This is a genomic window from Streptomyces sp. NPDC002577, from assembly GCF_053594815.1.
Genome location: NZ_JBSFWK010000029.1, coordinates 56545 through 110278, shown reverse-complemented (window position 1 = coordinate 110278; position 53734 = coordinate 56545). Strand labels below are relative to the sequence as shown.

General features: G+C 68.7%; 52 protein-coding genes, 4 pseudogenes and 1 riboswitch (1 of these 57 cut by a window edge). Of the genes and pseudogenes, 32 read left to right on the top strand and 24 right to left on the bottom strand.

Translation table 11 applies throughout. The features are described from left to right. Nucleotides 1-590: pseudogene (locus ACWD4J_RS29320) on the top strand (RNA-guided endonuclease TnpB family protein); the annotation flags it as partial. A 17-nt stretch (nt 591-607) separates the two neighbouring features. On the opposite strand, the gene ACWD4J_RS29315 reads toward ACWD4J_RS29320, so the two are convergent. Next, nucleotides 608-955, bottom strand: coding sequence for a hypothetical protein (locus ACWD4J_RS29315; protein WP_451398453.1), 348 nt, complete (start codon nt 953-955; stop codon nt 608-610). Nucleotides 956-1265: 310 nt separating this feature from the next. On the opposite strand from ACWD4J_RS29315, the gene ACWD4J_RS29310 reads away from it, so the two are divergent. Next, a complete protein-coding gene (locus ACWD4J_RS29310; protein ID WP_451398452.1) occupies nt 1266-1925 on the top strand; it encodes a YceI family protein in 660 nt (219 codons plus the stop codon). On the opposite strand, the gene ACWD4J_RS29305 is transcribed toward ACWD4J_RS29310, so the two are convergent. Beyond that, nucleotides 1883-3871 (bottom strand): FAD/NAD(P)-binding protein, encoded by a 1989-nt coding sequence (locus tag ACWD4J_RS29305; RefSeq protein ID WP_451398451.1) that lies wholly within the window; start codon nt 3869-3871, stop codon nt 1883-1885. The two genes, ACWD4J_RS29310 and ACWD4J_RS29305, sit on opposite strands and share 43 nt — an antisense overlap. A 47-nt stretch (nt 3872-3918) precedes the next feature. Beyond that, nucleotides 3919-4986, bottom strand: a complete 1068-nt coding sequence (locus ACWD4J_RS29300; protein WP_451398460.1) for an amino acid ABC transporter permease — start codon at nt 4984-4986, stop codon at nt 3919-3921. Nucleotides 4987-5757: 771 nt separating this feature from the next. On the opposite strand from ACWD4J_RS29300, the gene ACWD4J_RS29295 reads away from it, so the two are divergent. From ACWD4J_RS29295 to ACWD4J_RS29275, 5 genes and pseudogenes are all read left to right on the top strand, one after another. Further along, entirely contained in the window at nt 5758-6885 is a 1128-nt protein-coding gene (locus ACWD4J_RS29295; protein WP_451398450.1) for an LLM class flavin-dependent oxidoreductase, read from the top strand. Then, a complete protein-coding gene (locus tag ACWD4J_RS29290; RefSeq protein ID WP_451398449.1) occupies nt 6882-7412 on the top strand; it encodes a GNAT family N-acetyltransferase in 531 nt (176 codons plus the stop codon). Before ACWD4J_RS29295 ends, ACWD4J_RS29290 begins: the two co-directional genes overlap by 4 nt. A gap of 14 nt (nt 7413-7426) precedes the next feature. Next, nucleotides 7427-8386 carry an ABC transporter substrate-binding protein gene (locus ACWD4J_RS29285; RefSeq protein ID WP_451398448.1) on the top strand — a complete coding sequence of 320 codons (960 nt, stop codon included), beginning with the start codon at nt 7427-7429 and terminating at the stop codon, nt 8384-8386. Beyond that, entirely contained in the window at nt 8386-9150 is a 765-nt protein-coding gene (locus ACWD4J_RS29280) for an amino acid ABC transporter ATP-binding protein (RefSeq protein WP_451398447.1), read from the top strand. The genes ACWD4J_RS29285 and ACWD4J_RS29280 overlap by 1 nt, the downstream gene beginning before the upstream one ends. A gap of 360 nt (nt 9151-9510) precedes the next feature. Beyond that, nucleotides 9511-10078, top strand: a pseudogene (locus tag ACWD4J_RS29275) (oxidoreductase); the annotation flags it as partial. A 122-nt stretch (nt 10079-10200) separates the two neighbouring features. On the opposite strand, the gene ACWD4J_RS29270 reads toward ACWD4J_RS29275, so the two are convergent. After that, nucleotides 10201-10572: a barstar family protein gene (locus tag ACWD4J_RS29270; RefSeq protein ID WP_451398446.1), complete on the bottom strand. Its 372-nt coding sequence runs from the start codon at nt 10570-10572 to the stop codon at nt 10201-10203. Between the two features lie 179 nt (nt 10573-10751). On the opposite strand from ACWD4J_RS29270, the gene ACWD4J_RS29265 reads away from it, so the two are divergent. Further along, a complete protein-coding gene (locus ACWD4J_RS29265) occupies nt 10752-11030 on the top strand; it encodes a hypothetical protein (RefSeq protein WP_451398445.1) in 279 nt (92 codons plus the stop codon). After that, nucleotides 11027-11443 (top strand): hypothetical protein, encoded by a 417-nt coding sequence (locus ACWD4J_RS29260; protein WP_451398444.1) that lies wholly within the window; start codon nt 11027-11029, stop codon nt 11441-11443. Before ACWD4J_RS29265 ends, ACWD4J_RS29260 begins: the two co-directional genes overlap by 4 nt. Nucleotides 11444-11594: 151 nt before the next feature. On the opposite strand, the gene ACWD4J_RS29255 is transcribed toward ACWD4J_RS29260, so the two are convergent. Both ACWD4J_RS29255 and ACWD4J_RS29250 read right to left on the bottom strand, forming a co-directional pair. Further along, nucleotides 11595-12497, bottom strand: coding sequence for a carbon-nitrogen hydrolase family protein (locus ACWD4J_RS29255; protein ID WP_451398443.1), 903 nt, complete (start codon nt 12495-12497; stop codon nt 11595-11597). A gap of 813 nt (nt 12498-13310) precedes the next feature. Further along, entirely contained in the window at nt 13311-13736 is a 426-nt protein-coding gene (locus ACWD4J_RS29250; RefSeq protein WP_451398442.1) for a DUF4259 domain-containing protein, read from the bottom strand. Nucleotides 13737-14205: 469 nt separating this feature from the next. On the opposite strand from ACWD4J_RS29250, the pseudogene ACWD4J_RS29245 reads away from it, so the two are divergent. Further along, nucleotides 14206-14391: pseudogene (locus tag ACWD4J_RS29245) on the top strand (ATP-dependent endonuclease); the annotation flags it as partial. Between the two features lie 406 nt (nt 14392-14797). Here ACWD4J_RS29245 and ACWD4J_RS29240 read toward each other — a convergent pair. After that, the gene (locus tag ACWD4J_RS29240) at nt 14798-15526 is read right to left on the bottom strand and encodes a TetR/AcrR family transcriptional regulator (protein ID WP_451398441.1); all 729 of its coding nucleotides are present in this window, start codon (nt 15524-15526) and stop codon (nt 14798-14800) included. 125 nt (nt 15527-15651) lie between these two features. Between ACWD4J_RS29240 and ACWD4J_RS29235 the strand changes: the two genes are divergently transcribed. The 4 genes from ACWD4J_RS29235 to ACWD4J_RS29220 all read left to right on the top strand — a co-directional run bounded on the left by ACWD4J_RS29235 (nt 15652) and on the right by ACWD4J_RS29220 (nt 19043). After that, on the top strand, nt 15652-16689 hold the full coding sequence (locus tag ACWD4J_RS29235) for an amidohydrolase family protein (protein WP_451398440.1): 1038 nt from the start codon (nt 15652-15654) through the stop codon (nt 16687-16689). Between the two features lie 93 nt (nt 16690-16782). Further along, nucleotides 16783-17586 carry a leucine-rich repeat domain-containing protein gene (locus ACWD4J_RS29230; protein WP_451398439.1) on the top strand — a complete coding sequence of 268 codons (804 nt, stop codon included), beginning with the start codon at nt 16783-16785 and terminating at the stop codon, nt 17584-17586. A gap of 464 nt (nt 17587-18050) precedes the next feature. Next, nucleotides 18051-18545, top strand: a complete 495-nt coding sequence (locus ACWD4J_RS29225) for a hypothetical protein (protein WP_451398438.1) — start codon at nt 18051-18053, stop codon at nt 18543-18545. 9 nt (nt 18546-18554) lie between these two features. Next, entirely contained in the window at nt 18555-19043 is a 489-nt protein-coding gene (locus tag ACWD4J_RS29220) for a hypothetical protein (RefSeq protein WP_451398437.1), read from the top strand. A gap of 139 nt (nt 19044-19182) precedes the next feature. Here the strand turns inward: ACWD4J_RS29220 and ACWD4J_RS29215 are convergent, their stop codons facing one another. Beyond that, nucleotides 19183-19812, bottom strand: a complete 630-nt coding sequence (locus ACWD4J_RS29215; RefSeq protein ID WP_451398436.1) for a TetR/AcrR family transcriptional regulator — start codon at nt 19810-19812, stop codon at nt 19183-19185. Between the two features lie 193 nt (nt 19813-20005). Here ACWD4J_RS29215 and ACWD4J_RS29210 point away from each other — a divergent pair, with 193 nt between their 5' ends. Together ACWD4J_RS29210 and ACWD4J_RS29205 are read left to right on the top strand one after the other, a co-directional pair. Then, nucleotides 20006-20968: a zinc-binding dehydrogenase gene (locus tag ACWD4J_RS29210; RefSeq protein ID WP_451398459.1), complete on the top strand. Its 963-nt coding sequence runs from the start codon at nt 20006-20008 to the stop codon at nt 20966-20968. A 70-nt stretch (nt 20969-21038) separates the two neighbouring features. After that, nucleotides 21039-21386, top strand: a pseudogene (locus ACWD4J_RS29205) (IS982 family transposase); the annotation flags it as partial. 104 nt (nt 21387-21490) lie between these two features. Here the strand turns inward: ACWD4J_RS29205 and ACWD4J_RS29200 are convergent. Together ACWD4J_RS29200 and ACWD4J_RS29195 are read right to left on the bottom strand one after the other, a co-directional pair. Then, nucleotides 21491-21916: a DUF4267 domain-containing protein gene (locus ACWD4J_RS29200; protein WP_451398435.1), complete on the bottom strand. Its 426-nt coding sequence runs from the start codon at nt 21914-21916 to the stop codon at nt 21491-21493. A 325-nt stretch (nt 21917-22241) separates the two neighbouring features. Beyond that, a complete protein-coding gene (locus ACWD4J_RS29195; protein ID WP_451398434.1) occupies nt 22242-22688 on the bottom strand; it encodes an anthrone oxygenase family protein in 447 nt (148 codons plus the stop codon). A gap of 90 nt (nt 22689-22778) precedes the next feature. On the opposite strand from ACWD4J_RS29195, the gene ACWD4J_RS29190 reads away from it, so the two are divergent. Together ACWD4J_RS29190 and ACWD4J_RS29185 are read left to right on the top strand one after the other, a co-directional pair. Then, nucleotides 22779-23357, top strand: coding sequence for a TetR/AcrR family transcriptional regulator (locus ACWD4J_RS29190; protein WP_451398433.1), 579 nt, complete (start codon nt 22779-22781; stop codon nt 23355-23357). Nucleotides 23358-24246: 889 nt separating this feature from the next. Then, nucleotides 24247-25113: a hypothetical protein gene (locus ACWD4J_RS29185; RefSeq protein ID WP_451398432.1), complete on the top strand. Its 867-nt coding sequence runs from the start codon at nt 24247-24249 to the stop codon at nt 25111-25113. 116 nt (nt 25114-25229) lie between these two features. Here the strand turns inward: ACWD4J_RS29185 and ACWD4J_RS29180 are convergent, their stop codons facing one another. Then, on the bottom strand, nt 25230-25718 hold the full coding sequence (locus tag ACWD4J_RS29180; RefSeq protein WP_355434740.1) for an Lrp/AsnC family transcriptional regulator: 489 nt from the start codon (nt 25716-25718) through the stop codon (nt 25230-25232). 172 nt (nt 25719-25890) lie between these two features. Between ACWD4J_RS29180 and ACWD4J_RS29175 the strand changes: the two genes are divergently transcribed. Together ACWD4J_RS29175 and ACWD4J_RS29170 are read left to right on the top strand one after the other, a co-directional pair. Further along, complete coding sequence (locus ACWD4J_RS29175; RefSeq protein ID WP_451398431.1) at nt 25891-27330, top strand: pyridoxal phosphate-dependent decarboxylase family protein; 1440 nt, start codon at nt 25891-25893, stop codon at nt 27328-27330. 269 nt (nt 27331-27599) lie between these two features. Further along, complete coding sequence (locus ACWD4J_RS29170) at nt 27600-28238, top strand: nucleotidyltransferase domain-containing protein (protein ID WP_451398430.1); 639 nt, start codon at nt 27600-27602, stop codon at nt 28236-28238. A gap of 89 nt (nt 28239-28327) precedes the next feature. Here the strand turns inward: ACWD4J_RS29170 and ACWD4J_RS29165 are convergent, their stop codons facing one another. The 4 genes from ACWD4J_RS29165 to ACWD4J_RS29150 all read right to left on the bottom strand — a co-directional run bounded on the left by ACWD4J_RS29165 (nt 28328) and on the right by ACWD4J_RS29150 (nt 32570). Further along, nucleotides 28328-29578: an MFS transporter gene (locus ACWD4J_RS29165; RefSeq protein ID WP_451398429.1), complete on the bottom strand. Its 1251-nt coding sequence runs from the start codon at nt 29576-29578 to the stop codon at nt 28328-28330. Beyond that, nucleotides 29575-30699: a winged helix-turn-helix domain-containing protein gene (locus tag ACWD4J_RS29160; protein ID WP_451398428.1), complete on the bottom strand. Its 1125-nt coding sequence runs from the start codon at nt 30697-30699 to the stop codon at nt 29575-29577. Before ACWD4J_RS29160 ends, ACWD4J_RS29165 begins: the two co-directional genes overlap by 4 nt. Further along, on the bottom strand, nt 30692-31396 hold the full coding sequence (locus tag ACWD4J_RS29155; RefSeq protein WP_451398427.1) for a hypothetical protein: 705 nt from the start codon (nt 31394-31396) through the stop codon (nt 30692-30694). Before ACWD4J_RS29155 ends, ACWD4J_RS29160 begins: the two co-directional genes overlap by 8 nt. 88 nt (nt 31397-31484) lie before the next feature. Continuing rightward, nucleotides 31485-32570 carry a YncE family protein gene (locus ACWD4J_RS29150; RefSeq protein ID WP_451398426.1) on the bottom strand — a complete coding sequence of 362 codons (1086 nt, stop codon included), beginning with the start codon at nt 32568-32570 and terminating at the stop codon, nt 31485-31487. A 397-nt stretch (nt 32571-32967) separates the two neighbouring features. Between ACWD4J_RS29150 and ACWD4J_RS29145 the strand changes: the two genes are divergently transcribed. Beyond that, complete coding sequence (locus tag ACWD4J_RS29145) at nt 32968-33255, top strand: hypothetical protein (protein WP_451398425.1); 288 nt, start codon at nt 32968-32970, stop codon at nt 33253-33255. Between the two features lie 40 nt (nt 33256-33295). Here ACWD4J_RS29145 and ACWD4J_RS29140 read toward each other — a convergent pair whose 3' ends face one another. The 5 genes from ACWD4J_RS29140 to ACWD4J_RS29120 form a co-directional block, all read right to left on the bottom strand. Beyond that, a complete protein-coding gene (locus ACWD4J_RS29140; RefSeq protein ID WP_451398424.1) occupies nt 33296-34030 on the bottom strand; it encodes a DUF6236 family protein in 735 nt (244 codons plus the stop codon). Between the two features lie 112 nt (nt 34031-34142). Further along, entirely contained in the window at nt 34143-34514 is a 372-nt protein-coding gene (locus ACWD4J_RS29135; RefSeq protein WP_451398423.1) for a toxin Doc, read from the bottom strand. Between the two features lie 4 nt (nt 34515-34518). After that, a complete protein-coding gene (locus tag ACWD4J_RS29130; protein WP_451398422.1) occupies nt 34519-34764 on the bottom strand; it encodes a hypothetical protein in 246 nt (81 codons plus the stop codon). An 803-nt stretch (nt 34765-35567) separates the two neighbouring features. Continuing rightward, complete coding sequence (locus tag ACWD4J_RS29125; protein WP_451398458.1) at nt 35568-37004, bottom strand: hypothetical protein; 1437 nt, start codon at nt 37002-37004, stop codon at nt 35568-35570. Nucleotides 37005-37201: 197 nt separating this feature from the next. Then, entirely contained in the window at nt 37202-37324 is a 123-nt protein-coding gene (locus ACWD4J_RS29120; RefSeq protein ID WP_451398421.1) for a putative leader peptide, read from the bottom strand. A 301-nt stretch (nt 37325-37625) separates the two neighbouring features. Continuing rightward, nucleotides 37626-37737: riboswitch (SAM riboswitch) on the top strand. A 383-nt stretch (nt 37738-38120) separates the two neighbouring features. Here ACWD4J_RS29120 and ACWD4J_RS29115 point away from each other — a divergent pair. The 9 genes from ACWD4J_RS29115 (at nt 38121) to ACWD4J_RS29075 (ending at nt 47307) form a co-directional block, all read left to right on the top strand. Next, nucleotides 38121-39203 (top strand): ABC transporter permease subunit, encoded by a 1083-nt coding sequence (locus tag ACWD4J_RS29115; protein WP_451398420.1) that lies wholly within the window; start codon nt 38121-38123, stop codon nt 39201-39203. Next, nucleotides 39200-40054: an amino acid ABC transporter ATP-binding protein gene (locus ACWD4J_RS29110; RefSeq protein WP_451398419.1), complete on the top strand. Its 855-nt coding sequence runs from the start codon at nt 39200-39202 to the stop codon at nt 40052-40054. The genes ACWD4J_RS29115 and ACWD4J_RS29110 overlap by 4 nt, the downstream gene beginning before the upstream one ends. Nucleotides 40055-40187: 133 nt before the next feature. Further along, nucleotides 40188-41213, top strand: a complete 1026-nt coding sequence (locus tag ACWD4J_RS29105) for an ABC transporter substrate-binding protein (RefSeq protein ID WP_451398418.1) — start codon at nt 40188-40190, stop codon at nt 41211-41213. A 123-nt stretch (nt 41214-41336) separates the two neighbouring features. Then, a complete protein-coding gene (locus tag ACWD4J_RS29100) occupies nt 41337-42074 on the top strand; it encodes a GNAT family N-acetyltransferase (protein WP_451398417.1) in 738 nt (245 codons plus the stop codon). Between the two features lie 17 nt (nt 42075-42091). Continuing rightward, nucleotides 42092-42304 (top strand): putative leader peptide, encoded by a 213-nt coding sequence (locus tag ACWD4J_RS29095; protein WP_451398416.1) that lies wholly within the window; start codon nt 42092-42094, stop codon nt 42302-42304. A 72-nt stretch (nt 42305-42376) separates the two neighbouring features. Next, entirely contained in the window at nt 42377-43642 is a 1266-nt protein-coding gene (locus ACWD4J_RS29090) for an LLM class flavin-dependent oxidoreductase (protein WP_451398415.1), read from the top strand. Nucleotides 43643-43661: 19 nt separating this feature from the next. Then, nucleotides 43662-45038 carry an NtaA/DmoA family FMN-dependent monooxygenase gene (locus ACWD4J_RS29085; protein ID WP_451398414.1) on the top strand — a complete coding sequence of 459 codons (1377 nt, stop codon included), beginning with the start codon at nt 43662-43664 and terminating at the stop codon, nt 45036-45038. Then, the gene (locus ACWD4J_RS29080; RefSeq protein ID WP_451398413.1) at nt 45035-46165 is read left to right on the top strand and encodes an LLM class flavin-dependent oxidoreductase; all 1131 of its coding nucleotides are present in this window, start codon (nt 45035-45037) and stop codon (nt 46163-46165) included. Before ACWD4J_RS29085 ends, ACWD4J_RS29080 begins: the two co-directional genes overlap by 4 nt. 14 nt (nt 46166-46179) lie before the next feature. After that, on the top strand, nt 46180-47307 hold the full coding sequence (locus ACWD4J_RS29075; protein ID WP_451398412.1) for an LLM class flavin-dependent oxidoreductase: 1128 nt from the start codon (nt 46180-46182) through the stop codon (nt 47305-47307). Nucleotides 47308-47457: 150 nt separating this feature from the next. On the opposite strand, the gene ACWD4J_RS29070 is transcribed toward ACWD4J_RS29075, so the two are convergent. The 4 genes from ACWD4J_RS29070 to ACWD4J_RS29055 form a co-directional block, all read right to left on the bottom strand. Continuing rightward, entirely contained in the window at nt 47458-48279 is an 822-nt protein-coding gene (locus ACWD4J_RS29070) for a DUF1684 domain-containing protein (RefSeq protein WP_451398411.1), read from the bottom strand. Nucleotides 48280-48400: 121 nt separating this feature from the next. After that, complete coding sequence (locus ACWD4J_RS29065) at nt 48401-49441, bottom strand: aldo/keto reductase (RefSeq protein WP_451398410.1); 1041 nt, start codon at nt 49439-49441, stop codon at nt 48401-48403. A gap of 61 nt (nt 49442-49502) precedes the next feature. After that, the gene (locus ACWD4J_RS29060) at nt 49503-50573 is read right to left on the bottom strand and encodes an LLM class flavin-dependent oxidoreductase (protein WP_451398409.1); all 1071 of its coding nucleotides are present in this window, start codon (nt 50571-50573) and stop codon (nt 49503-49505) included. A gap of 450 nt (nt 50574-51023) precedes the next feature. Next, nucleotides 51024-51809 carry an IclR family transcriptional regulator gene (locus ACWD4J_RS29055; protein ID WP_451398408.1) on the bottom strand — a complete coding sequence of 262 codons (786 nt, stop codon included), beginning with the start codon at nt 51807-51809 and terminating at the stop codon, nt 51024-51026. A 511-nt stretch (nt 51810-52320) separates the two neighbouring features. Here ACWD4J_RS29055 and ACWD4J_RS29050 point away from each other — a divergent pair. Together ACWD4J_RS29050 and ACWD4J_RS29045 are read left to right on the top strand one after the other, a co-directional pair. After that, on the top strand, nt 52321-53403 hold the full coding sequence (locus tag ACWD4J_RS29050) for an ABC transporter substrate-binding protein (protein WP_451398407.1): 1083 nt from the start codon (nt 52321-52323) through the stop codon (nt 53401-53403). A 9-nt stretch (nt 53404-53412) separates the two neighbouring features. After that, on the top strand, nt 53413-53734 hold the 5' portion of the coding sequence (locus tag ACWD4J_RS29045; RefSeq protein ID WP_451398406.1) for an NrtA/SsuA/CpmA family ABC transporter substrate-binding protein. Its footprint extends 686 nt past the window's final position; the window shows 322 of its 1008 coding nt (coding positions 1-322); its start codon is at nt 53413-53415; the stop codon falls past the right edge of the window.

Here is a 53734-nt window from a genome sequence, read left to right as displayed (position 1 = left end):
ACCACCACGTCCGACGCGCACGACCTGCCGCACGCCGAGCACGGCAAGAAGGCCCAGACGAAGCTGACCCGGTACGACCGGATGATGGCCCGCCGCAAGCCGAAGAACGGCCAGGCGGCCTCAGTGGGCTACCGGGAGGCGAAGAAACTGCGGGCGAAGGCGCACAAAAAGGTCGCGAGGCAGCGTGAGGACACCGGCCGTAAGTGGGCCAAGAAGGTTGTCCGCGACCACGACGCCATCGCTGTCGAGGACTTCCGTCCCAAGTTCCTCGCCAAGACCACCATGGCCCGCAAGGCCGCTGACGCCGCCATCGGCGCCACCAAGGCCGCACTGATCGAGATGGGCCGCAAGCACGGGCGGGACATCCGCCTCGTCCACCCCGCGCACACCACGATGGACTGCGCGCAATGCGACGCGAGAGCCAAGCACGCACTGCCGCTGGTGAGCGCACCTACACCTGCACCGCGTGCCGAACCGCATCCCCACGGGACAAGAACCCCGCACGCGTAATGCTCGTCCGGGCTGGTCTCAACCCGGCTGGTGCTGATGGCGGAAGACCTCCTGGAGCGCTGCTCCAGGAGGCGGCCTGAGCCAGAAATCCCCTCCCTTAGGGAGGGGAGGATTCAACATGAACATCAGGCGTCGCCCGCCCGAAGCGGTCGGCGAGCACCGAGAGCACGTTCGCGCCGACGAACATGCCCAGGAACGCCGAGGCGATCACCATGGACTTCTGATTGGAGGTCAGCGACCAGGACTCTGCGAGCGCGGCGGCGAGGACTCCGCCGAGGAAGATCTCGTAGAGGTCGAAGAACGCGCCGACGCCGACGACGAGGGTGATCCGGCGATGCCATTTGCCGGCCGGAAGCCGGTCAAGCCGCGCCGCGGCGTTCGCGGCGACGGAGGGCGAGACTGGAGTGGGCGGGGACTGCGGGGAGGACGGGGCACTTTCGGTCATAGGGCGGCTCTCTGAGATGCGGAATCACCGCGTCGGCGGCGCGGGGGGCGGTCGGCGGCCGTGGTGCCGACACGTCGATAGTTGCGGTGTACATGAAAATACAAGTCGTTGATCAACTTCCGGAAGAGGGTTTCGCGGGGTGAGCGGACAACTCCGTTGAGCGAGCCATGTGCTGAGCGAGTCGTGTCGATGCTGTGGATCTTTGCGGGCGGACCCCTGGAATCCGGACGACGGCCCCATCCCGCACCGAGGCTGGGGGCGAGGGCGTGATAGCACGGTGGTGATCACATAAGAAGGAGACGACGTCATCATGGGTTTCTTCAGCCGTCGCCATGACGCCACCATCGAGCCTTCGCCGGCTGTCGGCCCCCGAACCTCACCCGCCGCCCCCCGATCGGCCACCGCCGTCCTGGACCCGGCACTCGCAGCACTGACCGGTCACTGGACCATCGACCGCCCGCACAGCCGAATCGGTTTCTCAGTCCGCCACGCCATGGTCACCACCGTGCGCGGGGCATTCGCCGACTACCGGAGCGACCTCTACTTCGACGGTGAGCAGCCCTCCCGGTCCCGGGCCGAGATCGTGATCCAGGTCGCCAGCGTCGACACCGGTGTGGAGCAGCGTGACGCGCATCTGGTCGGCACCGACTTCTTCAACGCGAGCAAGTACCCGGAGATGGCCTTCAGCAGCACGTCCACGGTGCACGTGGGCGATGACAGCTACCGCATGGCCGGCGACCTGACCATCCGCGGCGTCACCAGGCCCGTCGACCTGGACCTCACCTACCTCGGCTCGGTCGTCGACCCGTTCGGTTTCGAACGCGCAGGTTTCGACGGTACGACCACCATCGACCGCACCGAGTGGGGCCTGGTCTACAACCAGAGGCTGGAGGCGGGCGGCACCATGGTCAGCGAGAAGATCCGGCTTCAGTTCGACATCTCCGCGATCCGGGCCGCGCCGGTGGCGTAGCCGTCGGCGCCCTTCCGCAGCGCCGTCAGCAGCGCCCTGGCCACGGCGTCGTTCTGCCGGAAGGCCGGGGCGTTCGTACGGGGACGGGCGAAGGCGGCGACGCCGCGGACGTTCGTCGGGGCGCCGAGGGCGATCCTACGGGGGTGGGGCCCGCCGAGGGTGGGGTCGATGACGTGACTCGCACCGTCCGTGGTGACCGCCAGCAGACCCGAACGGTGCGTGTGCGTGGGGTCGTCGATGACCTCCTCGCTGAGGGCGCCCGCACGGTGCAGGCCCCGCAGCAGCGGGTCCTCGGTACGGCCCAGGGACGCTCCCGGAAGATACGCCTCGATCAGCGCGGTCGCCGTGACGGTGTGCCCGGGAACGGTGGGGCTCGACGCGATGAAGGTGCCGCTGTCCTCGTCGGTGCCGACGCGCAGGCCGGCGCCGAGGAAGCGGAGCACCCCCGCCCGGGACAGCGCGAGCAACTCGCGGAGCCGGAAGCCCGGCGGCCCCGAGGCGAGGAAGCTGAAGAAGCCCTGCCACCAGCCGTCGAGCTCCTCGGCGATGGAACGGGCCGTCAGCCGTCCCGACGCGACGAGGCGGGGAAGCTGCCCGTAGGCGGAGAGCAGGGCGAGGAACGCGCCGAGATCGGCACTGTGGGCGCGGTCCTCGCGGCGCGCGACGTCCTGGGCGATGTAGTCGCGCAGGTGCTCCTGGAAGGCGTCCGGTGTGAGGAAGGCCAGGCCCTCCAGCGGGCGGTCGAGGGCCTCGAAGTCCAGGCGGTCCACCGGATCGGGCACGGCCTCGGCGACGAGCGAGGTCATCTCCTCGGAGTACCAGCCGAGGCGGTCGTAGGCAGCGAGGAACTCGGGCCAGGGCAGGGCGGTGCGCTCGGGGTGGGCGTGGAACAGTTCGTGGTAGTGGGCGAAGCCGATCTCCTTGGCCATCAGCGGCCACACGTCGCTCCGCAGGTCGAGCGGCCGGTCCTGCGCGAGCAGGGCGTCCACCGCGTCGGGCCCGAAGTGGCGCGGCAGCGGCGGCCGCGGGCCCTGGAGCTGGTAGCGGGTCTTGGAGTGGTACGGGACGCCACGGCGCGACCCGACGTACACGATGGGCTCGCGGCCCGACGGCAGATAGGTGAGGGTGCCGTCGGCCCCCGTGCGGTAGGTGCCGCCTCGTCCCTCGGTCAGCAGCACCAGCAGGTCGACGAAGGCAAGACCGAAGCCACGCAGGATGACATGCTCGCCCGGCCGCAGCGCCGACAGGTCGACGTCGGACGAGAACGCCGGCGGGAGGTGGAAGCGCCCGTGGCGGCGGGCGAACCGGGACAGTTCGCGGTGCCCGGCTTCCGGCACGGCGTCCAGATGGCCCTGGGTGAGGAGGACCAGGTCGGCCGTGAGCGGGGTCGCGCGGCCGGCCAGGTGCAGCTGCTGCAGCCCGTCCGCCGGGCCCGTGACGGCGGTCGCCGTGGTGCGGTGCCACTCGACCGTGACGTGCGGCGGCAGTTCGGTCAGCACTCGGCGGAACACCCAGTCCAGGTAGGCGCTCTGGGCGCGCCGCGTGGCGAAGTCGCTTGCGGCGAGCCCGCGCAGCTCGTCGAGGACGTCCGGGTCGGCGGGCTCCGCGTACGGCGCGAAACGCACGCCGCCACCGGAGAACTGTGATGCCCACTCGGCCAGCGTCGGCCCGGGCCGCACCGGGCCGTCGACGACCGAGGACTCGTCGGTGAACATGGTGACGTCCTCGGCCATGGAGTTCATCCGCAGCAGCGGCGACTGCTCGTGCCGCCACACCCTGCCGGGCCCCGGCGGATGCGGGTCGATCAGATGGATGTGCAGCGGTCGGCCGTCCCACAGTTCGGGCGCGTTGGCGGCGATGCGTTCCAGCACGCCCGTGGCGCGCGGGCCCGCGCCGACGACGGCCAGGACGGCGGTGGGTCCGGTGCTCGCCGGTGCGGTGATCACAGGAGCGTCAGGTGCGTCAGGTGCACCACTTGCATCAGGTGCGTCGGTCACCGGTCACCGCCGGTCGCGGGCCGGGCGTCGGCGGCGGTCGCCGCGCGCAGCCGGGTGCGTACGGCGGCGAGTTGCTCGCGCAGCCGTTGCAGCGGTGTGGGCGGCAGGGAACGGGCGTTGCCGCGTGCGTAGTACCGCTCGACGTAGAACTGGCCCGCGCTCAGCACGGTGGTGACGGCTATGTACCAGAGTGTGGCGACCATGAGCAGCGGGATGACCTGGTACGTCTGGTTGTAGACCAGCTGCACCGAGTACAGCAGGTCGTGCACGGCCAGCACGCTGACGATGCTGGTGCCCTTGAGCGTGCCGATCAGCATGTTTCCGGCGGTCGGCACGATGGACCGCATCGCCTGCGGAATCACGATCCGGCGCAGAGTGCGCGCTCTGCTGAGGCCGAGGGCCTGCGCGGCCTCGGTCTGGCCGGACTCCACGGAGAGGATGCCGCCGCGCACCACCTCGGCGGCGTACGCGGCCTCGTGCAGGGTCAGCCCGATCACGGCGGTGAGGGTGGGGCCGAGCAGATTGACCGTCTTGACGGTGACGAACTCCGGGCCGAAGGGGATACCGAGCCCGAGCGTCGGGTAGAGGGCGCCGATGTTGAACCAGAACAGCAGCTGCACAAGGAGCGGAGTGGAGCGGAAGATCCACACGTAGCCCCAGCTCAGCGTGCGCAGCACGGGATTGCCGGACAGTCGCATCACCGCCAGCGGAGTGCCGAGCAGAAAGCCGAGCACCATCACCGCGCCGGTCAGCCACAGCGTCAGCAGCAGCCCGTCGAACACGGCGCCCGTGGTGAAGTACCGGCCCACCACGCCCCATTGGAACGCGCGGTTGCGGACGACGGAGTTGAGCACCATCGCGAAGACCAGCAGCGCTGCGGCGGCAGCCAGCCAGCGGCCGACGCGTCGGCGCGGCACGATCTGCGGCAGTTCGTCGCGGCCGGGACTGACGGCTGTCAGGTCATGGGTGGCCCGATCTCTGTCGGCTGGGTCTTTGTCGGCCAGGACTTTGCCGGCCGGGACGGATCCGGCCTGAGGAGCGGTGACTTCGGAAGGCGAGACCATCGGGAGGCTCTCCGGGAGAGGGAGGTGCGGGGCGTGGATGACCATGCGGTGGCACACGTACGCGGACATCGCGCGGATTACGGAGCAGACGGACGCCGCATGCATACGGAGCAGGCGGACACTGCGCGGGCGGCACTGCCCGTGCACGGTGTGCGGCCGAGGCCTGGCGTCATCACGTTCGCCGCGTCCCTCAACGCGGCCGGAGAGGCTGCCGCGCGAGGCGGAGCCGGTCCGCCTTCGATCGTATGTGCCACCCGCCCGGATCTGTCAACACGGCCCGGGAAGCGGCCAACGCCCGTCCGCTATCCGGGCGGTAGTTGACGGAACACAGAATGTACTGCTCAATTGACCGCATGAATGCCGATCAGCGTCTGGTTACGCGCGATCACATCGACTTCGGTCGGGTGTGGTCCGCAGCGTGTTGCGCCTGACCCGGCAGCGGGCTGTCTGACCGGCCCTTCCCTCCCTCGGTGAACCCGTCGCGGGCCGAGCTCCACCTTCGCACCACCGCCGTACGCAAGCGCTGAACGGCGTACGAGCGTTTGTGTGAGCCCGGACGCACGCTGCCGCCGCACCGCCTCCGCCCGAGGCCCCATGCCCCCGGCGTCATCACTCCTCTTTCATTCCGCTTTCGTTCCGCCCTGCTGTCACGCCGCACCCTCGCGTTCACTGAAGCACCGTCACGTACGGCGTTCGAGCGCGACGAGGGCTGCTCCGCCCTGCCCGCGTGCGGTCCACCACCCTTGAGGACTTGAGGAAAGGCTATCTCCCATGCCCGTGGAGTTCCTCGGCATCGCCGCCACCAACGACGGGTCCGAGACGACCCCCCGCTCCGGCGCCGCCTTCGACAAGGAGTACACGCTCCGGCTCGCCCGGGCACACGAGGACCACGGCTGGGACCGGGTGCTCTTCGCATACGGTTCCGGGTCGCCGGATCCCGCGCCGGCCGCCGCGTACATCGCGAGCAGGCTGGACCACCTGCAGATCCTGCTCGCACACCGGCCCAACGTCTCGTACCCCACCTTTGCGGCCAAGACCTTCGCCACGCTCGACCAGATCAGCGAGGGGCGGTTGACCGTCCACTTCATCACCGGCGGCAACGACCACGAGCAGGGCCGCGAAGGCGACACCCTCACCAAGGACCAGCGCTACACCCGGACCCGCGAGTACATGCAGATCGTCAAGAAGATCTGGACCACCCATGAGCCCTTCGACCACGAGGGCGAGCACTACCGCTTCCACGACTTCGTCAGCGACGTCTTCCCCGTCCAGCAGCCGAGGCCCGGGGTCTCCTTCGGCGGCTCCTCACCGGCGGCGTACGCGGCCGGGGGCGCCGAGGCCGACGTCTACTGCCTGTGGGGCGAGCCCCTGGAGAAGACCGCCGAGCAGATCGCGCAGGTGAAGGCCGCCGCGGCCGCCGCGGGCCGCACCGACGTCCCGCGCATCCAGGTCGCCTTCCGCCCGATCATCGCCCCGACCGAGGAGCTGGCCTGGGAGAAGGCACACCGCACGGTCGGCGCCATCAGGGAACGGGGCGAGGCGGGACTCAAGCGGCGCCACCGCACCGGTGCCCCGCAGAACACCGGTTCGCAGCGGCTGATCGCCATTGCCGAGGCGGGGGAGCGCTACGACCGCGCCCTGTGGACCCCGACCGCGGCCGCCACCGGCGGGGCGGGCAACTCCAACGCCCTGGTCGGCACCCCGGAGACGGTCGCCCAGGCGCTCCTCGACTACTACGACCTCGGCGTCGACATCCTCTCCGCCCGCGGCTACGACCTGCTCGGCGACGCGATCGACTTCGGTCGCTACGTGATCCCGATCGTCCGCGAGGAGGTCGCGAAGCGCGACGCGGAGCGTGCGGCGCGCGGCCCCGAGACCCTTGCGGCGGTGCGTGCATGACCTCCGTCGCACAGCCACCACCGCCATCAGCTGAGCTGACGGTCATTCAGGTACCCGTGTCCGACCCCTTGGCTAAGCCGCTGCTGCGCGAACTCGGCGACGAGTACTCGACGAGATACGGCAAGGACGCCCACGCCGAACTCGCCCGCTACCCCGACGAGGAGTTCACCGCTGCGCACGGCGGCGTGCTGCTCCTGCTGCTGGAGCGCGGCGAGCCGGTCGCGGGCGGCGCCTTCCGCCGGTACGACGAGACCACCGCCGAGCTGAAGAGGATCTGGACGCACTCCGCCCACCGCAGACGCGGCCTTGCCCGCAGAGTCGTGGCCGAGCTGGAGCGGGAGGCCCGCGCCAGGGGCTACCGGCGGATCTACCTGACCACCGGGCCGCGCCAGCCCGAGGCCCGCGGCCTGTACCTGGCCACCGGCTACACGCCCCTCTTCGACACGGGCGCCGACCCGGAAACCATCGGCCCCCTGCCCTTCGAGAAGCACCTCTCCGTCCCCTCCGCCACCGACGTACGCATCTGAAAGGCCCTGGCCCAGTGAACATCCCCGGAACCAGAACCCGTCTGCGTCTCGCCGCCGCCGTCGCGCTGCTGCCCTTGTTGACACTCACCGCGTGCGGCGCCTCCGGCACGGCCGACGAGACCGCTCCCGCTGGCGCCAAGGCCTCGCCCGCGCCCAGCGACAACCCGGTCGCCTCCGTACAGAAGGTGGACTCCATCGCCGCCCTGCTGCCCGCCGATGTACGCAAGGCGGGCACCCTGCGCGTCGGCAGCTCCATAGGGTTCCCGCCCGGGGCGTACTACCCGAACGGGACCGGCAAGGCGCCCGCCGGCCAGGACATCGATCTCGCGGATGCTGTGGCCAAGGTCCTCGGCGTCAAGCTGGACCGCCAGGACGCCTCCTTCGAGACGATCCTGCCGGCCCTCGGCAGCGGCAAGTACGACTTCGGGACCGGCAACTTCGGTGTCACCACCGAACGCCTGAAGACCATCGACTTCGTCACCTACATCAACGACGGCCAGGGCTTCGCCGTGAAGAAGGGCAACACCGAACTCGGGACGAAGGTCACCGAACTGACCCAGCTGTGCGGGCTGACCATCGGCACGGGCGCCGGCACCACGTTCGAGGCGACGCTCGAAGCACAGAAGGGTGTCTGCGCCAAGGCGGGCAAGAAGCCGTACGACGTGAAGGTCTTCTCGGAGAACGGTGCGACCCTCACCGCGCTCCAGCAGGGCCGGATCGACGTGATCATGTCCACCATCAACGGCCTGCGCTACCAGGCCGCCCAGCCCGCCGCCGGGACCACCTTCCTCGGTGAGTTCCACCGGCTCGACGTCGGCTTCGCCTTCAAGAAGAGCTCCAAGCTCACCCCTGCCTTCCAGGCCGCCGTCAACCAGCTGATCAAGGACGGCACCTACGCCCGGATCCTCACGAAGTGGGGCACCAGCGCCTCCGCCATCCAGGAGTCGCAGATCAACCCGCCCGAGGAGAAGTGATGAGCGACGTCATGGTGGACGTGCACGGCGTCCACAAGAGCTTCGGTGCGCTCGAGGTGCTGCGCGGTGTGGATCTGCAGGTCCGGGCGGGCGAGGTCACCGTGATCCTCGGCCCGTCCGGCTCCGGGAAGTCCACGCTGCTGCGCACCATCAACCACCTGGAGAAGCTGAACCGCGGCTGGATCAGCATCGACGGGGAGCTGATCGGCTACCGCCGCTCCGGCGGCAGACTGCACGAACTGAAGGAGAAGGACGTTCTGAAGCAGCGCACCCACATCGGGTTCGTCTTCCAGAACTTCAACCTCTTCCCGCACCTCACCGTGCTCGAGAACCTCGTCGAGGCGCCGGTGTCAGCGCTGCGGCGTCCGCGCAAGGACGCCGTGGCGGCCGCCGAGCGGCTGCTGGAGCGGGTCGGTCTCGCCGACAAGGCCGGCGCCTACCCGCGCCAGCTGTCCGGCGGGCAGCAGCAGCGCGTGGCCATCGCCCGCGCGCTCGCCCTCGAACCGAAGGTGCTGCTGTTCGACGAGCCCACCTCCGCGCTCGACCCGGAACTGGTCGGCGAAGTCCTCGACGTGATCAAGGACTTGGCCCGCACCGGCACCACCATGATCGTCGTGACGCATGAGATCGGCTTCGCCCGCGAGGTCGCCGACACCGTGGTGTTCATGGACGGGGGAGTGGTCGTGGAGCAGGGGCCGCCCGCGGCCGTCCTGGACGATCCGCGGCACGAACGCACCCGCGCCTTCCTCTCCAAGGTCCTCTGACAGTCCTCTGGCAGTCCTCTGAACCTGAACCGCCTGATCGGCCGTCAGCCCGCGGTACGGAAGGCCCGGGCGTTCCGTACGCCGGGGCGGGGCTGTTCGAACCGGGGGCGCCCACTCGCTGAAGCGCTCAGTCGCATCCAGCCACCGTAACCCGCACCGTTAAAGATCTCCTGCGGCTACCCTGCTGACGTTCAGCCTGCTTCCCGCACCCGCGGGGATGGCTTCACCGCCGTGTAAGCGTCTATTACGCCGTAATAGGCATCTGGTGATAGGCCTCCGGGGTGCTCGGCCTCTCTTCCAGACCTACCTCAGGCCTGCAGGGAGTCAATTGGCGAACGTCACTGAAGTGTCAGCGACTCCGATAGCTTCGTCTACGGCTCCATCAAGGAGGTGGACTCCGACGAGCGGCGGGAGGAGGCGGGACTGCGGGACTCCGTGGCCCGCCGCGTAGCGTGGATACGGCGCAGCCCGGGCTACAGCCCTCAACCGTACGAACAGTTGGCGAGCTGGTACCGAACGATCGGCCACGACGACGACGCCCGCCGAGTACTCCTGGCCAAGCAGCGCCACCGGCGCTGCACCCTGTCTCCGGCGGCGCGGACCTGGGGCCATCTGCTCGACGCGACCGTCGGCTACGGCTACCGCCCCTGGCTGGCCGGCGTCTGGCTCCTGACACTGACCCTGCGGGGCACCCTGACCTTCGGCACGCACACCCCGACCCCCGTGAAGCCGGACGAAGGCACGCCGTTTCCAGCCCCTCGTCTACACGCTCGACCTCTTGATCCCCATCGGCGGTTTGGGCCAGCGCACGGCCTGGTACTGGACGGGCGGCAGCCTCCAATCGCTGGCCTACCTGCTGATCGCCTTGGGATGGGTGCTGACGACCGCCGTCATCGCGGGTGTCACCCGCACCCTGCAAAAGAACTAGCGGGCGCCAGGCGGTGCTGCCCGCGCGGATGGTTCCGATGTGCGGCACCGCCGCTTGGGAGGCCAGGGCCAGGTCATGAGTGCCGCCGCCACGGGCTGCCGTGTTCAGCCAATGCCATGTTCTCAACGGCGGCTGGAGTCGAGCCATTCGTCGCTGTTCCACATGACGGGCATGGCACCGACAGGTTCGAACCGGATGTCGGGGTTGTTGCTGTGGATCAGGGCGAAGAAGCGGTGCTGAACCACCGCAGCGCGGCGGGCCCGGTCAGCGATGATGTCCAGCACGGTCTGGGCTGCTCTGGGGGATGCGGCGGCGAAGTGGTCGTAGTCGGTGAAGGACAGCACGAGTCCGGTGCCTTCGGCTGCATCGTTGTAGGGGCCGAGGCAGGCCACCTCGCCGAGACAGTCGTTGAGAGCGTCCAGGTTGTGGCCGTAGTAGTCGGGGAACTGCAGGGCTGCGGCGATGGTTCGAGGCAACTCCGCGGGGTCGGTCATGCACGACCACGGTCGGGCCATCCCTGGCAGAGGCCCTGGCTATTACGGCGTAATAGCCAGGGCCTCTGCCGACGAGCTCAAGGTTCTCAGGCCCGAGTTGCCCTTGCAGGCACCGCCAGGCCCGGGACATCCTCGGCAACCCTGCCCTGACCGTCTACGACAACCCGCAAGCGTTCCTGATGTGCGTCTACAACCGCGACCGGGCGCTCTGCCACCGCCTGAACGTCTCCAACACCCCGCGGCTGGACCGATGCCAGCCGTCCTGCGCAAACGTCGCGCTCAGCGACCATCAGGCCGACCAACTCCTACGGCAGGCAATGAGCTTGGAGAAACAGGCCGCCTCCGAGGCGCTCCCCGGCCCGCTCGCCGACCGGCTGTCCCAGCGCGCCGGACAGCTGCGTGCCTTGGCCGACCGTCACCATCACGACCGCCTCCACACTCAGGAGCCGACCTCATGAGCCCCGCCCCCGATGAGCGCCAGCGCATCCGCGCCGCCATGGACCGCATCCTCAGCGGCCGGCCAGAGCACTCCAACGGCGCCCTCACAATCGTCGCCCTCGCGGTCGAAGCCGGTGTCCCGCGCAACGCACTCACCCAGCGGCACACCGACTTGAAGAACGAGTTCTACGAGAAGGTCCGCGCCCGCGGCGCCACCCCGGACAGCGAGCAGCGCCTGCGCAAGCAGGTCCGCCGACTCAAGGAGCTACGGGCCGCCGACGCGGAGGAAATCGCCCAGCTCAAGGCCGACGTCGAGGCACTGGTGGGCGCTCTGCACCAAACCACGGTGGAGAACGGTCGCCTGCGCCATCAACTGGCGGATCGTGCATCGGTAGTCCGCACGCTCCCGGCGCAGGCGCCTTTCCCCCAGTAGCGGCCAGGTAGAGGCCAGGTGCAAGCCGATACACCAGGCGCCTTCCGCTCGTCAGCCGTTTCACCAAGGTGAGGGACGGACTGAAACCGAGGTGTTCGCGGCGCCCGGAGCCATTCCGTACGCGCGAACCCCTCGGATTCTGCTTTCTGAGCTAGAAGGCCGCTGTCCGGTCTTCGCTGCGCGGGTCGATCACCTGGTGCTCGGTGTAGACGCCCGCGCGCGCCTCACGACGCCAGGGACGCCCGTAGGTCAGTGCCCATCTGGCGGCCTCGGAACTGTCGTCGAGGTTCACGACGGCTACCGATGGCGAGTCGTCCGCGGGGCACCGCGCAAGCCAGTCGCCGTTGGGAGCGACGATTCCGGACGGTGCGGTGGCGCTGTGCTGTGCCGGCCCTGACAAGCTGACCCAGTAGCTGTTGACCGCGGCGTGGCCTTGGGCTTGGGCGGCGGTGTTACCCGGGGTGCCGCTGGTAGAGAACAGGACGCAGTCGACATCCAGCTTCTCGTATTCTGCGAACAACTCCGGGTAGTGGATCTCCATGCCGAGCAGGCAGCCGAAGCGCACACCGTCGACCTCGAAGGTCACCGGTGAGACGCCCGGCGAGTACATGTACGAGACCTTCGTCTTCGACAGCAGGCGCTCGTCATAACGTGTGACGACCCCGCCGCGATCGGAGATGACGTAGAGGCTGTTGTGTGGACGGTTCGGGCCGGTCAAGCGGTGCACCGATGCGATCACCGTCCACAACCGCAACTCGCGGGCCAGCTCGGCGATCGCAGCCAACTCCGATTGGAGCACTGGCCACTGGCACCGATCCCAGTCCGCCGGGCCGACCGCGTCCGGGCCGTCGACGGACATGACAAGCTTACTGGGAAAGCAGATCGCGCCTTCCGGAAAATGCACGATCCTCGCTCCCTGAGCACTGGCCTCGCGCATCAGAGCACGGACCTCACGCCCACTTTCGCGCAGCGCTTCAACGTCTCGGGGGTCTTCGCGTACGGGGGTCTGCGCTACGGCGAGCCGCACGCTCTTGGGGTTCCTTGCTTCCGACATGACGTCTCCTGATGGAGTCGGACGGAAGTGCCGGAGGGCGGACGTGTAGGACTCACCGGTCTTGGCGGCGCGGGCACGCACCTGGTGCTTGAAGTTCCTACGGGCTGTCATCGCGGCCTTCCACGCCTTGAGCGACGGCTCCCCAGCAACCTCGCCCGAGGCGATCGGGCTGCGAAAACGACCTGAGACGCTGGTCCCTTTGCCTCCGATGGGAGACCGCGCTGGGGACGGTCGCGGGAGGTTCGGCGTAGGCCACGCAGTCGGTCATCATGCCGTCGCTCGCGGGCTCCGTCAACATCCTTCAACACGTCCAGCGCACCGTCGAATGGCCGGCGGCTGAAGAGAAACACCTCAGCTCAACACGCTGAATTTGACAGAGAACTCCTGAGTTGCGTCGCGCCTGAAGTTGTCCAGGAGTCGGAAGAATTGGTTGACCGGCGTGGAGTCGGCCGGTGTGCGACGCTCGATCTCTGCGGCCCAGTGGTGGCGAGGCGGAAGACAGGAGTGAGGACGTCGTCCCCGGAGCCGGGTATGTGGAGCATGATCGAGTCCACAGGGTCCTTTGAGCCGATGTTGCGCTCCATGGACCAGCCGGGGCCGAGGAGCTCGCCCCAGGTCGGGTCCGAGAGGTCGGCTTCAGGAGCGGCCTGCCTGACGGCTGCGAGGACGTCCTGCTGCCGGCCAAGCGGGGGCGGGGCGTAGTCGTTGGGGATCTCCTGCACTGAGGTGACGTCGTCGGGCAGGCGAAGGAGAAGAACGTCCCAGCTCATGTGAACCTCCGGGTGGGGAACGTGTGACGGTGCCCTGGGCAGGTCAGCTCAGGCGGAGCTGTTCTCCCAGAGGCTCGGGCAGGAGCGATTCCTGGAGCTGGCGGATGGCCGCGCGCCAGGGGGCTCCGCCCGATCCGGCCCAGAGCTCCAGCAACTCGGATTGCTCGGAGACGACACGGTCCAGAGCGTCGAGGGCGAGGGCGCGCAGGCTGGTGAGATCGGGGAGGGGCCGTTTGGGGCCATAGTGGGGATCGACGGGTTCGCCGCTGGGGCACTGCGCGGCGACGAGGGCGGCCGCGGCAACGGCCTCTTCGGAGACCTGCGCATCGAGGTAGCCGGTCGTGTCGATTACACGGCCGAGAGTGTCGCGGATGATCCCTTCGCGTTCATCCGGGCTTGCTTCGTCGAGGGCGAAGCAGAAGTCCCCTGCGGTGTCGTTGTCGAAGGGGCCGGTGTCCCACGTGCCCATATGCCACTCCTGATCGCGTTGGGGGTTCAGGCATCGTGCCACCAGTCACTGACACTGGCTGGTGCCGGTCGTCCCGCGTGGCATGCTCGCGCTGTCGCTTCAACGGGTATTGCCGGGCATCCGAGGTCTTCGGAGCGAACCAGTGCGAGTAAGAGGGGTGCAGGCAGAAGCCGTATCCGTGGGCGTGGGATCGGCGTCCTGAGCAGACGCCCAGCCTTCTGAGGCCAGTTATTGCGACGGGATAGTGCAGGGAAATGTACTCTTCAGGTGATTTGCCGGGATCCGAGAAAGTACCCTGGAACGAGTTGTCTCCCCGCTGAACCTGCTGGTCAGCCAGTCTGCTCCCCGCGCCCGCGGGGATGGTCCCCGTCACCCGCAGCTGCGGCAGCGCCTCATCTGCTCCTCTCCGCGCCCGCGGGGATAGTCTCCGGCCACCCCTCCGGCACATCCTTGGTGAAATTGCCCCTGCGAGACGCGCCCCTTCCGTACCTTCCAGGGCCAGTCGGCACAGCGGGAACGGCCCGTGGAGCACCAGCTGCGGCGCTTCATGGGTACGCACAGCGGTCGCAAGACGCTCTACGCGCAGGCGCTGGTCGCGCATCCGGATCTCGAGCGCGTTCCCCGGCCGCTGGAGCGCCTCCTCACGCACGTGTGACACGGCCGTTGCCCTTGTCAGCGTGCGGCCCCGTCAGAGGATCGAAGGACGTTGTCCCGTCTCAAAGGATCTGGCCCGGCTCAGGCCTGTGACCTGCGGGGACCAGTTCATTTGAGACCTGGGGATGCTGGGGAATCTCGGGTGATGTGGTTCTGGACCAGTGGATGCCGGACGTCTCAATTGATCTGGTCCGGTTGCTCAGTCCATCGGGGGGCCTTCGAGTTGGAAGTGCCAGATGGCCACGACCGGGGAATTGTCCAAGGCTGTGGCCGACGCTTCCGGGCACCAGTGCAACAGGTCCCAGGACACGTGGGCCGGGAGTGGGTCCGGGACGGTGTTGGCCTTGCGGTACAGCGGTTAACGCCAAGCCGACGATCATGGACTTGAGGCCGGTCGTGGGGAGTGGCTATGCGGACAGTCGCTGGAGCCATTCCGTCAGAAGTTGCTGTTCGGCCTGGCTGAGGGCGTTCTGGCCGGGCAGTGCTGCGCGCAAGGCACGGGCAGCGCCGCCCGGGCCCGGTTCCTCCACAGCCGGTTCCTGGGTGGTGATGGTGGTGATCATCGATTCGCGCAGGGCGACAAGGAGCGCGGGGTCTCGCTCGGGCTCGGGGACCGACTGCCAGGTCAGGACGGCGCCGCTGGCGGTGGCATGGACCATCTGGGCCGCGAGTCCCTCTTCCATGCGCAGGAGCCCCGCGGCGGCGATGCGGCGGATTCGGGCCATGAGATGTTCGAGGCCGATCCGGAACACAGTCGTGGACCGGGCGGGTTCGCCGTACATCAGTGTGTACAGCGCGGGGTTGGCCAGTCCGAACTCGACCACGGTGTCCCAGCCGTCGCGCAGTTCCTTGACCGGATCTTGCGGTGCGGGTTCGATCTGCTGCTTGACTGCCAGGAACCGGGTGAAGCCGTGCTCGGCCACTGCGTCCAGCAGCCCCTCCTTGTCGCCGAACAGCCGGTAAAGGGCCGGCGGCTGCAGTCCGGCGGCGTCGGCGACTGCCCGGGTGGTGACCGCGTCGCGGCCCCCGCGCTCCAGCAGACCGGTCGCGGCCTCGATGATCCGGCGGCGCGTCTGCTCTCGCGCGGCAGTGCCGGGCTCTGCGGCGCGCCGGGTGAGGGTCGGCTCAACAGGCATGGAAGCAAGGGTACGTCATCGAGACCGAGACGCTATCGTTGTTATCGATTTCATGTTGCCATCGAAATTATCGATGGTAACGTTAAACGAGTTTCACTGGAAACATCAGTACGAGGAGAACCGTCATGTCCGACCGTTTGCGGATCATCGGGGTGGAAGAGACCGTCGTCGTACCGGCCGTCTACGAGGCGTACCAGCGGGCCGGATCGCCGCAGATCTTCTCGCGTGGCTTCGGGGACAGCCCGATCGCGAAGAACCTGCACGAGGTCGGCGAGCAGCGGCTGGCCCACATGGACGACCAGGGCATCGACGTCGCCGTGCTGTCCCTGTCGTCTCCAGGCGTGCAGGACCTGCCCGAGGCCGACGCCGTCGCGGTGGCGCGCGAGGCCAATGACCAGCTCGCCGAGATCGTCGCCTCCCGGCCCGACCGCTTCCAGGCGTTCGCCGCGATTCCCACCCAGTCGCCGGCCGCGGCCGCGGCCGAACTGGAGCGCGCCGTGTGCGAGCTGGGCTTCCCCGGCGCCATGCTGTACGGCCGCACCGGGGACAAGCTGGCCGACCACCCGGACAACGACGAGCTGTACGCGATGGCCGAGCGTCTGGCCGTGCCGCTGCACTTCCACCCGCAGACACCGGTCCAGCCCGTCATCGACGCCTACTACTCCAACCTCCCCGAGCCCATGGGCCCCGTTCTGGCCGGAGCCGGGCTCGGCTGGTACTACGACCTCGGTGTCCAGTACCTGCGCATGATCTTCTCGGGGGTCTTCGACCGGTTCCCCGATCTGCAGGTGATCGCCGGGCACTGGGGCGAGGTCGCGCTGTTCTACCTCGACCACACCGGCTTCTTCGGCGAAGCAGGCCGCCTGCGCCAGCCCCTGGCGGACTACTTCAAGCAGAACTTCTGGGTCGCTGGCAGCGGCACCAACAGCCCCCGCTACCTGCGCTGGACCGCCGAAGTGATGGGCACCGACCGAATGCTGTACTCCACCGACTACCCCTTCACCTACGGCTTCCGCCCCGGCGGTTTCCCCTACGTCGACACCAGCAACGGTGAAGCCCGCTCCTTCCTGGAGAACTCGCCCTTCACCGACGAGCAGAAGGCCGACATCGGCCACCGCAACTGGGAACGCCTCACCGCCCGCGCCAAGCGCCCGACGGCCTGAAGCCCCAGGGGCTGGCCGGAACGCCACCACGCGCTCCGGCCGTCCCTCACGGCCCCCTGAGAGGGCCTGCGGCAACCTTCGTATCTTGGCGCCATGACTGACAAGGGAGAGTCGAGGCTCTATGTGAACCGCTGGGGCGACACGTCGGACCCGGCCCCAGGGCGGCGCGGGTCCTACAGGGACATCTGCTCGTGCTTCGACCAGTCCAGGCCTCATCCGCGAGCCAGAGTTGGATTTCACGCCGAGCGGCAGGACACCTCCGCTCCGGGCTGGCAGCACCTGCTGGAGCTGATCGACGAGGCCGCCGCCGACAGACGCGAAGAGTTCCGCCCCCTGACCGTGCTCAGCCCAGTAGAGCGGCGGCAGATCATCACCCTGCCACCGAGCATCGCCAGGCTGACGGCGGTCAAGCACCTCGTGCTCTACGGCAGCAATCTGGTCCGGATCCCGCCCGAGATCGGGGCCATGACCAGTCTGGAGGAGTTCACCCCCTACACCTCCTATCGGCTGCACTGGCTCCCCTACGAGATCACCCGATGCCGGAAGCTGACCCGCAGCACGGTGAGCACGCGCGCGTTGTTTGGCAACTACAAGATGCGACCGCCGTTCCCACAACTCCAGCCTTCCCCGGACTCCGTCGCCGACCTCGATCTGAGAAACCTGGATCCCCGGCGCTGGGGCGCCACCGCGATCCACAGCTGCAGTGTCTGCGACCGCCCGATCGAACAGAGCGGACTCCATCAGGTGTGGATCTCACTGCGCGTGGCCACTGACGTATTGCCCCTACTGGTCAGCGCCTGCTCATCGGCGTGTGTCGCCGCGCTGCCCGGCGGTGCTCGGGACTACATCTCGACACCACACAAGGGCGGCCGAGTCAACCAGCCAGCGTCCGACTGAGACTGACCAGCCGAACACCTCCTCGCCCGCCGCTCGCCGGTGAAACGACCACAGCGACGCGCCGAAAGCTCGAACGTCTGGGCGAGGAAGCTGACGCTGCCGATGGGGAAATACGTGATCGTCGACATGGACCGACGACCATGTTCAAGCCCATGCCCCCATCTTGCCAGCACTGATCCGACGGCCACACCATGCCCTGCCGTCTCAGCGCGTCTGCCGGTCGGTCGTTGCGGGACCTCTTCCTCCCCGGCGGGTCCGCGGGGCCGGCGGATGCCGGTGGGGCCGAGGCCGGAACGGGGCCACCCATCGCGACCGAGGACAGGCTCCACTCTGCGGTTCCTCACCCAAGCGGTGCTGGAACCTCGACGCGGCCGCTCTACCGCGACCGCCCACAGGACGCCCTCGAGCTCGTACACCTCGCACAGAAGGGCGCCGGACGCAATGCGGGCCCGCGTGTTCGCGCCATGCTCCACACACGCGAAGCCTGGGCATACGCCGCGCTCGGCCGCTCCGCCGCATTCCAGCGGGCCACCGCCGAAGCCGCCCACGCCCTTGCCAACGCCGAACCAGCCCAAGAGCCTTACTGGATCGCCTACTTCGACAGCGCCGAGCTCGCCGGAGTCACCGGCGGCCGTCTGCTCGACCTGGCCCGCCAGGACCCCCACCACCACGCCGAAGCCGCCGCGGACTCGATCCGGCAGGCTCTCGCCACGCGCGGCCCCGAGTCCAGCCGCAGCCACGCACTGGACATGATCGGCCTGGCAGAGTGCCACTTCCTGGTCGGCGACGTGACGGGCGCTGTGGAACAGACGCATCGCGCGGTCGATGCCGCGGCTCGCACCCAGTCCAATCGCGTGCGCACGCTGCTCGGTCAGCTGTACCCCTACACCGTGGGCCGAGACACATCACGTACGGTCGGCGAAGCGCGGGCCAGGATCCGCGAGCTGTTGTCGAGCTGAGGGGGAGACGTGACCACCATCGCCGTGACCGGGCACATGGACCTGCCCGATGCCAGCGTCCCCCTGGTACGGGCCGCCTTGCTGGAAATCCTCAAGCCCTGCGCCGCCGGCGAACTCATCGGTGTCTCTTGCATTGCCAAAGGCTCGGATTCGCTGTTCGCCGAGGCCGTGCTCGAGCTCGGCGGCCGCCTGATCGCGGTAATTCCCTCGAAGGACTACCGGCAGAACAAGGTCAAGCCCGACCACGCCGAGACCTTCGATCGGCTCACCGAAGCGGCTGATGAAGTGCTGGTACTTGGTCATGAGACCGCGAACCGGCAGGCGTACGAGGACGCCAACCGCACACTGCTCCAGCGCGCCGACCGGCTGATCGCCGTGTGGAACGGCGAGCCCCCGACTGGCAAAGGCGGCGGCACCGCAGACACCGTCATCGAGGCACACGAAGCCGGGCTGCCAGTCGATGTCGTGTGGCCACAGGGTGCCGCACGGCGAGGCTGAGACTCAGCCGGGGTCGCACTGGCTCAGGCGACGGCCGCTTACGAACTGCCTCCATCTGCCGTGGTCACGCCGGGCTAGACGATCTATTCCAAGGGGTTCAGTGGTTCGCGCGTCGAGCGTGGATACCGCTCGCCCACGGTCAGGCGCTGGTCGGTGCTGCGGATGCCAGTCGTGCCGCTGGTGGTAGCGGTGCGTGGTGAGGGCAGGCTTCGAACGCCTGGATCGCCAGCCCTGCGAAGCGTCGGGAGGCCATGACCTGGGTGGCAGTGGATGTGGCGTGGATCCCCTTGTTGGCCATGAGTACGAGAATGAGGTCGTCCAGAACGAAGTCGGGCCTCAAGTGCCCTGCGTCCTTGGCTCGCTGGGCCAGTCCGGCGACTGCTTTCACCGTGTATTCACGTCCCGCGACATCCGGCGCCCCCGGGAGGGTTGACAGGAAGGCTTCGGTGAAGCCCCGATCGCGTGCGTGCAGCTCACAGATCTTCTCGATCACCAGGCAGAGGCCACGCCACGGATCAGGATCTGCGCACCCCTCGTCGACGATGGTGCGACATGCGTGCAGCTGGTCCGCGAAGGCTTCGGCGACCAGCATCTGCTTGGTCGGGAAGTGACGGTACAAGGTGGCAGGTCCCACCCCGGCACGCCGCGCGATCTCCCGCATCGGCACATCCAGGCCCTCGGCCGAGAACAGCGCTCGGGCCGCGTCCTGGATGCGGTCGCGGTTGTCCATCGCGTCGGAACGCAGCTTATGAGGCAAGTGATCGGTCACCGCTCTCACTTTAACTAAACGGACGGGGGCGTCCGATACCGTCCAAGACGTAGAAGCTCGCCGAGATCATTGGGGCGCACAGCACGGGGACCGATCCTCGGCCGTGGCGTGAAGTCTTTTCCCACCAGGCGGCGATCGGTGGCGGGTATGGAGCAGGATCGTGCTTGAGCGGTCCGAAAACGTGGAGACGACATTGAAGGCAATCGCGATCCAGAAGTTCGGGGGTCCTGAGGGTCTGGCTGTTGTCGACCTGCCGATACCTGCACCTGCTGCCGGGCAGGTGCTGATCGCCGTTGAGGCGGTGGGCGTCGGTGGTGTCGACACCGTGATCCGAAGCGGGGCTCTGGCCGCCTACGGCTTCAAGGAGGGTTTCATCCCGGGTGGCGAGGTGGTGGGCACCGTGACCGCGGTCGGAGACCGCGTCGACGCGTCGTGGATTGGCCTGCGGGTGTGGGGCTTCACCGGCACCGGCGGAGGCTACGTCGAACAGGCCGTCGCGCCGGTCGAGCAGATTCTTCCCCTGCCCAGCAGCCTGTCCGCCGTCGCCGCGGTGACGCTCGGCAGTGCCGGTGCGGTGGCCCACTTCGGGCTTCGCCACGCCCATTTCGCTCCCGGGGAGACGGTCTTGGTGCGTGGCGCGGCCGGCAGCATCGGGATCATGGCAGTGCAGCTCGCGGCTCGCGGTGGTGCCGCCGCGGTGGCGGTCACGACATCGTCGGCCGAGCGCGGCGAGCGGCTGCGCCGTCTCGGCGCGACCCACGTGCTGGACCGCTCCGGCCACGGAGGGAAGGAGGCTCCAGCGGGCTATGACGTCATCATCGACGTTGTGGCCGGTGAGGACATGCCGTCGTTCTTCGACAGGCTCAACCCGAACGGCCGCATGGTGGCCGTGGGCGCTGTCGCAGGTCAGCCGCCCGCGGACTTCGGCACGAAGATCATGGCGGCGTTCCAGAAGTCGATGTCCTTCGCCGCTTTCAGCGCAGCTACCGTCACCCAAGCCGACCTGCGTGCCGTGCGCAGCGAGCAGTTCGCCGCAGCCAGTCGCGGCGAGATCGAAACAGTGGTGCACGAGGTGCTGCCACTGGACAAAGCCGTGCTGGCGCACCAGAAGATGGCTGCGGGTGAGGTCTTCGGGAGGATCGTGCTGACACCGTAGTCGAAGGTATCCACGCCGGGATTGCCGCGATCCCCTGCGCAGTCGAGGCGAGGGAGTCCAATGTCGGTGGTTGAAGACGGACTTGGACTCCCTCGCGACCGCGCTCTACGTGAAGACCGATGATCTGTTGAAGGGTTCGCCGCAGTTCAGGCCATGGCGGCCGGCCGTGGGCATTGCGCCGCAGCTCAGCGATGCCGAGTTGGTGACCCTGGCGATGATGCAGGCCATGCTCGGTTTCACCTCCGAAGCGCGGTGGCTGCGGCACGCTCATGCCCACCTGCGGTACCTGTTCCCCTACCTGCCCAAGCAGTCCGGCTACAACAAGCGCCTGCGCAAATCCGTAGACCTCGTACGCCACGTGACCCGCACTCTGGCCCGGGACACCACGCTGTGGAGCGACGACGTATGGGTCGTGGACTTCCCGCATCGGCACATCCAGGCCCTCGGCCGAGAACAAGATCGTGCGCCTCGCCTTTCCCGGTAGGCGCTGACAGGCGAATACCGACACGCGCCGAGGTGGCGTTAGGCGGGTTGCGGGGCGGGCGTTGCCGGAGCGGCCGCGACCTTGCGGGTCTCGCGCATTATCAGCAGGCCGTTGACCACCATCAGTGTCGCGGTCAGGCAGTGGACGCCGAGCGCGGTGGCCACGGAGCCGTGGTGGGCCAGCACGGTGGTCATGTCGCCGTACGCGGCGAGGGCCTCCACCAGCAGCGCCCAGCCCAGCGCCCGGCGGTGGCCCGTCACCAGCAGGATGCCCAGGACCAGGGCTAAGACGACGTCGCGGATTCCCCTGATGATCAGGAAGCCGTCGCCGTCACCGGACGGCCAGCTCGGCAGGCCGAAGCCCGGTGCCGTCGTCTCCGGGCTCAGGATGAACTCCGACCCGAACCAGAGGATGAAGAGGATGAAGGCGGCGGCCAGGACGGTGTTGATCTTCTTCAGCGACATTGTTCTTCTCCTTGCGAGTCTTCGTCGGCTTGGTGAGCTTCGTGGAGCTTGCTGAGTCGTGTGGGGCCTGATCAGGCCGCGCGGACGCGGCTGATCGAGGGGCGTAGTTTGCCGGGATCGCCGTTGTGGGATCTGAGCGGCAGCTGCATTCCCGGATGTCGGGATTTCGGTGGCCGGCTGCCGCCCGGGGAGTGGGGATTGTGCGCCACCGGCGCGGCGTCGGCCCGCGGGGTCAGTAATCCGAAGGCCTGTCGGGCTCACCCCGACGGGGCGAAAGCCGTCGATATAACGGGGCGAATCAGTGCATGTCGGGGCGGCTTTGGTATCAGGTGAGGGCGGCGACCAGCAGGGCGAAGGCGGCGATGATGACGGCGACGCGGACGTAGTGGAAGCGTTCCCAGCGGTTCAGCTGCTGCTTCCAGTCGGCGGGCCGGTTGTCAGGGGTCCACGCCTTGTTCCGGTTGTTGATCGGGACGAGCAGCAGAATCGACATGATCACGCTGAGCATCAGCAGCGCGCCGGCGGTGACGACGAGGCCGGTGCCGTGGTGGCGCCATCCGGCGACGGCCCAGACCGCGACGAGGACGAGCGAGCCGATGTACCAGACCGGCATCACGGCGCCGAGCATCCGGCCCCCGTGGGCGTGGCCGAGTTGGCCACTGTCCTCGGGGAGGGCGTTGAGGATCGGGTTGATGACGAAGGCGACGGAGAGCTCCACCCCCACCATCACGCCGACGATCACGGTGGTGACGACCTCGAGTGCGTTGAACATGACGCCCCCCTGGCATCTAGTGTTGCTAGGTGATGAGGCAACGCTAGTACTGCTGCCGCTCACTTGTCTAGCGATGCTAGGATCGAAGTCATGTCGGTACAGGAACGCAAGCAGCGCGAACGGGCGGAGCGCGAGCGCCTCATCGTGGCGACAGCCCGCGAACTCGCCGAGCAGCAGGGCTGGGACGCGGTCACCACCCGCCGGCTCGCCGAGCGTATCGAGTACAGCCAGCCCGTCCTCTACAGCCACTTCCGCGGCAAGCGCGAGATCATCGGCGCCGTCGCCATCGAGGGCGCCGCCGAGATGGCCGTGGCGGTGCGTGCCGCGGCCTCCAGAGCGAACAGCCCGCGCGAGCGGGTCGCCGCCCTCGCCCGTGCCTACCTCGACTTCGCCGCACGCAACCCGGCGGTCTACGACGCCCTGTTCCAGCTCGACGGCGGTCTGGCGTTCGCACACGAGGACACCCCGGAGCCACTGAAGGACGCCTTCGCCGCGCTGCTGGAGAGCCTGGGCGAGGTCGCCGGGGACGGCGTCGACCCGGGGCTGTTCACCGAGGTGTTCTGGGCGTCCCTGCACGGCCTGGCGACCCTGACCCGGGCGGGACGGCTGCCGCCGGAGTACATCGAGCCGAGGGTGGAGCTGCTGGTGGACCGGCTCGCCATGGTCTGACACACCGTCCCGGCGGGCACGCAGCCGGGGCCCTCGGGCCCCGCCGCTGTCTGCCTGCCTGCGGCAACGCTTCCGGTCACTCGCGTCCACACGGCGCAGCCGCAGATCGCCGGGCCCGGTACCCCAGACGGGCACCCGCCCCGGAAGCTGCGATGCTCATTGGTCACGACCCGATACCGGGTGTGAGTAGTTGAGGTACAGAAAGTGCCGCTGAGATTGATCTTGGTTTGATCTGCGGGGGGGGGGAGCCAAGGTGAGCCCCAAAGCCGCTATGGGATGATCTTGGTAGCAGTGCGGTTCGGCGGGAGCGTCCTCGGCCGGGTCGCGCTCGTCGTCTTGGTCGGTTTGATCGGTCCAGGTGCCGAAGGGGCGGCCGGGCAGGCCAGCCTCGTCGGCGCCGAGCTGGAGGGCGCCGCCCTTGAGTCGGTGCGGTCCGGGGATCACCGCATGCCGCCGTCGAGCTGGGCCGGGACGGGCCGTTATCCGAAACAGACTGATCTATCATCAGGGCTCTCGTGACGGGTGGTTCCGCACCCAGGTTCGATGACGAGCGTCTCGTGCGAGGGAACCGACACGCCCGTGCGGGCGACATCGTGCGAACGCCGGCGCCCCGGCGGCCGGGAGACCAATTGTCGATGTCCAGGGCGTTGAACTTCATCGCCTTCTCCTGCTCGACGGGGTCGTTGTCGGCGATGACGCCCCCGGACGCGCTGTGCACCGAGTGCGGCTGCTCCGGGCTGCTAACCGACGACGCGCGCATGCCCTGCACCGAGCCGCACCTGTACCGATCTGGAGTACGCCAAGGTGACTGCCCTACACCGCTGACTGTGTGATGTAGATCACCCTCGAGTGGGCTCGGCGAAACGTTCAACCACTGCGCTGAGGTGACATGGCGAAAGAACCAGATATGTACGCAAGCGATATCGCCAGGAGGCTCGGCGTTGATCGCTCCCAGGTGAGCCGCTGGAAGAAGGAGCTGGGGCCTCCCGTCAATCCGGGAGCATCCCGTCCGATGTGGCCTGCTGAGCGCGTCATCGAGCTCGGCAAGGCGAAGGGGTACCTAGACGAGCACGGCAAGCCGCTGGAGCGGGCCGGGGAGACGCGGCGTCGTCCTATTCCGCTGCCTCAAGTGCCAGAGGGCCGTGACGAGAAGCACTACTACGTGCCGGACATTGCCGCGATGTTCGGTGCGACGCCCGCCGCCGTCTACGCGTGGATCCACCGCGGGCTTCTTCCCGAGGAGACGCGCTGGGACGACGGCCAGTACCCGGCGTGGCCGCTGTCGGAGCTGAGACGGCTGGCCAGGCGGAAGGGTGTGACGCTGAACATGGATGCTGGGCGCACCCCATATCGTGAAGACGTTGGGAGATCAGTGGGCGAGGACGAAGACCTCCGGCAGCGGCTGGAGGCGCTGGAGGCGGAGGTCCAGCGGTTGAAGCAGGACCCGCCGCGTAGCGAGTTCGCGAGGCCGGCCGCCATCCGCACCGCACAGCGGGAGCACAGGCAGCAACTCGATGAGAGCATCGGCCTGTCGAAAGGTGACGGAGCCCGCAAGACCGAGCTGCAGGCGTCGGCGCACGATCGCCGTACGGAGCGGCTGCTGGGCCAGCGCCGCATAGGTGCGGTTCCACTCGCGCTGGGCCTGCACCAGGTCGGACGGAAAGGTGGGGAAGTACGCCATGCCCGAAATTCAAGCACGTGTTCGATTTCCGGCGCACGCCGACAGGCTCGCCCTGGTGCGAAACGGTGTGACTGAGGGCTTCAGTTGGCCATTGAGTACTTCAGTTGGCCGCTCCGATACTCAGCTTGCTGCTTCATCTTCGGGCCGGGGAATCGCGGTGTTCCTCAAGCAAGTGAAGCCGTGTCGTGCGGTCATGCACGTGGGGCGGGCCAGGAGTTGAGGGGTAGGGGGCCGCGGTCGATGACGGTGCGGATGCAGAAGGTGCTGCGGGCGTCGCGAACGGGACCGATGGCCAGGATCTGGTCAGTGAGCACCTTTTCGAAGGTGCGCAGGTCCGGCACGGCTAGCTCGACGAAGAAGTCGGCGTCACCGGAGACCACATGGCAGGCGACCACGTGGTCGATCGCCTTCAGTGCCTCTTCGACCACCTGGGAGGTGGTGCGGGAGTGCTCGACTTTGAGGGAGAGGAACACCGTCAGCCCGAGGCCGAGGCGCTCGCGGTCCAGATCGGCCCGGTAGCCGGCCAGGACCCCGTCCTCCTCCAGCGCCTTGGTGCGGCGCAGGCAGGATGAGGGTGACAGGCGTACGGCCTCGGCGAGGTCGACGTTGGGGGTGCGTCCGTGGCGCTGGAGGTGGTCCAGGATCGCCCGGTCGATACGGTCGTACAGGGGGCGTGGCATGAAATGCAGCGTATCGGCTGTATTGGCGAACAATCCTGCGCTGTAGCGCCGTACATGCACTCACTACGCCATCGTATGCCGGGCTCGGCGGCGCATTCTGGTCACGCGCCGCGGCCGCGAAGCCGGTCCCGCTGCCACCTCCGTACCCCTCTCACCGCCTTCGGACTGCCTCATGCACCCCTTCCCCCTGGAACCCGACCGCGCCACGATGACCGAAATGGGCCGTCTCGTCCTGAACCGTGTCGTCGATCGCACCGAGAACCTCGCGGCCCGCCCCGCGACCAGCCCCCTGTCGCCGCGGGCCGAGGCCGAGCTCGTGGAGTCCTTTTTGGCGCCGCCGCCCGCCCGGGGCGGCGACCTGAAGGCCCTGCTCGCACGCCTGGACGAGGCCGCCGACTGCGCTCTGGAAACGGCCGGGCCCGGCCACCTGGCGTACATCCCGGGCAGCGGTCTGTACACGGCCGCGCTCGCCGAGTTCTACAACCGTGCCGTCAACCGCTACGGCGGCCTGGCCTCGGTCGCCCCGGCCCTCGCCGCGCTCGACGAGAGCGTGATCCGCTGGATGGCCCGCGATGTGTGCGGCCTCCCGGAGGGCAGCGGTGGCCTGCTGACCAGCGGCGGCTCGATGGCCACCTTCTCCGCGACGGTCGCCGCCCGCCACAACAGGCTCGGCGAGGATCTTGCCGGCGGCACCGTCTACACCACCGCCCTCGCCCACCACTCCGTCGCCAAGGCCGCCCGCCTCGCCGGGATCCGCGCCGCCCACATACGTACCGTGCCGCACACCCCGGACCTGCGGATGGACCCCCACGCCGGCGCCGCGATGATCCGCGCCGACCGGGACGCCGGGCTGCGGCCGTTCCTGCTGGTGGCCACCGCCGGCACCACCGACACCGGCACCGTCGACCCGCTGCCCCAGCTGGCCGACCTGGCCCGCCGCGAGGACCTCTGGTTCCACATCGACGCGGCCTACGGAGCCTTCTTCCGGCTCACCGCACGCGGCGAGGAACGCCTCGCCGGTATCGAGGAGGCCGACTCGATCACCCTGGACCCGCACAAGACCCTGTTCATGCCGTTCGGCACAGGCGCCCTGGTCGTCCGCGACATCGCCGCCCTGCGCGCCGCGCACGACGGCACCGGCACCTACCTCCAGGACATGCAGGCGGCGGGAAGCGTCCCGGACTCCGGTCGCCTCGGGCCCGAGCTGACCCACGAGATCCGCGGTCTACGGGCCTGGCTCCCCCTCCACCTGCACGGGGTGGACGCCTTCCGCGAGGCCCTGGACGAGAAGCTCGACCTGGCCGAACACGTCCACGACACGCTGTCCGGCGTCGCGGAGCTGGAGGTCCCGCAGCGCCCGGACCTGTCCACCATGATCTTCCGCGTCCGCCCCGCCGACGGCAGCCGGGCCGCCGCCGAGCGGGCCGATGAGGCCAGTCGCCGCCTGCTGGAGCGGATCAACGGCCACCGGCGCATCGTGCTCTCCAGCACGGTCGTCGACAGCCGCTACACCCTGCGCGTCTGCGTGCTCTCCCACCGCACCCACCGCGACCGCATCGCCGAGGCACTGCAGATCATCACCGCCGAGGCCAAGCGCCACACCACCGCGTAGCGGTCTCCGGCCACCTGCGATGCTCAGAGCGGCCAACTGAAGCGCTCAGTCACAGCAGCGATATGTGGCCAGTCGCAGTGATACCTGGCCACAGAGGCGCCGTGGGGGTCTGAACCCCTCCAGCGGGCGAGGTCTGGATCGTCGATGGGCATAGCTCTTCAATCAGTGGCGCGATCATCCGATGAGGTCGTATCCATCCTGGTGGCGGGCTTGGCTCTGGCCTTGCAAAGGACTGCGCTCTGAACGGACTACGGCGGTAGGTTGTGCCGATGACCGGATCTCTGCCGCCCGGCGGTGTTGTGCTCGATGCGGACGAGCTGGATGCCCGATGGGCGGATGCCTGGCGCCCGGAAAAGGTCGCGGAGCGGTTGATGGGAGTCGGTGCGCCCTGGTGCATTGCAGCGGGATGGGCGCTTGACCTGTTCCGGGGCGGGCAGTCGCGGCCGCACGGCGATTTGGAGATCGCGGTGCCCGCTACCAGGTTTTCGGAGATTCGGGACCGCTTCCCTGAGTACGTGTTTGACGCGGTGGGTTCGGGTCGGGTCTGGGCTGGGGCAGGAGCTGAGGTGCTGGCGGCAACGCATCAGACCTGGCTGCGGGATCCTGCGAGCGGTCAGTTCCTGTTCGACGTCTTCCGTGAGCCGCACGAGGGCCTGACCTGGATCTGCCGGCGCGACGATAGTCTTCGGCTGTCGTACGACGCGATCATTGAGCGGACGGCAGATGGGATCCCGTACCTGGTGCCGGAGTTGGTACTGCTGTTCAAAGCAAAGGCGCCGCGGCCCAAGGACCAGGCGGACTTCGACGCGGTACTGCCGCTGTTGGGCCGGGCACGGCAGGATGCTCTGAGTGGGTGGTTGGAGCGTGTGCACCCTGGGCACCCATGGCTGGCGGAGCTGGCCGAATAGTGGCGCGAGCCGAGCCTGTGGATTGCCGGGGACGATGCGGTCGCCGAGCACCGGGTACCTCAACTACTCACACCCGAAGCCGCACACGTTCACCCTGCCGGTGTCTCCGCGCCTTCAGTGGGGCGTTCGGACTGCGGCGTTGAGGCCGACCTCTTCGGTAGCCGGTGGGCGATGGCTGTTGCGAGAGCGGCCACACCAGCAAGCGCGACGGAGACAGTGCGGGGCCCGGTGAGGGCAAGGATCTGACCGCCGAGAGCTGCACCTGACGCTGACCCCAGGTTGTAGCCGGACCCGAGCCAGGCATTGGCTTCCGCATGGCGTGGGGCATCGATGCGTTCGTCGACGAGGAGGTAGGCGATGACGAAGATCGGAGTCATGGGAAGGCCGACGCAGAAAACAGCCAGGATGGTCAGCGGCGAAGTGGACAGCGCGGCCAGTAGCAAGGAGCCCACCACGAGCCCGGCAGTGGCCGCCGAGTAGCGCACCCGCAGAGACGCGGACCAGGTTCTGCGCCCGTACAGGAGTCCGCCGACTACACCTCCGAGTGAGAACGCGGCAAAGGAGTAGCCGGAGGAGATGACGTCGGCGAAACCGGCGGAAGCGGCAGGGATGATGACGGTGAGACCACCGGCGCAGAGACCGAGAACGATGACAGGAACTGTGATGCCTTGGCCGTCGCGTGTGCGGACGATCGACCGCTGCCGCGTCCTGGCTCCTGTGTGAGAAGCGTCGGTGGGGTCATCGGCGGGCGGAAAGGCGCGCAGGACTGCGTTGAGTCCCAGGGCCGCGGGCAGAAGCAGAAGCGCGCCGCCGACGACGGTCCAGCGGGCATCGGTCAGAGCCATGGCGGCAGTGCCCATCAGTGGCGCGACGACGAACGTCAGCTCCTCGACGGTCGAGTCGAGGGCGTGGATACGCTGCAGATGGTCCTTGTCCGGCATCAGGCGGGACCAGGCGGCTCGCAGACTGGGGGTGAGCGGTGGGAACAGGGCTCCTGCCGCCGCGACGAGCGCGACGGGTATCTGCCACAGGTCCATGCTGGTCGCAGCCGCTGCGTTGGCGAACAGCAGCACGCTGGCCATAGCCATGAGCAGCAGGACCCCGGGGGCGCGGCGGGAGCACCATCGGGCGCGGGCGGGGCCGGGGATGGCGATGGCCAGAAGCAGAGCTGCGTCGGCCAGGCCGGCAATGCCGATCCCGTGGTGCTGGGCGAAGGAGATCAGTACGGAGAACGGGATCAGTCCTGCGGGCAGTCGGCTGAGTACTCCCAGAGCAAGGACCTGTTTGACCTTGGGCACCGCGAGGGTGTCGCGGTAGCTGGGGGCGGATGCATCGCTCATGAGACGGCTCCGGCGGGCAGTGGCGAAAGGGGGAGAGTGGGGATGCTCCGGGCTTGTGCCCATCGGCAGATGATGGCGAGAGCCTCGTTCAGATGAGCTGGATCGTGACCACCGATGAGCTGGTGTCCTTCGATGGCGGCGTTGCCCTTGCTGACTCGGACGGCGATACGCCCAATCACAGTGCCACCGACCAGTACGGGCATGCCGAAGTAGCCGCACTGTCGCTTTGCCGCAGGCTTGTACGCCTCCAGCAAGTACTCGACGCCGAAGAGGCGTCGCATGCGGGGCCGGTGCCAGATCAGTGAGTCGAACGGCGACAGCGGGGTGCATGCTCCGTGGTCCAGCTCGGGAGAACGAACCGCGGTGGGTGACATCCACGCGGAGTCCGTCCAGCCTTCCACCCGTGCCGGCTCAGCTCCTTCCAGCTCCGCCAGGCACGCGGCAACCTTGCGCGGGGGCAAACGAAAGTAGTCGGCGACATCATCGGCGGTGGCAACGCCGAGCGCCTCAAGGGCCAGGCCAGTCAGTTTCCGCACGCACTCCGCGTCGTCGGGCTCGGAGTTCAGGAGGCCATCGGGGATGACGAACTCGGCTCTTTGGTAGACACGCTGCCAGCCGCGCCGGTACACGCAGGCGAGCTCTCCGGTGGCCAGCAGCCATTCCAGGGCCCATTTGTTGGCCGAGGAGCGTTCCCAGCCGTTGCCTTGCGCTCCGCCGAGATCGCTGATGGTGACTGCATTGCGGTCGGCCAGAATGGCCCGGACATGCTCGACGGCAGCCGGATCGACGGGGGGGCCGGTCCACCCCTTGGTTGCGTAGCCGCGGCGCCGGAAGGCGAACAGCGGCCACAGCTCGAGCGGGATCAGTGAGGCGGCATGTGCCCAGTACTCGAACAGCACAGGTGGGTTTGCTTCGCTGATCAGTTGCTGGGCATCGGCCATGGGTACGCCGCGGGCCAGCTGTACGAGTTCATGGGAGCGGCGTACGACACTGATGGTGTCGAGTTGGATGCAGCCCAGGCGGCGCAGAGTGTCTTTGGCGCTCAGCGAAGGTGAGGCTATGTGCAGGCCCTGGGCGGCCAGGGCGATGGTTCGGGCGTCCTGCAAGGACAGCTCAAGCACTGAGGCTCCCTTCTTGGTCTGCTTCCTCCGCCGTGTCGTAGAGGCTGCGGACCTGGAGGGAGTCGGCGTGCAGGAGCACAATGCGGGCGATCTCCTGACCGCGGCGTATCACGGTGGGAACCGTCGGCCGTACTGCGATGCTCAACCCGTTCTCACTGCTCATCCGGGTGATGGCGGTGCTGCTGAGGATTCCGGTGGGGACTTCCAGTCCAGCTATGGGGTTCTCCAACGGCAGGACCAGCAGAAAGTAGCCTCGGGGAACATCGACGGCCCAGCCCAGACGCCATTCCACCGTGCCGACGCCGTTGGGGAGGAACATGTTCTCCCAGCCGCGGACCGTCTTGAACTGGTACAGGTGCAGCCAGGATGTCTTCTCCACAGCCAGATGAGACTTCTCCCGCTGCCACAACTCGGTGCGGTTCACTGCACGTCCGGCCGCCTCAGGGTCAGTCACGCCGTCCAGCTCGATCTGGTCGAGCGTAGTGAAGGAGACGTCGATGGGGCTGTGCACCCGCCAGCCCAGTTCCTGTCCCATCACCCACGGCGCGCAGTGCTCAGGTTGTCGTTCCGCCCGCCCGAATCGGAAGGACTCCCGAAAGACAGCGGCGTGGTCACGGCTCTGCTGCCGGTCGACTTTGTACTGGCGTGGGGGGAGAGACCAGGGGTGGAGTTGACGGAATCGGACCTCGACGGGCAAGAACCTTCACCTCTCGTGGCGTTTCGCACTGGGCTTGGCCCCCGCGGGCAGTCGCCCGCGGGGGCCAACACTTCGGTGTGCGGGGCTACTACAGCGCGGCCTTCGAGGTCTCGCTGAGGCGGGCCGCAGCCTCGTTGAGCTTGTTCTGGTCGTACGAAACCTGCGCCGAGTCGAAGATCGAGACGCTGCAGGGACCGTAGCCGACCTTGATCTCCTCGTACTGGACCTTGCCGCCCTCCTCAGCCGGCAGCGACAGGTCGACGCCATCGAGGTGGACCACGGTCAGGCTGTGCGGGTTGAAGCTGAACTCGATCTCCTCGTCCTCGGAAGGCACAGCACGGGAGAACGCCGCGCAGTACACGGTGTTGTCGCTGTCATCGACGACGATGCCGCGCGGGGCCGGGCCCACCGGAATGTTCCGCGTGACCTTGAGCTCGTCGGTGTCGATCACCGCGATCGTGGAGGTGCGCTCCAACGTCAGCAGCGCGAACTGGTTGTCCGAGGTGAACGCCACTGCCCGGCCGCCGTCACCCTGGACTGGTACGCGGGCGATCACCTCGTCGGTGTCCAGATCGATGACCGGCATCTCCGCGATGGAGTTGCACGCGATGTAGGCCCGCTTGCCCGTGCGGTCGATGTTGAGGCTGTAGGGGAAGGAGTCCTCGCCGATCCGGATGCGGGCGATCTCCCGGACGGACTCGGGCCGTCCCTCGCTCTGCAGGCCCTTCAGATCGAGCTTGGCGATGTAGCCCGACCCCCAGATGCACACGTACGCGAACTGGCCGTCCTTGCTGATCGCCATGTGGCGCGGGTCGCGGCCCACGGCAACCTGGGTGAGCTCGGTGCGGGACTCCAGATCCACGACCGACACCGTGTTCGAGCCGGAGTTGGACACCAGCAGGAACCGCTCGCCAGGCACGACACCCAGGCCGCGGGGACCGAATCCGACCGTGATCCTAGCGACCTCTCGACGCGTGAGGGCGTCCAGCTCGGACACCGAGTTGGTGCTGGTGTTGGACACGAAGCCGCGTCCGTCGCGCGTGAACTTGACGCTGCCGCGCGGCGCGTTGGCGACCGCGATCTCCTTGGCGACCTTGTAGGCGGAGGGGCCGTCCTTGCGGATGACCGAGATCTGACCGGAGTCGGTGTCAGTCGAGTAGATCTCAACGCTCACGTTGGTGTCTCCAACCGTTGGGCTTGCGCCCTCGATCAGCGGCGCCTGAGATGGCTCATGAACGTTAGGCAGTGCGTCTGACCTGGGTCTATGACATTCCGGCACCTTGTCTCAAAGGGGCCGTGTTGACAGGTCCAAGACAAGGACAAGGCCGCGCAGAGTGCCGGCAAGTCTCGCGGGACGTAAAGAGTTACGACACGGTTAAGCCCGCAGGCCCATCATCAGTCCTGGCGCCTCTGCTGCGCGAGCAACACGAAACTTATAGGCCGGGCATATGCCGAAATCGCTTACCGTCGAACGTGAGCGCGATGGTCTCGTCACCAGTCCAACAACCTGGCCGAAAGCTGGCCCATGTTGACGTTACCTTTGAACCGACAGGACCTCATACACGCTGCTCGTGACGTTCTGCCTGACACCGCGCTTGATCATCTGGATTGCCAAGTTGCTGGGCGCCTTGCTGAGCGGTGATCTTGAGGTTTGTGTCAGCGTTATGCCCTTCAGCGGCAGGCCCCCAGCCCGCATGGTGCGTCACCTACCCGATGCGGCGCACCGGCGTGGCCGCCATCTCCTGGAAGATCTGCGCCAGGTCCGCAAGTCCTGCGCCCATCCCCACGTCCGCAGTCTCACGCAGCAGGGCCTCGACGGGGCCTGGCTACCCGCCCGCATAGCCCTGGCGCGGCTGTGAACGGGGCGCCAGGAGCGGACACCACACGCAGCGTGAGGGATCAAGCCAGCGCCGTCTCGATCCTGTGCAGATAGCTGAAGTCATGGTCATCACAGGCACGGGTCAGAGGGCGGATCTCACGAGTGGCTACGTTCAGGGCGTAGCCACCGACGGCCCCCAAGACCCACGTCAGGCCGGGCTGCACCACGCTCCCGGCGGCGGCAGCCAGGCCGATGGTCACCGTCACCGACCGGGTTACCCACGCCATCCGGCTGCTCCTGGTCGCCGCTCGGTAGTCCTCGACAGACTGCTCGATCTCACGGCGCAGCTGGGCCAGAACGTCGGCAGGGTGTTCGTAGTCGCGGCGGAGGTCGCCGAGCATGCGATGGAGGGCTCGCATCAAGCGCTGTCGTTCGTCGGCATACCGGAGCCGGAAGTCGATGATGTCGAGTGTCGGGGTGCCGGGGGCGGGGACGGGGAGCAACCGGCCGATTTCCAGCTCCCATGCAGGCAGGCGGGCGTCCATGGGGGCATGGAGAGCGAACGCGTGCGCCTGAGTGTGATCGGTATACGGGACGTACGAGACCTGCCTGTCGGCGGCCAGCTCGCGGGCCAGGGTACCGATGACCAGCTGCTGTACCTCCTTCGGAACGGCGAGGCTCCAGTAGCTCTGGCCGCAACGCTCGGCCAGGCCGAGAGAGAGGAGTTCCTCCTCCAGCCAGAAGCTGATCTTTGAGAGGTAGAGACGGGCGTCCGGTGGCGACGACAGGCGGGGCCGGTCGGGGCTGGCTGCCATCCTTCGCAGCTCCTGCTGCAGGACCCAGGAGGCCTGGCTGCTGCTGCGGAAGCTGTAGGACGGAGTATCAGGAGGGGACAGGACCTCTACGGACTCTCGTCCGGCGCCGTGTTCAAACGCGCCAGGACCTGATGAGCTCGGCGCAGGCGTAGACGTCGGCGCGGCCGGCGCGGACGTCCTTGGCGAGGTCGATGAAGCCGCCGTACGGCGGGGCGAGCCCTTTGCCGGAAGCATGCATGTAGGAGATGGCGACCATCGCGGCGAAGGCCGGGTTGCGTGCCGGCAGCGGGCGCACACTGACGATTTCGTGGAAGAGCGCGGCCGCGCGCCAGGACGCGTCGGGGACGTATCCGAGCTTGGGGGTGTTGACCTTGTGGCGGGCGGTGGCGGCCACAAGTCCCGAGTAGTCGCTCACCTCCAGGGCCTTGGGGAGGAGTTGTGCCTGCTGCTCGAGCAGCCATGCCACGTCGACGTACAGCTCCACCCGGTCAGGCCGCCTTCGTGCCGGTGTGCGCGGTGTCGGGCTCTTCGTCGGGGAAGGCCTTGGCGAACTCCTCGACCAGGCCCGAGGTCATCAGTGCACGGAAGTGGGCCGCGGCGAGCTCGAGGCGTGGATCGCGCTCTGCAGCTTCGGTGAGGATCGCGGTGACCGTCGTGTCCTCGACCTCGGCCCGTAGCTGGAGTCGCTCGAGGGTCTCCTCGCTGACTCGGATCGTGATCTTCTTTTCTGCCATACACAGCACCGTACAGCACTTGCCATACGCCTGGCAGGTCTCTCGGCGAGGCTCGCTGGGCGGGGGAGGCTCTCAGGGTCCCTGGACGTCGGTGGTGGGGCCGATGGGGGAGGTGCCGTGGTGGCGGGCGCTGTAGGCGACGGCGTCGGGGGTGAGGGTGGCGGCTGTGTCGGCCAGGAGGGGGTGGTGGACGGCGGTCTGCCGCAGGACGGTGCGGGGGGTGACATGGGAGTCGAGGCGGCCGCCGGATCGTGTGGTGAGCAGGGGGCCGGGGCGGGGCCCTTGCGGTGGGGGAGGTAGGCGTTGATCGCGAGGACGAAGAGCGGGGGGAGGGTCTGCCAGCGGGTGCCGCCGCCTTTTTGCCAGATGTGGGCTGTGGTCTGGGTGCAGGCGGGGCGCAGGTCGGTGGTGTCGAGTTCGATGATGGCGCGGGGGCGCAGGCCGGCGAGCATGGCGTAGATGAGGCAGCGGTTGCGGGGGTGACGGGGCCATAGAGTCCGTCGGCGGCTTGCATGAGGGCGGTCATGTGGGTGGCGTCGATGGAGGGGAGGCCGGGTTCGTCGCGTACGTTGGGGCGCAGGCCTTCGTCGAAGGGGTTGTGCCGGCAGAGGCCGGTCTCGACGGCCCAGATGTAGAAGGTGTGGCAGGCGTTGAAGCGGCGGCTGCGGGAGCGGGGGGCTCCGCCGCGGTGGTGGAGCCAGGCGAGGGCGTGGGTGTGGTCGGCGCGCCAGGGCTCGATCTGCTGCTGGTGGAGCCAGTCAAAGAGGACCGGCGGACTCGCGCCGCCGGTCCTCAGGTGTTCGTCACTCGGCGGTGATACGGAGCACGCCGGTCACCGTCCCCTGGTAGTACACCCCGCCCGGTGCCGCCGTACCGGCCATCTGGAGGGTGTCGTAGAGCGAGCCGATGCCGACCTGGGAGCTGCGGGTGACCGTCCCGGTGTCCGGGTCGATCTCGGCGTAGCGGTAGGGGTCGAGGAGGCTCGTGCTGGACGTGCCGGGGATCACGGGATCGCGCAGCACCGTGTGCAGCTTCCCGTCCGCCAGCGACAGTTTGGGCACCGCCGCCGACCGCAGCTTGTTGTCCCACACCAGATCGCAGCCTGACCCGTCGGCACGCACGTCCACCCGGGTCAGACCGCCCGTGAAGTCCGCCGAGGCGGGCACGCTGTCCCCGGCGTCGTCCGGGACCGCCGGGTACGGGTAGCCGTAGGTGCTGGCCACGAAGACGCTGCGACCGGCGCCGATGGGGGAGTTCTCGCTGCCCGCGCCACCCGCCAGGAGCACCGGTGTGGAGCAGATACGGCGGCCGGTGGCCGTCTCGTACACCTGGAGCTTCACCTGGCTGTCCGCGTTGTCCACGATGGCCACGTAGTCGGTGCCGTCACCCGGCCCGAAGAAGGTGGGCGTGGAGCCGCTTCCCCAGCTGAGCTGCCCCGGCTTGCGCGCCGAACCGCGGTCGTACTCCTGCCGCCAGGCGATGCGCGGGGTGCCGTCCGCGGTGGCGGTCAGCAGGTACGTGGCCTGCGTGGTGGTGACGAGGGTGCCCTGGGGCGCGGTGGAGATGCTGTTCGCCACCTTCTCGCCGGCGGGCAGTTGCAGGGTGCGTACCGTGCCGGTGCGGTCGTCGGCGGTGCCCACCAGCCCGTTCCCGGTCGCGAACCACACGCGTCCCTGCCAGTCCGGGGAGAGTCCGGTCACCGCGTCGTCATCCGGAATCGCGGAGGTCAGCGACAGACTCTTGTCGATCGTCAGGGTCCAGTCGCCGTCCGAGTCCTGGTGATGACCGACCCGCAGCAGCGACCTGCTGCCGTCGATCACGACCAGCCGGTCGTCCTGGTCGAGGTACGCGTAGACGCCGCCCAGCAACGAGCCCTTGGTCAGGGTGAGTTCGGCGATGGAGCTGCCGTCGTCCGGGTCCAGCAGATGGACCGTGGGCACCTGCCCGAAGATGGGCGTGCACAGCGCCACCGGATAGCCGTCGGACCCGACCAGGACGGTCGGGCAGGCCGACGCCAGCGCCACCCGCTTCGAGGAGAGGGTGCCGGATCCCGGCCCGGCCAGCGGCGTGGTGTCCGAGGAACCGGTGTCCCCGTGCATGGTGGCCGTACCGTCCGGGCCGGTGTACGGGTTGTGCGGCGGCGCCGGGGTGAAAACCGAGCCGGCGGCGCTCGCGGGAGCCGCCGAGGCGGCCACGGAGACCACCGCCGCGGTGAAGGCGGTGGCCAGCACTGTGCGCAGCCGTGAACGGGCGTGAAGGGCGGAGGACAATCGGGTCTCCTGGTGAAGGAAGGTAGGGAGAGAAGAACCCTGGAAATTCCGGCGAAATACGCACCGTTAATCGGTGCGGCGGAAAAGAGAATCACTCGTCCCTCGACTCCGAATTCGGGAGAGTCGGTGGAGTCGGGAGTGTGGTCAGGCGACGGGAAAAAGTCTCGTCACGCGAGGGACGTCGACATGTGTGCAGCGTCGGCGCAGGCCATCCGGGGTCGACACAGGCTGGCGGACAGGCGAACCAAGTCGACATGGCGCCGCGCCGTCAGAAAGATTCCCCGATACATGCCGGGAAGAAAACCAAGAGATACGTGTCCCTGTCAAGCAGCTTGTCAAGGCAGTGGGTTTGGGTGCATCCCATGACGAATGCGACGGCTGGCGCAAGGGAGATCTCTCGCCCGGGATGATGCCGTTTGCTTGGGAGTTGGCTGTTTGCGTCATGTACCGCTGAGCCGACCCCATCGCACATCGCCGTGCCGGATGTGCCCCGAAGGCGGCGACGGAGGCTGCGACCATGCCGGGCCGTGCGTAGCCGGTCTGCGCACGTTGACATTCCAGGCGGCGGCTGCCTACCTTACGGCGCAGAACGGTCAAGAGTGTCAGCGACAAGCCCTGGCTTGCTGGCCGGCAACCCTCGCGTCGCGGTGGGGTGCCCCAGGTGACGACCGGACCGGATCTTGTTTTTCGGTAAGCGCGAGGCCCCGCGGGGCGGAACGGTGATGGTGACGGCGATGTACGCAGCTCCGGGGATGGCCGCATGGCGGCGCCACGGCCGCGTCACGACGTCTGTGAACCGTCCCGTCGATCTGCTCCGCGTCAACAGTGCACTGTGTCGCGTCTCCTGTCGCGTTCTCTGCCAGCGCTGACGGTTTTCTGAGGCGGTCTTTCTGAGTCCGTCGCGGCCGGCGGCTCGCTGAACCCCTGACGTTCGCCGCCGTCGCGGCGTTCTCCACCGCCGAACCACCCCCGAACCAACCCCGGTTCCGCCCGCTCCAGTGCGCTTCGTCCCGCAGAGCTCCTCCCCGCTCTGCCGCGCCGTCGTCGCCTGCGCGGCCCGGGTGTCCGAATCTGCTGGAGTCGTCCATGAGTGAACCTCCCGGCTCTGCTGTGTCCTCCGGCTCAGCACCCACCGCCGAGGCGATACCCCGCCCCGAACCCTCCTCGACCGCGCTGCACACGGCACCACGGCCGCAGGGCCCCGCTGAAGCGACCGAAGGCTCCGAAGGCTCCGGCGGTGACGCCCCGGTGCGGCCGCTGTCGGCGCAGCGGGTGCTTCCCCTCCGCCGCCCCGGCCGGTGGATCGCCACGGTGGTCGTGCTGGTCCTGGTCGCCCAGATCGGCCACGGGCTGCTGACCAACCCCTTCTACCAGTGGGACCGTTTCCAGTACTGGTTCCTGCGCCCGGTGGTCCTCGACGGCCTGGTCATCACCCTTGAAGTAGCGGCGTACAGCGCCGTGCTGGGGCTGCTCGGCGGCATCCTCATCGCCCTCGCCAGGCTCTCCGGCAGCCCGGTGCTCCGTGCCATCAGCTGGGTCTACACCTGGCTGTTCCGCTCGGTACCGCTGATCGTCGTACTGATCTTCCTCTACAACTTCAGCGCGCTGTACAAGACGTTGAGCATCGGCGTGCCCTTCGGTCCGGCCTTCTTCACCTTCGACGAGTCGCGGCTCGCCACAGACATCGTCGTGGCGGTCGTCGGACTCAGCCTCAACGAGGCCGCCTACGCCGCCGAGGTGGTGCGGGCCGGCATCCTCTCGGTCGACCAGGGCCAGCACGAGGCGGCAGCCGCTCTCGGCCTGCCGAAGCGCTACCAGTTCGCCCGGATCGTCTTCCCCCAGGCTCTGCGCTCCATCACCCCGAACTACGTCAACCAGCTGATCGGCCTCATCAAGAGCACGTCCCTGGTCTTCTACGTGTCACTGCTCGACCTGTTCGGCTCGGTGCAGACGATGGGCAGCACCTATCCCGGCGACATCGTGCCGCTGCTGCTGGTCGCCACCGTCTGGTACCTGATCCTCACCAGCGCCGTGTCCGTCGTCCAGTTCTACGTCGAGCGGTACTTCGCCCGGGGCGCCACGCGCACCCTGCCGCCGACCCCTTTGCAGAAACTGCGTACCGGCCTGCGGGACCTGCGGGAGCGTGCGCGCAAGGAGGCCGCCGTATGACCGCCGAGACGCTCGACTCGCTTGAGGCCTCGCTTGAGACCCTTGCGATACGCCCCGCCGCCGTGGAGGTCCACGACGTGCACAAGTGGTACGGCGCCCACCGGGTGCTGGACGGCATCGACCTGACGGTGCAGCCCGGCGAGGTCACCGTGATCATCGGCCCGTCCGGCTCCGGCAAGTCCACCCTGCTGAGGGTCATCAACCACCTGGAGAAGCCCGAGATCGGCTACGTCAGCGTCAACGGCGAACTGATCGGCGTACGGCGGCACGGCAAGCGCAGCGCGATGGGGGTCCCCCCGGCCGAAGGCTGGGGGAGGCTCAAGGAGCTCAGCGAGCGGGCCATCCTGGCCCAGCGCAGCCGGATCGGCTTCGTCTTCCAGAACTTCAACCTGTTCCCGCATCTGACTGTCCTCGACAACGTCGCCGCCGCGCCCGTGGCCACCGGGAAGCTGGCCAAGCCCGAGGCCCAGAAGCTGGCGCGCGAACTGCTGGGCCGCGTGGGCCTCGGCGACAAGACCGGCGCCTATCCGCGGCAGCTGTCCGGCGGCCAGCAGCAGCGGGTGGCCATCGCCCGCGCACTCGCCCTGCGGCCCGGGATCATCCTGTTCGACGAGCCCACGTCGGCGCTCGACCCCGAGCTCGTCGGCGAGGTCCTGGCCGTCATCAAGGACCTGGCGACCAGCGGCACCACGCTCGTGATCGTGACCCACGAGATCGGCTTCGCCCGCGAGGTCGCCGACCGGGTCGTCTTCATCGACGGCGGTCGCATCGTCGAACAGGGCCCGCCCGCCGAGGTGTTGGACAACCCGCAGCACGAGCGGACCAGGGATTTCCTGAGCAAGGTGCTCTGACCGGGCCCTCAGCACCTCTGTACCGAATCCGAGTTTCCGTTTCCCCGGGTTTCCGGCCCCCGAGTTTCCGTCCCCTCCCCGAATTTCCGTCACACCGCACCACTGTCACCACCTCTCACCGACAAGGACAGCCATGCCTAGCCACTTCTCCCGACGTAGCCTGCTGCGCGGCATCACGGCGGCGACCGCCGTTGCCACCCTCGCCACCGGACTCGCCGCTTGCGGGGGCGACAGCGACGCCGCCACCACCACCAAGGCCGACGCCGCGGGCACCGTCACCGTGGGCCAGCTGTCCAACGGGGCCGCCAAGCAGACCGAGTTGAAGGTCTCCGAGGTCAAGTCGATCAGTGCCGAACTGCCGGACTCGGTGCGCAAGAGCGGCAAGCTGGCGATCGGTGTCGGCGCCCTGCCCGACGGCTTCCCGCCCCTCGCATACGTCGGCTCCGACCAGAAGACCCTCACTGGCGCCGAGCCCGACTTCGGCCGCCTGGTCGCCGCGGTCCTCGGCCTCCAGCCGGAGCTGAAGAACTCCACGTGGGAGAACATGTTCGTCGGCATCGACAGCAGCAAGGTCGACGTGGCGTTCTCCAACATCACCGACACCGAGGAGCGCAAGAAGAAGTACGACTTCGCCTCGTACCGCAAGGACAACGTCGGCTTCGAGGTGCTGAAGAAGAGCACGTGGAACTTCGACGGCGACTACGAGAACCTCGCAGGGAAGACCGTCGCCGTCGACAACGGCACCAACCAGGAGAAGATCCTCCTCGAGTGGCAGACGAAGCTGCAGAAGGAGGGCAAGAAGCTCACCGTCAAGCACTTCGCCAGCAAGAACAGCACCTACCTGGCGCTGACCGGCGGGAAGATCGACGCCTACTTCGCCGCCAACCCCGGGGTCGCCTACCACATCACGCAGACCGCCAAGTCGCCCAACCCGACGCGCAGCGCGGGCACCTTCTCCGGCGCAGGCGCCACGCTCCAGGGCCTGATCGCGGCGACCACGAAGAAGGACAGCGGGATCGCGAAGCCGGTCGCCGACGCCATCAACTACCTGATCAAGAACGGCCAGTACGCGAAGTGGCTGGCCGCCTGGAACCTGTCCAACGAGGCCGTCAGCACCGCGGAGGTCAACCCGCCCGGACTGCCGCTCGACAACTCCTGACACTCCACAACTGTCCGGCAGCGCCCGCTGAACGGCTCCGCCACCGAGTCACGACACCCCGTCGTCGGTGGCGGAGCCGCGGGCGTGCTCCCCACACGTCGTAAACGGAGACCCCACACAGCCATGTCCACCAGTGTCCACCCGGCCGAGGCGCAGAGCCCAGCGGCACCGCACATCCTGGACAACCCCGCCTGGGCCGCACTGACCGGCCCGCACGCCCGGTTCGCCGAGCGCGTGGGCAGCGCCGCCCGCTACCCCACGGACGTCTCCCCGTTCACCGCCCTCGCCGACCCGGCCGACCCGAGGGCCTGGGACGACCTGGCCGTCCTGGCCGGACCGGGCACCCCTGTGGCGGTCACCGGAGCAGTGGCCCCTCCGGACGGGTGGGAGGTCGTGGAGAGCGGTCAGGGCGTGCAACTGGTCGACACGGCACTGCGCGCCGAACCGGCCCCGGAAGCGGTACGGCTCGGCCTCGACGACGTACCCGAGATCCTGGAGCTGATCGCCCTGACCAAGCCGGGCCCCTTCCTGCCCCGGACCGTCGAACTCGGCACCTACCTCGGCATCCGCCACCAAGGGCGGCTGATCGCGATGGCCGGCGAACGGCTGCGCCCGCCCGGCTGGACGGAGATCAGCGCCGTGTGCACCCACCCCGACCACCGCGGCCGTGGCCTCGCGACCCGCCTTGTGCGAGCGGTCGCGGCGGGCATCAGGGAACGCGGGGACACCCCGTTCCTCCACGCCAGTGCCGCCAACACCGGTGCTATCCGGCTCTACGAGTCGATCGGCTTCACCCTGCGCCGACGCCCCGACTTCCTTTTTCTGCGGACTCCCGCCGGTCAGCCGGAACAAAGGGCGTAGCCGTGCTGTTGTGCGTCATGGCTGACGACCAGGCGGAGCCCGTCCGGGTTCGGCAAGCGCGAAGGCGGCGGGGCTTCGAGCCCGCGCGCCGGAAGGGCGGAGGTGACGCACACGTGCGACTCCCGTCCTGCCGTCGCGTCATGAAACTCGCTCCGCGCCACCGCCTGCGTCTCTACTCCCGGCCCCACATCGATCTGCAGCGTGTGGCCGGCGCGCTCTGTTGCTCCTGACCTGTTGCCTCGAAGCCGCACCCGACACGTGAGTCCGGCTCTCTCATACGGTCGATCAGGAAGGCACTCCCCGTGTCCGCATCATCTTCTTCGCTGCCTGCTTCACCTCTTTCCTCCACTCCTCTCCACCTCGCTGTCGCGCTCGACGGCGCGGGCTGGCACCCGGCCGCATGGCGCGAGCCGGAGGCCCGGCCCCGGGACCTGTTCACCGCCGGATACTGGGCCGACGTCGTCGCCGAGGCCGAACGCGGCCTGCTCGACTTCGTGACCTTCGAGGACGGCCTCGGGCTTCAGTCCTCGCACTTCACGGAACCGGACGGGCGTACCGACCAGGTGCGCGGACGCCTCGACGCGGTGCTCGTCGCCGCCCGCGTCGCCCCCCTGACCCGGCACATAGGACTCGTACCGACCGTGGTGGCCACCCACACGGAGCCGTTCCATATCTCCAAGGCCGTCGCCACCCTGGACTACGTCAGCACCGGGCGCGCGGGCCTGCGCATCCAGGTGTCGGCGCGGCAGAACGAGGCGGCGCACTTCGGCCGCCGTACGTTTCCGGCTCTCCGCGTCAAGGGCATCCAGCAGCCCACCGACCCGATCGTACGAGAGCTGATCACCGATCTCTTCGACGAGGCCGCCGACTACGTCGAGGCGGTGCGCCGCCTGTGGGACAGCTGGGAGGACGGCGCCGAGATCCGCGACGTCGCCACCGGCCGTTTCATCGACCGCGACAAGCTGCACTACATCGACTTCCAGGGCAAGCACTTCAGCGTCAAGGGGCCCTCGATCACGCCCCGGCCGCCCCAGGGGCAGCCCCTGGTCAGCGCGCTCGCACACGAGAACGCGACCGGCGCGCCGTTCCGGCTGGTCGGCCGCTCCACGGACCTCGGGTACGTCACCCCGCACGACACCGACCAGGCACGGGCCATCGTCGCTGCCGTACGCGCCGAACAGGAGGCCGCTGGGCGAGCCGACGAGCCGGTGCACCTCTTCGGCGACCTCGTGGTCTTCCTGGACGACGACCCCGCCGAGGCCGCCGCGCGCCGGGACCGTCTCGACAACCTTGCGGGCCAGGCGTACACCAGCGACGCCCGGATCTTCACCGGCACTCCGAGTCAACTCGCCGATCTCCTCCAGGAGTTTGCGGCCACCGGTCTGACCGGTTTCCGGCTGCGCCCGGCCGTCATCGGACACGACCTCCCGTTGATCACCCAGGGCCTCGTCCCCGAACTCCAGCGCCGGGGCGCCTTCCGGACCGCGTACGAGGCCGACACCCTCCGCGGGCTCCTCGGACTCTCCCGCCCCGCCAACCGCTACGCCAACGCTGCCGCCACCGCCTGAGCCGGAGGGACCGTACGACATGAGCAAGCCGCTGAAGCAGATTCATCTGGCCGCCCACTTCCCCGGCGTCAACAACACCACCGTGTGGAGCGATCCCGAGGCCGGCAGCCACATCGAGTTCAACTCGTTCGCGCACTTCGCGCGGACCGCCGAACGCGCCAAGTTCGACTTCCTGTTCCTCGCCGAGGGGCTGCGCCTTCGCGAACAAGGCGGGAAGATCTACGACCTGGACGTGGTGGGGCGCCCCGACACCTTCACCGTCCTGTCCGCGCTGGCCGCCGTCACCGAGCACCTCGGGCTGACCGGCACCATCAACTCCACCTTCAACGAGCCCTACGAGGTGGCCCGCCAGTTCGCGAGCCTCGACCACCTCTCCAGCGGTCGCGCCGCCTGGAACGTCGTCACCTCGTGGGACGCCTTCACCGGCGAGAACTTCCGCCGTGGCGGCTTCCTTCCGCAGGAGGAGCGCTACTCGCGGGCCAAGGAGTTCCTCAGCACGGCGAACGAACTCTTCGACTCCTGGCACGGAGACGAGATCATCGCCGACCAGGGGACCGGCACCTTCCTGCGAGACGCGAAGGCCGGAGCCTTCGTGCACCAGGGGCAGCACTTCGACATCGAGGGCCAGTTCAACGTCCCGCGGAGCCCGCAGGGCCGCCCGGTGATCTTCCAGGCGGGCGACTCCGACGAGGGCCGGGAGTTCGCCGCCTCCAGCGCCGACGCGATCTTCAGCCGGTACAGCACCCTCAAGGAAGGCCAGGCCTTCTATACGGACGTCAAGGGCCGTCTCGCGAAGTACGGCCGCACGCACGATCAGTTGCTGATCCTGCCCGCCGCGACCTTCGTCCTCGGCGACACCGACGCCGAGGCCGAGGAGCTGGCCCGCGAGGTACGCCGTCAGCAGGTCAGCGGCGCCACCGCGATCAAGCATCTGGAGTTCGTCTGGAACCGCGACCTGTCCGCGTACGACCCGGACGGCCCGCTTCCCGACATCGACCCGGACCTCGGCGAGCACACCATCGCCCGCGGGCGTGCCCAGGTGCGGATGTACCGCGACCCGCTGGCCATCGCCCGCGAGTGGCGGGAGCTCGCAGCCGCCAACAAGTGGTCGATCCGCGACCTGGTCATCGAGACCGGTAACCGCCAGGCCTTCGTCGGCTCCCCGGCGACCGTCGCCGAGACCATCAACGACTTCGTGCAGGGCGACGCCAGCGACGGCTTCATCCTCGTCCCGCACATCACCCCGGGCGGCCTCGACGTCTTCGCCGACTCCGTCGTCCCGCTGCTGCAGGAGCGCGGCGTCTTCCGCACGGAATACGAGGGCACGACCCTGCGCGACCACCTCGGACTGGCCTACCCCGACGCCGACGCGCCGGGGGAGCGGGCGGCGTCATGAAGTTCCTCGCCATCACGCTCATCATCCACGCCCCGCACCCGGTGACCGGTGTACAGAAGCCGACCAACGAGCGCTTCCGCGAGGTGATCGACAACGCCCTGCTGGCCGAGGAGCTGGGCTTCGACGGCTTCGGCGTGGGGGAGCGGCACGAACGGCCGTTCATCTCCTCCTCGCCGCCGGTCGTGCTCAGCCATATCGCCGCGCTCACCTCCCGCATACGGCTGTTCACCGCCGTCACCACCCTCAGCCTGCTCGACCCGGTGCGCGCGTACGAGGACTACGCGACCCTGGACCATCTGTCCGGCGGACGCCTCGAGTTGATCATCGGCAAGGGCAACGGGGCGGCCCAGCGCGACCTGTTCCAGGTCACGCCCGAGGACCAGTGGGACCGCAACGCCGAGAGCTACGAGGTGTTCCGGGAGATCTGGCGGCAGGACAAGGTGACTGCGTCGACCCGCTTCCGGCCCGAGCTGAAGGACGCGGAGGTGTGGCCGCGGCCGCTGCAGCAGCCGATACGGGTCTGGCACGGCAGTGCCACGAGCAAGGAGTCCGTCGACCTCGCCGCCCGCTACGGCGACCCGCTGTTCTCGGCGAACGTCACCAACCCCATCGAGCCGTACGCCGAGTTGATCCGCTACTACCGCGAGCGGTGGGAGCACTACGGCCACGACCCGGCGCGGATCGCGGTGGGCGCGGGCAGCGCGGGCGTGTACGTGGCACGGACGTCGCAGGAGGCGCTCGCCGGGTACCGGCCCGCGTTCGAGGGCTACCTCGCCTTCCAGAAGCGGCTCGGCGTAGAGCCGGTGTTCCCGACCCTGGAGGACTTCGCCGAGCGCAGCTCGGCGCTGATCGGCAGCCCCCAGCAGGTGATCGAGAAGGTGCACCGCTACCACGAGCAGTTCGGGCACACCGTGCTGCACCTGCACGCGGACGCGGGCGGTCTCACCGACGCCCAGCACCGGGCCTCACTGGAGCTCTTCCAGTCCGATGTCGCGCCCGTCCTGCGACGCGAGATCCCCGACCCGCCGTTCGCCTGGGGCCCGGTGTCCGCCGAGCCGCAGCCGGCCGCGGGGTCCGCCGAGCCGCCACCGGCCCTGGAGTCCGCCTCCCTCCGTATCGACCGCTGAGGAGAACCCCGACCATGTCCAGCATCCCCCTCGGGGTCCTCGATCTCGTCCCGATCTCGTCCGGTTCCACCGCCGCCGACGCGCTGCGCAACTCCATCGATCTGGCCCAGCAGACCGAGCGGTTCGGGTACGCCCGCTACTGGTTCGCCGAACACCACCTCAACCCGGGCGTGGCCGGCACCTCGCCCGCCGTCGTCCTGGCCCTGACCGCCTCCGCGACCTCGACGATCCGGCTCGGCTCAGGAGCTGTACAGCTCGGCCACCGCACCGCTCTGTCCACCGTCGAGGAGTTCGGCCTCATCGACGCCCTGCACCCCGGGCGCCTCGACCTGGGCCTCGGCCGCTCCGGCGGCCGCCCGCCCGGCCATTCCGCCGCCCCGCAGCCGACGGCGATACCGGTCGTCGACGGCCGCGCCCCCAACGGCTTGCGGATCCCCCCGAAGTTCTCCTTCGAGCACCTGCTCGGCTCACCCCGGCTCGCCCTCCAGCGCACGCTGCTCCACCTGCCGGGTGCCGAGTCGCAGGAGTACGGAGAGCAGATCGACGACATCCTGGCGCTGCTGGCGGGCACCTATCGGTCGCCCGACGGCATCGAGGCGCACGCCGTGCCGGGTGAGGGTGCCGACGTACAGGTGTGGATCCTGGGCAGCAGTGGTGGTGAGAGCGCGCAGGTCGCGGGCCGGGGCGGACTGCGGTTCGCGGCGAACTACCACGTCAGCCCCGCGACCGTACTGGAGGCAGCGGAGGGCTACCGCGCCGCGTTCCAGCCGTCCGACGTCCTCGACAAGCCGTACGTCAGCGTCTCCGCCGACGTCGTCGTCGCCGAGGACGACGAGACCGCCCGGGAACTGGCCGCCGGCTACGGCCCCTGGGTGCGCAGCATCCGCACCGCCGAAGGCGCCATCGAGTTCCCCACGCCGGAAGAGGCCCGCGCCCACGCCTGGACCGACGCGGACCGGGCCCTCGTCCAGGACCGCATCGACACCCAGTTCGTCGGGTCTCCCGGGCGCGTAGCCGACCACCTGGAGCGCCTCCAGGAAGCCACGGGCGCCGACGAGTTGCTCATCACCACCATCACGCACGACCACGCCGACCGGGTGCGGTCCTACGAGCTGCTGGCCGAGGAGTGGCGAAGGAGATGAGCCGAGGTCGGCGTCACCCCTTCCAGTCGAGCTGACGCCCCGGAGTGCCGACCGCCGTCTCACAGCGAAAGAGAGCCGACCGCCCCGGTCCGGCGCCAGACATGGCCGCCGGACCGGGGCGCGGTCGCTCGCCTGCAGGACCTGCCGGCGTCAGCCCTGTCCGCCGCGCTCCAGGGGGATCTTCTCGCCCGCCTCGACCGCGACCGGCAGCCGGTTCTCGGCCGGCGGCAGCGGGCAGGTCGCCAGGTCCGTGTAGGCGCAGGGCAGGTTCGAGGCGCGGTTGAAGTCGAGGGTCACCCTGCCCTCGCCGTCGGGAGGCGCGATCCCCACGGAGCGGTTCGCGGCGTACGTGGTCACGCCGGAGGTCTTGTCCGTGAACAGCACCATGAGGCTCCCGGGCTGCCGGCCGTTGAACGCGGTGAGCCGGTGCGTCGCTCCGTCCAGTTCGAACTCGACCTGTCCGGGCGAGTCGTAGACGTGCTCGAGGCCCTCGACGGCCGCACCGACGGTCACCGCACGGGGCTCGTCGAACGGCAGGAACCGGCCGGGGACCACCCAACGGGCGTCGGGGGCGTAGGCCGGGGTGTGGGTGAAGCCGGTGCGCAGCGCGTTCTCGGGATGGCGGGGGCGCAGGATGTCGTGCCCGCCGCGCTTGGCGACCTCGATCACCGCGTCGCCTGCGCCGACATACACGCTGACCCGCTCGCCGATGACCCCGAAGTCGTACCGCCCGCGGACCGCCGTGCCCTCGACGGTCAGCTCCTCGCCCTCGGCCAGCTCGACCACCACCCCGGAGGCGGTGCTCGACCAGGCCCCGGGGGCGTCCTCGAAGCGCGCCGGCTCGTCGCTCAGCCAGCGCAGGCTCGTGATCGCGAGAAACCCGTGCGGGCCGGAGAGCACCTCCTCGTGTTCACGGTGCCACTGCTCCCATTCCTGGACGAAACTCACCTGGTCGACGTCTTGTACGGTCATGTCTACTCCGTCGTGTGGCGCTTGCGTGGCATGTGCGTAGCTTGGTTGCCGCATTTCCGTTCCGTACTTCCACTTCGTGCAACTCGCCGAGCCTTGAAGGTCATCCCTCATCCCGGCTTTCTCAGCGCAGCGAGCGGCGGCGCGTGGAGGGTTCGGTGAGCGACGGGGGCTGGTAGCCCTCGTCGGCGGGGCTGATCGTGGTGCCGGGCGGCACGATCTCGTCGATCCGGTCCAGCACGTCCTGCGGGAGACGGACGTCGACGGCGCCGAGCTGGCTCGCCAGGTGTTCCTGGGTGCGCGGGCCGATGATCACCGTCGATACGGCCGGGTGCTCGAGAACGAACGCCAGCGACAGGTGGATCAGCGACAGGCCTGCTTCGTCGGCCAGCTCCGCTAGCTGCTCCGCAGCCTCGCGCTTGCGCTTGTTGGCCGCCAACTCCGGATCGTGCCGGTGCGGCTGGCGCTTCAGGCGGCTCGATTCGGCGTGCGTCGGGTCTCCCTTGAGGTAGCGGCCGGACAGCCAGCCGCCCGCCAGCGGGCTCCAGGGCAGCACGCCGAGTCCGTACTGCTCGGCGATGGGCAGCACCGCACGCTCGGCCGCCCTGGCCAGGATGGAGTACGGGGGCTGCTCGGTGACGGGCCGCCGCAGGCGCAGGCGCTCGGCGATCCACTGGCCCTCGACGATCTGGTGGGGCTCGAAGGTGGTGGTGCCGATGTAGCGGATCTTGCCCTGCTGGACGAGGTCGTGGAGCGCGCCCAGAGTCTCCTCGAAGTCCGTGGAGGGGTCGGGCCGGTGCACCTGGTAGAGATCGATGTGGTCGGTGCTCAGGCGGCGCAGGCTGTTCTCGACGGCCTTGAAGATCCAGCGGCGCGAATTGCCCTGGTGGCCCGGATTGTCGCCGACCTGCCCGTGAAACTTGGTCGCGAGGATCACGTCGTCGCGGCGGCCCCCCGCCAGGGCCTTTCCGACGATCTCCTCGTTCTCGCCCCGGGAGTAGACGTCGGCGGTGTCGATGACGTTGATGCCCGAGTCGAGGGCCTGGTGGATGATCTTGATGGCGTCGTCGTGGTCCGGGTTGGCCCAGGCGCCGAAGTTCATCGCGCCCAGCGTCAAGGGGCTGACCTTCACTCCGGTACGGCCAAGGATGCGATACGTCGTCATGTGCGGTGCATTCCTTTGCTGTTGCTGTTGCTGTCGGGGCTGTGGAAACAAGGGGTCAGACTCACCGCGAGCGCAGTTTGGGAAGCAGCTGGTCGCCGATGCGGCTGATCTCCTGCTTGTAGGGGGTGTCGGAGAGTACGAAGTGGGTGATGCCGAGCTTGCGGTAGTTCTTCAGCGCCGTGGCTACGTCGTCGGCGGAGCCGACAAGCCAGGTCGTCGCCGCTCCACCGCCGCCGAACTTGCCAGGCGTGGTGTAGAGGCAGGTATCGAGCACCTCGCCGCGCTCGGCGAGATCGAAGAGCCGCTGCTGCCCGACCGCCGTCCTGCGGTTCCCCGTCCAGGTGGCCTTGCCCGGGCCGGACGCCATCTTCTCGACCTTCTCCTCGGCAGCGCGCCACGCCTCCTCGGTGGTGTCGCGCACCAGTGTCGTGATCCGCAGCCCGAACTCGAGCGGCTTGTGCCTGCGGCCCACCTGCTCGCTCAACCGCTTGAGCCGGTCGATGCGTTCGGCGACTCCGTCGAGCGGCTCACCCCAGAAGAGCTGGACATCGGCCTCGGCCGCGGACACCCGTTCGGCGGCCTCGGACGCGCCGCCGAAATAGAGCGTCGGATGTGCTCGCTCGTCGCTGACATAAGGGCGTGGCGCGACCGTGGAACCGGTGACCTGGAAGTGCTCGCCGTTGAAGGTGACACTCTCTTCGGTCCACAGGCGCCGGACGAGATGCAGGAACTCCTGCGTGCGGGCGTACCGCTGTGCGGAGTCGACGTTGCTGTCGCCGTACGCGGCCGGATTGTCCAGTCCGCTGACGATGTTGACGAGGACACGACCACGACTGAGCTGATCGAGCGTCGCCGCTGCGCTGGCGAAGTTGGCCGGCTGCCAGTAGCCGGGACGGATCGCGATCAAGGGCTTGAACGTCGTGGTCCGAGTCGCCAGCGCCGTGGCGACGGTGAAGGTGTCCGGGCGTCCCCATCCGGTGCCGAGCAGGGCGCCGCCCCAGCCGTGGTCTTCTGCCGTACGGGCGAGGTCGGTCGAGTACTCGATGGACCCCCAGCCGGATGTCGTGTCGTCGCCGCGATGGCCCGGTTCGACGGTGTTGGGGATGTACCAGAGGAATTCCAGGCTCATCATGCTTCCGATCGCTGCACAGGCCGGTACCGGCGCGACGCCGGAGGAGGCCCTTATGAGGAATTGGGGGAGTTGGGGGCACGGAAACGCACGCCGACAGGCGTGCCGACGTGCCTCAGCTGTGCGCAGGCCGGTTTCCGTACGACTGATGTGTCAGCGGGCCGACAGATCGACCTTGATTTCGAGAAGCGCGACCGCCGTGTTGGATCGCGTCCAGGCGTCCAGGCGTCCAGGCGTGTGGGCGCCTAGGCGGCGGCGCGGCGCGGAGTGGACGGCAGAATCAACACTGTGCGCTCGACACGCGGAGGAGGTCGACACAGCGCTCGCTGGTAAGGAGCAGGACCTCAGGCATGTGGTCGAGTCTCTGTGTGATCGATCGGAATGTCAACGAGACCCTGTCGGCCTCTGCTTGGCGTCGGCAGATGGAGGGCAAGGCCGACCAAGTCCACTACGTCAAGCCGTGGCCGGGGGCCTGCGTTCGGACGGGGGCAGCAGGAGGATCTCCAGGGCGCGGGCGCACATGCGGGCCTGGGTCAGGAACCAGGACATGCGGTCATGAGTGATCACGTCCGGGGTGGCGCGCACCGCCAGCGCGAAACGCGCGGACTCCGTGTGGTCGAGCACGGGTACGGCCAAGGTGCGCACCCCGTACGCCGACTCGCCGTCGTTGAGTGCGTACTCCTCGACGCGCACCCGCTCCAATTCGGCGGCGAGAGCAGCAGGTTCGACGATGGTGCGGTCCGTGAAGGCGGGCAGCGGCGGCAGCGACTCGGGGCCGCCCTCGCCCGGCCGGGGCCAGGCGAGCAGCACCTTGCCGAGTGCGGTGGAGTGCAGCGGCCTGCGCAGTCCCACCTTCGGTGTGACGGAACCACCCGCCACGATCACCGCGTGCGGACCACTGCGCAGCGCCAGGTCGGCGGTGGCACTGGTGCGTTGGGCCAGGTCGGCCAGTTCGGGCGCGGCCAGGTGCAGGCCGCGCTGGTGGTACGAGAGCCGTCCCAGCTCGGTGACAGCGGGCCCCAGCCGGTAGCGGGCGGTCCGCGCGTCCTGTTCCAGAAAGCCGGCACCGAGCAGGGTGCGGGCCAGCCGGTGCGCCGTCGACGTGGAGAGGTCCAGTCGTCGCGCGAGCTCCGAAGCACTGAGGTCCGGAGCGTTGTCGTGGAAGCAGTGCAGGACGTCCAGGGCGCGCTGCACCGCCTGCGCGCCGGAGGGCGAACGTGCTGCCGAGGTCTGGCTCATCCTTGGATTCTCCCGTTGCCCATCGGCCTCGAACGGGCTCATGATTCCCACATTACGGCACCCGGTCAGCGATTGAATCGCGCTTTGAAACACTCCGTTCACGCCGGTTCCCACATCGTGGGAAGCTGCTTGCTCGGGTCCCTGAAGCCGTGTCAGGCTGCGTTCGTCGCCGTCGGCCGCCCGGTCTGACGGATGTCCTGACGGCCGGAGGAGAGCAGCGCGATGACCACCGCCGCTTCCGTTCCGCCCGCGCCCGCGCCGTGCAGCCTCACGGCGCGCCGCCACATCGACCTGGGGCGCGTCTTCAGCGCCGCCTGTCTCTGATCCCTCCGGCTGCTCAGGACGTCCTGGCCGCCCGTCACCGGCCCGGACCGCCACCGTCGGCCATCTCGTCCGCCCGAAGCTGATCCGGCCCACTGCCGGCCGATGCGCCGCTCGGCGACGCGATGCCGCGCAGTTCGCCCCCCTGCGGCCGCACCTCATCTTTTCCCTCCCACCCCGGGAAGACCCCATGACGCATGCCCCTGTGCCCGACACCCTCTGGTACACCCGCTGTCCCGTGCCCACGGCCACCGGAATCGCCGCCGACCGGCGCTGGCTCGCCGCCGAGTTCGCGCCGGACGGCATCGCCGTACGCTCCCTGCAGGACGCCGCACCCGACGTCGACGCCGCGATACGCCGGACCCACTACACCCACTCCCTGCCCGGGCTCTTCCGCGAGGGAGGCAACGTGCCCGCGCTGTGGGCCCGTTCACGGGGCGAGCAGACGCGGCTGATCGGACTCACCTGGATCGAGGAACGCCAGACGATCCTCGTGGCTCCAGGATCCGGCGTCCGCGGCGCCGCCGCACTGCGCGGGCTGCGCCTGGCGGTGCCGAAGCACACCGTCCCCATCGACTTCTGGCGGGCCATGGCGCTGCGCGGCTTCCAGGGCGCGCTCGCATCCGCCGGACACACCCTGGACGACGCCGCGCTCGTCGACGTACCGGCCGACGGCCATCGCGGGCAGTGGGCCGCCGAGCTGGACGCCCTCGTGCGCGGCGATGTCGACGCCGTGTACGTCAAGGGCGCCCTGGCCGTCGAGGCGGCACAGCGCGCAGGTGCCGACGTCGCCGTCGAGCTCGACGAACTGCCCGACCGAAGGCACCGCGTGAACAACGGCACACCGCGCCCCATCACCGTCCACCAGAGCCTGCTCGACGACCACCCGGACCTCGTCGACCGCTTCCTCGCCGTGCTGCTGCGCGCCGCCGACTGGGCCGCGGACCATCCGGAGGAGGTCGCGCGGATTCTCGGCGCCGAGACGGGAGCGGGCAGCGAGGGCGTCCTGGGCGCGTACCGGTCGGGCACCCATCGCACCCTCCACCCCGACCTGTCGGAGGAACGCCTCACCCTGCTCGCCGAGCAGGAGTCAGCCCTTCGCGCACACGGCTTCCTTCCGGAGCCCGTCGACATACAGGCCTGGGCGGATCCCGAGCCACTGCGCCGCGCCCGCCTCCGCCTCGGCGCTGCGGACAGCGCACCTTCCCCGGCCGCACAGGGCGAAGCCGCCGCCCCGCACCTCCTCCCGACCTCACCCCGCACGCACCCTTAAGGACCCGCCATGCGTATCCCCAGACTCGTCCCCGCCGTACTGGCATCCGTCGCCGCGATCGCGTCCCTCACCGGCTGCGGGACCTCGGAGGCCGACGCAGGCACTCAGTCCGGTGGTGGCACCCAGGTCACCGTCCGCATCCCGGACCCCGGCAACGCCGGTGTGCTCGCCCTCGGAAAGAAGGACGGGTCGCTGGCCAAGGCGCTCGCCAAGGTGCACGCCAAGGTCGCCTGGACCGGCAGCGCAGGCCCCTTCGCGCCCGCCGCTCAGGCCCTGAACGCCAACCAGCTGGACATCGCCACCGGCTCCATCACCTCCGGCATCACGTCCC

Bases quoted from the DNA above. Each gene is read 5' to 3' on its own strand.
- ACWD4J_RS29315 (WP_451398453.1), bottom strand. From the start codon at position 955: ATGACCGAAAGTGCCCCGTCCTCCCCGCAGTCCCCGCCCACTCCAGTC.
- ACWD4J_RS29310 (WP_451398452.1), top strand. From the start codon at position 1,266: ATGGGTTTCTTCAGCCGTCGCCATGACGCCACCATCGAGCCTTCGCCG.
- ACWD4J_RS29300 (WP_451398460.1), bottom strand. From the start codon at position 4,986: ATGGTCTCGCCTTCCGAAGTCACCGCTCCTCAGGCCGGATCCGTCCCG.
- ACWD4J_RS29295 (WP_451398450.1), top strand. From the start codon at position 5,758: ATGCCCGTGGAGTTCCTCGGCATCGCCGCCACCAACGACGGGTCCGAG.
- ACWD4J_RS29290 (WP_451398449.1), top strand. From the start codon at position 6,882: ATGACCTCCGTCGCACAGCCACCACCGCCATCAGCTGAGCTGACGGTC.
- ACWD4J_RS29280 (WP_451398447.1), top strand. From the start codon at position 8,386: ATGAGCGACGTCATGGTGGACGTGCACGGCGTCCACAAGAGCTTCGGT.
- ACWD4J_RS29270 (WP_451398446.1), bottom strand. From the start codon at position 10,572: ATGACCGACCCCGCGGAGTTGCCTCGAACCATCGCCGCAGCCCTGCAG.
- ACWD4J_RS29265 (WP_451398445.1), top strand. From the start codon at position 10,752: ATGTGCGTCTACAACCGCGACCGGGCGCTCTGCCACCGCCTGAACGTC.
- ACWD4J_RS29260 (WP_451398444.1), top strand. From the start codon at position 11,027: ATGAGCCCCGCCCCCGATGAGCGCCAGCGCATCCGCGCCGCCATGGAC.
- ACWD4J_RS29255 (WP_451398443.1), bottom strand. From the start codon at position 12,497: ATGTCGGAAGCAAGGAACCCCAAGAGCGTGCGGCTCGCCGTAGCGCAG.
- ACWD4J_RS29250 (WP_451398442.1), bottom strand. From the start codon at position 13,736: ATGGGCACGTGGGACACCGGCCCCTTCGACAACGACACCGCAGGGGAC.
- ACWD4J_RS29240 (WP_451398441.1), bottom strand. From the start codon at position 15,526: ATGCCTGTTGAGCCGACCCTCACCCGGCGCGCCGCAGAGCCCGGCACT.
- ACWD4J_RS29235 (WP_451398440.1), top strand. From the start codon at position 15,652: ATGTCCGACCGTTTGCGGATCATCGGGGTGGAAGAGACCGTCGTCGTA.
- ACWD4J_RS29230 (WP_451398439.1), top strand. From the start codon at position 16,783: ATGACTGACAAGGGAGAGTCGAGGCTCTATGTGAACCGCTGGGGCGAC.
- ACWD4J_RS29225 (WP_451398438.1), top strand. From the start codon at position 18,051: ATGCTCCACACACGCGAAGCCTGGGCATACGCCGCGCTCGGCCGCTCC.
- ACWD4J_RS29200 (WP_451398435.1), bottom strand. From the start codon at position 21,916: ATGTCGCTGAAGAAGATCAACACCGTCCTGGCCGCCGCCTTCATCCTC.
- ACWD4J_RS29195 (WP_451398434.1), bottom strand. From the start codon at position 22,688: ATGTTCAACGCACTCGAGGTCGTCACCACCGTGATCGTCGGCGTGATG.
- ACWD4J_RS29190 (WP_451398433.1), top strand. From the start codon at position 22,779: ATGTCGGTACAGGAACGCAAGCAGCGCGAACGGGCGGAGCGCGAGCGC.
- ACWD4J_RS29185 (WP_451398432.1), top strand. From the start codon at position 24,247: ATGGCGAAAGAACCAGATATGTACGCAAGCGATATCGCCAGGAGGCTC.
- ACWD4J_RS29180 (WP_355434740.1), bottom strand. From the start codon at position 25,718: ATGCCACGCCCCCTGTACGACCGTATCGACCGGGCGATCCTGGACCAC.
- ACWD4J_RS29175 (WP_451398431.1), top strand. From the start codon at position 25,891: ATGCACCCCTTCCCCCTGGAACCCGACCGCGCCACGATGACCGAAATG.
- ACWD4J_RS29170 (WP_451398430.1), top strand. From the start codon at position 27,600: ATGACCGGATCTCTGCCGCCCGGCGGTGTTGTGCTCGATGCGGACGAG.
- ACWD4J_RS29165 (WP_451398429.1), bottom strand. From the start codon at position 29,578: ATGAGCGATGCATCCGCCCCCAGCTACCGCGACACCCTCGCGGTGCCC.
- ACWD4J_RS29140 (WP_451398424.1), bottom strand. From the start codon at position 34,030: ATGGCAGCCAGCCCCGACCGGCCCCGCCTGTCGTCGCCACCGGACGCC.
- ACWD4J_RS29130 (WP_451398422.1), bottom strand. From the start codon at position 34,764: ATGGCAGAAAAGAAGATCACGATCCGAGTCAGCGAGGAGACCCTCGAG.
- ACWD4J_RS29120 (WP_451398421.1), bottom strand. From the start codon at position 37,324: ATGTATCGGGGAATCTTTCTGACGGCGCGGCGCCATGTCGACTTGGTT.
- ACWD4J_RS29115 (WP_451398420.1), top strand. From the start codon at position 38,121: ATGAGTGAACCTCCCGGCTCTGCTGTGTCCTCCGGCTCAGCACCCACC.
- ACWD4J_RS29110 (WP_451398419.1), top strand. From the start codon at position 39,200: ATGACCGCCGAGACGCTCGACTCGCTTGAGGCCTCGCTTGAGACCCTT.
- ACWD4J_RS29105 (WP_451398418.1), top strand. From the start codon at position 40,188: ATGCCTAGCCACTTCTCCCGACGTAGCCTGCTGCGCGGCATCACGGCG.
- ACWD4J_RS29100 (WP_451398417.1), top strand. From the start codon at position 41,337: ATGTCCACCAGTGTCCACCCGGCCGAGGCGCAGAGCCCAGCGGCACCG.
- ACWD4J_RS29095 (WP_451398416.1), top strand. From the start codon at position 42,092: ATGGCTGACGACCAGGCGGAGCCCGTCCGGGTTCGGCAAGCGCGAAGG.
- ACWD4J_RS29085 (WP_451398414.1), top strand. From the start codon at position 43,662: ATGAGCAAGCCGCTGAAGCAGATTCATCTGGCCGCCCACTTCCCCGGC.
- ACWD4J_RS29080 (WP_451398413.1), top strand. From the start codon at position 45,035: ATGAAGTTCCTCGCCATCACGCTCATCATCCACGCCCCGCACCCGGTG.
- ACWD4J_RS29075 (WP_451398412.1), top strand. From the start codon at position 46,180: ATGTCCAGCATCCCCCTCGGGGTCCTCGATCTCGTCCCGATCTCGTCC.
- ACWD4J_RS29070 (WP_451398411.1), bottom strand. From the start codon at position 48,279: ATGACCGTACAAGACGTCGACCAGGTGAGTTTCGTCCAGGAATGGGAG.
- ACWD4J_RS29065 (WP_451398410.1), bottom strand. From the start codon at position 49,441: ATGACGACGTATCGCATCCTTGGCCGTACCGGAGTGAAGGTCAGCCCC.
- ACWD4J_RS29060 (WP_451398409.1), bottom strand. From the start codon at position 50,573: ATGATGAGCCTGGAATTCCTCTGGTACATCCCCAACACCGTCGAACCG.
- ACWD4J_RS29055 (WP_451398408.1), bottom strand. From the start codon at position 51,809: ATGAGCCAGACCTCGGCAGCACGTTCGCCCTCCGGCGCGCAGGCGGTG.
- ACWD4J_RS29050 (WP_451398407.1), top strand. From the start codon at position 52,321: ATGACGCATGCCCCTGTGCCCGACACCCTCTGGTACACCCGCTGTCCC.